This window comes from uncultured Actinobacillus sp. (assembly GCF_945915845.1).
In the GTDB taxonomy this organism is placed as follows: Bacteria; Pseudomonadota; Gammaproteobacteria; order Enterobacterales; family Pasteurellaceae; genus Exercitatus.
In genome coordinates this window covers 1-45,604 of record NZ_CAMEFX010000015.1, presented here as the reverse complement: position 1 = coordinate 45,604, position 45,604 = coordinate 1, and the positions used below count along the sequence as shown (strand labels likewise).

36 protein-coding genes are annotated in these 45,604 nt (G+C 42.3%); 17 read left to right on the top strand and 19 right to left on the bottom strand.

Annotated features, from left to right (window positions below; translation table 11 throughout):
- The first annotated feature begins 426 nt into the window (after positions 1–426).
- Together Q0O89_RS05450 and Q0O89_RS05445 are read left to right on the top strand one after the other, a co-directional pair.
- Positions 427–789, top strand: coding sequence for a type II toxin-antitoxin system RelE/ParE family toxin (locus Q0O89_RS05450; RefSeq protein WP_293730666.1), 363 nt, complete (start codon positions 427–429; stop codon positions 787–789).
- Positions 790–792: 3 nt separating this feature from the next.
- A complete protein-coding gene (locus Q0O89_RS05445) occupies positions 793–1,095 on the top strand; it encodes a helix-turn-helix domain-containing protein (protein WP_293730665.1) in 303 nt (100 codons plus the stop codon).
- A 271-nt stretch (positions 1,096–1,366) separates the two neighbouring features.
- Here the strand turns inward: Q0O89_RS05445 and rnb are convergent, their stop codons facing one another.
- From rnb to Q0O89_RS05410, 7 genes are all read right to left on the bottom strand, one after another.
- Positions 1,367–3,346 (bottom strand): exoribonuclease II, encoded by a 1,980-nt coding sequence (gene rnb, locus Q0O89_RS05440; RefSeq protein ID WP_293730664.1) that lies wholly within the window; start codon positions 3,344–3,346, stop codon positions 1,367–1,369.
- A 72-nt stretch (positions 3,347–3,418) separates the two neighbouring features.
- Positions 3,419–4,207: an enoyl-ACP reductase gene (locus tag Q0O89_RS05435; RefSeq protein WP_135709450.1), complete on the bottom strand. Its 789-nt coding sequence runs from the start codon at positions 4,205–4,207 to the stop codon at positions 3,419–3,421.
- Positions 4,208–4,332: 125 nt separating this feature from the next.
- Positions 4,333–4,629, bottom strand: a complete 297-nt coding sequence (gene nadS / locus Q0O89_RS05430; RefSeq protein WP_293730663.1) for a NadS family protein — start codon at positions 4,627–4,629, stop codon at positions 4,333–4,335.
- 2 nt (positions 4,630–4,631) lie between these two features.
- Positions 4,632–4,973 carry a type II toxin-antitoxin system RelE/ParE family toxin gene (locus tag Q0O89_RS05425; RefSeq protein ID WP_273384233.1) on the bottom strand — a complete coding sequence of 114 codons (342 nt, stop codon included), beginning with the start codon at positions 4,971–4,973 and terminating at the stop codon, positions 4,632–4,634.
- A gap of 142 nt (positions 4,974–5,115) precedes the next feature.
- Positions 5,116–5,886 (bottom strand): Nif3-like dinuclear metal center hexameric protein, encoded by a 771-nt coding sequence (locus Q0O89_RS05420; protein ID WP_293730662.1) that lies wholly within the window; start codon positions 5,884–5,886, stop codon positions 5,116–5,118.
- A gap of 72 nt (positions 5,887–5,958) precedes the next feature.
- Positions 5,959–7,719 carry a 30S ribosomal protein S12 methylthiotransferase accessory factor YcaO gene (gene ycaO / locus Q0O89_RS05415; protein ID WP_293730661.1) on the bottom strand — a complete coding sequence of 587 codons (1,761 nt, stop codon included), beginning with the start codon at positions 7,717–7,719 and terminating at the stop codon, positions 5,959–5,961.
- Between the two features lie 67 nt (positions 7,720–7,786).
- Entirely contained in the window at positions 7,787–8,479 is a 693-nt protein-coding gene (locus tag Q0O89_RS05410) for a methyltransferase domain-containing protein (RefSeq protein WP_293730659.1), read from the bottom strand.
- Between the two features lie 21 nt (positions 8,480–8,500).
- On the opposite strand from Q0O89_RS05410, the gene gloB reads away from it, so the two are divergent.
- A complete protein-coding gene (gene gloB / locus Q0O89_RS05405) occupies positions 8,501–9,202 on the top strand; it encodes a hydroxyacylglutathione hydrolase (protein ID WP_293730658.1) in 702 nt (233 codons plus the stop codon).
- Here gloB and Q0O89_RS05400 read toward each other — a convergent pair.
- Positions 9,186–10,013 (bottom strand): DNA ligase, encoded by an 828-nt coding sequence (locus Q0O89_RS05400; protein ID WP_293730657.1) that lies wholly within the window; start codon positions 10,011–10,013, stop codon positions 9,186–9,188. The genes gloB and Q0O89_RS05400 overlap by 17 nt on opposite strands.
- Positions 10,014–10,290: 277 nt before the next feature.
- Between Q0O89_RS05400 and Q0O89_RS05395 the strand changes: the two genes are divergently transcribed.
- Positions 10,291–10,827, top strand: coding sequence for a hypothetical protein (locus tag Q0O89_RS05395; protein ID WP_293730656.1), 537 nt, complete (start codon positions 10,291–10,293; stop codon positions 10,825–10,827).
- 172 nt (positions 10,828–10,999) lie between these two features.
- Here Q0O89_RS05395 and Q0O89_RS05390 read toward each other — a convergent pair whose 3' ends face one another.
- Genes Q0O89_RS05390 through fdnG form a run of 3 tightly spaced genes read right to left on the bottom strand, consistent with a single transcriptional unit; the run spans position 11,000 to position 15,698 of the window.
- On the bottom strand, positions 11,000–11,689 hold the full coding sequence (locus Q0O89_RS05390) for a formate dehydrogenase subunit gamma (protein WP_293730655.1): 690 nt from the start codon (positions 11,687–11,689) through the stop codon (positions 11,000–11,002).
- 2 nt (positions 11,690–11,691) lie between these two features.
- Positions 11,692–12,633 (bottom strand): formate dehydrogenase subunit beta, encoded by a 942-nt coding sequence (gene fdxH / locus Q0O89_RS05385; RefSeq protein ID WP_293730654.1) that lies wholly within the window; start codon positions 12,631–12,633, stop codon positions 11,692–11,694.
- Positions 12,633–15,698: a formate dehydrogenase-N subunit alpha gene (gene fdnG / locus Q0O89_RS05380; protein ID WP_293730653.1), complete on the bottom strand. Its 3,066-nt coding sequence runs from the start codon at positions 15,696–15,698 to the stop codon at positions 12,633–12,635. The genes fdxH and fdnG overlap by 1 nt, the downstream gene beginning before the upstream one ends.
- Before the next feature lie 439 nt (positions 15,699–16,137).
- Between fdnG and Q0O89_RS05375 the strand changes: the two genes are divergently transcribed.
- The 4 genes from Q0O89_RS05375 (at position 16,138) to Q0O89_RS05360 (ending at position 19,592) form a co-directional block, all read left to right on the top strand.
- Positions 16,138–16,926, top strand: coding sequence for a helical backbone metal receptor (locus Q0O89_RS05375; protein ID WP_293730669.1), 789 nt, complete (start codon positions 16,138–16,140; stop codon positions 16,924–16,926).
- A gap of 97 nt (positions 16,927–17,023) precedes the next feature.
- A complete protein-coding gene (locus Q0O89_RS05370) occupies positions 17,024–17,869 on the top strand; it encodes a BRO family protein (RefSeq protein ID WP_293730652.1) in 846 nt (281 codons plus the stop codon).
- 12 nt (positions 17,870–17,881) lie between these two features.
- On the top strand, positions 17,882–18,862 hold the full coding sequence (locus tag Q0O89_RS05365; RefSeq protein WP_293730651.1) for an iron ABC transporter permease: 981 nt from the start codon (positions 17,882–17,884) through the stop codon (positions 18,860–18,862).
- Positions 18,855–19,592 (top strand): ABC transporter ATP-binding protein, encoded by a 738-nt coding sequence (locus Q0O89_RS05360; RefSeq protein ID WP_293730650.1) that lies wholly within the window; start codon positions 18,855–18,857, stop codon positions 19,590–19,592. Before Q0O89_RS05365 ends, Q0O89_RS05360 begins: the two co-directional genes overlap by 8 nt.
- A 105-nt stretch (positions 19,593–19,697) precedes the next feature.
- Here Q0O89_RS05360 and Q0O89_RS05355 read toward each other — a convergent pair whose 3' ends face one another.
- From Q0O89_RS05355 to cysT, 7 genes are all read right to left on the bottom strand, one after another.
- Positions 19,698–20,045: a SirB2 family protein gene (locus Q0O89_RS05355; RefSeq protein WP_293730649.1), complete on the bottom strand. Its 348-nt coding sequence runs from the start codon at positions 20,043–20,045 to the stop codon at positions 19,698–19,700.
- Between the two features lie 3 nt (positions 20,046–20,048).
- Entirely contained in the window at positions 20,049–20,369 is a 321-nt protein-coding gene (locus Q0O89_RS05350) for an HI1450 family dsDNA-mimic protein (RefSeq protein WP_273315634.1), read from the bottom strand.
- Between the two features lie 20 nt (positions 20,370–20,389).
- The gene (locus Q0O89_RS05345; RefSeq protein ID WP_293730648.1) at positions 20,390–21,208 is read right to left on the bottom strand and encodes a pyridoxal phosphatase; all 819 of its coding nucleotides are present in this window, start codon (positions 21,206–21,208) and stop codon (positions 20,390–20,392) included.
- Between the two features lie 9 nt (positions 21,209–21,217).
- Positions 21,218–22,117, bottom strand: coding sequence for a formate dehydrogenase accessory protein FdhE (gene fdhE, locus Q0O89_RS05340; RefSeq protein ID WP_135710167.1), 900 nt, complete (start codon positions 22,115–22,117; stop codon positions 21,218–21,220).
- Positions 22,118–22,342: 225 nt separating this feature from the next.
- Complete coding sequence (locus Q0O89_RS05335) at positions 22,343–23,419, bottom strand: sulfate ABC transporter ATP-binding protein (RefSeq protein WP_293730647.1); 1,077 nt, start codon at positions 23,417–23,419, stop codon at positions 22,343–22,345.
- 12 nt (positions 23,420–23,431) lie between these two features.
- On the bottom strand, positions 23,432–24,256 hold the full coding sequence (gene cysW, locus Q0O89_RS05330) for a sulfate ABC transporter permease subunit CysW (protein ID WP_293730646.1): 825 nt from the start codon (positions 24,254–24,256) through the stop codon (positions 23,432–23,434).
- The gene (gene cysT, locus Q0O89_RS05325; RefSeq protein ID WP_293730645.1) at positions 24,256–25,077 is read right to left on the bottom strand and encodes a sulfate ABC transporter permease subunit CysT; all 822 of its coding nucleotides are present in this window, start codon (positions 25,075–25,077) and stop codon (positions 24,256–24,258) included. The genes cysW and cysT overlap by 1 nt, the downstream gene beginning before the upstream one ends.
- 273 nt (positions 25,078–25,350) lie before the next feature.
- Between cysT and Q0O89_RS05320 the strand changes: the two genes are divergently transcribed.
- The 7 genes from Q0O89_RS05320 to cysI all read left to right on the top strand — a co-directional run bounded on the left by Q0O89_RS05320 (position 25,351) and on the right by cysI (position 35,069).
- Positions 25,351–26,367 (top strand): sulfate ABC transporter substrate-binding protein, encoded by a 1,017-nt coding sequence (locus Q0O89_RS05320; RefSeq protein WP_293730644.1) that lies wholly within the window; start codon positions 25,351–25,353, stop codon positions 26,365–26,367.
- The gene (cysG, locus tag Q0O89_RS05315; protein ID WP_293730643.1) at positions 26,364–27,785 is read left to right on the top strand and encodes a siroheme synthase CysG; all 1,422 of its coding nucleotides are present in this window, start codon (positions 26,364–26,366) and stop codon (positions 27,783–27,785) included. Before Q0O89_RS05320 ends, cysG begins: the two co-directional genes overlap by 4 nt.
- A 55-nt stretch (positions 27,786–27,840) precedes the next feature.
- A complete protein-coding gene (locus tag Q0O89_RS05310; protein ID WP_293730668.1) occupies positions 27,841–28,575 on the top strand; it encodes a phosphoadenylyl-sulfate reductase in 735 nt (244 codons plus the stop codon).
- A gap of 284 nt (positions 28,576–28,859) precedes the next feature.
- Positions 28,860–29,786: a sulfate adenylyltransferase subunit CysD gene (cysD, locus tag Q0O89_RS05305; RefSeq protein WP_135710126.1), complete on the top strand. Its 927-nt coding sequence runs from the start codon at positions 28,860–28,862 to the stop codon at positions 29,784–29,786.
- Positions 29,787–29,874: 88 nt separating this feature from the next.
- Complete coding sequence (locus Q0O89_RS05300; protein WP_293730641.1) at positions 29,875–31,164, top strand: GTP-binding protein; 1,290 nt, start codon at positions 29,875–29,877, stop codon at positions 31,162–31,164.
- Between the two features lie 22 nt (positions 31,165–31,186).
- On the top strand, positions 31,187–32,983 hold the full coding sequence (locus tag Q0O89_RS05295; RefSeq protein WP_293730667.1) for an assimilatory sulfite reductase (NADPH) flavoprotein subunit: 1,797 nt from the start codon (positions 31,187–31,189) through the stop codon (positions 32,981–32,983).
- A 319-nt stretch (positions 32,984–33,302) separates the two neighbouring features.
- The gene (gene cysI / locus Q0O89_RS05290) at positions 33,303–35,069 is read left to right on the top strand and encodes an assimilatory sulfite reductase (NADPH) hemoprotein subunit (RefSeq protein WP_293730640.1); all 1,767 of its coding nucleotides are present in this window, start codon (positions 33,303–33,305) and stop codon (positions 35,067–35,069) included.
- Positions 35,070–35,154: 85 nt separating this feature from the next.
- Here the strand turns inward: cysI and Q0O89_RS05285 are convergent, their stop codons facing one another.
- Positions 35,155–36,549, bottom strand: a complete 1,395-nt coding sequence (locus Q0O89_RS05285) for a DASS family sodium-coupled anion symporter (RefSeq protein ID WP_293730639.1) — start codon at positions 36,547–36,549, stop codon at positions 35,155–35,157.
- 240 nt (positions 36,550–36,789) lie between these two features.
- Here Q0O89_RS05285 and sucA point away from each other — a divergent pair, with 240 nt between their 5' ends.
- Both sucA and Q0O89_RS05275 read left to right on the top strand, forming a co-directional pair.
- Entirely contained in the window at positions 36,790–39,597 is a 2,808-nt protein-coding gene (gene sucA / locus Q0O89_RS05280) for a 2-oxoglutarate dehydrogenase E1 component (RefSeq protein WP_293730638.1), read from the top strand.
- Between the two features lie 62 nt (positions 39,598–39,659).
- A partial coding sequence (locus Q0O89_RS05275; RefSeq protein WP_293730637.1) for a hemagglutinin repeat-containing protein occupies positions 39,660–45,604 on the top strand: 5,945 nt, incomplete at its 3' end.

Genomic DNA, 45,604 nt, shown 5'->3' with positions numbered 1-45,604 from the left:
CAATTTTACAAACAAGAAGCGGTTAATTTCCGTGAAAATCTTGCAAAAGTGATTGAGATTATTGAGGATTATTTAGTGCGTTTTCCACAATCGTCAGAAAGCCATAGAGAAACGTTGGGATATTTAAGAAATGTTTCAGATAGCTGATCAAATTCATTTTTGAGAAACCTAGCACGAGCCGTGCTAAGTGCATTAAGCCTAGCCCCACCGGGGCTGAAAAAAGAGCGCAGAGCGGCTCAGATTAAGTAACCCTATACGACTCATATAGGGTTTGTCCTCAGTCAGAGTGCGGTGAAATTTCACCGCACTTTTTGTATTTTTGAGTATTGTGCAACTACTACATAATACCGTTTTGAGAATTAAAATATTGTACGCACCCTTAACATAGACTATAATCTATAAAAATTTAAGAGAGGTTATAAGCGAATGAAACAAGAATGGGATGTTATTTTACAAGACCCTGTTTTGATATGGTTTCAATCTTTGCCAAATGATGATTTATTAAAAATCTATGCCGCATTAGAGCTTTTATCTACAGAAGGTCCGCAACTGGGCAGACCCTTTGTTGATACAATTCAGGGGTCAAAGCATCCTAATTTAAAGGAACTGCGTGTACAATCGAAATTATCTGTATTTCGTTTATTTTTTATTTTTGATCCTATCAGACAAGCTATTATCTTATGTGGTGGTGATAAGAAAGGTAAGAAAGAAAAACTTTTTTATAAAGAAATGATTTCTTTAGCGGAAAGAACTTATGATAATTATCTTTCTAATTTTTCAAAGGAGTAAACAATGAGCGTAAAATTTAAAGATTTAATGAATGAGCTTCCAGCTGAAAAACGTAGTCAAGTTAAAGCAATGGCTGAAGAAATGCGTATGGAGCTGCAATTGCATCGCATTCGTGAGGAATTTGAAATTTCACAGCAACAGATTGCAGAGGCATTAAATATAAAACAACCTTCCGTAGTTGCCTTAGAAAAAAGAGGAAATGATATTAAATTATCATCTATTAAACGTTATGTTGAAGCTATGGGCGGTACATTGAGTTTATCTGTTGCTTTACCAACAGGAAAAACAGTAACCTTTAATATTTAATCCACGCACCAATTTTCCCGTAGGGGCTAATCACATTAGCCCCAATATAATAGAGAGAAAAAAATGACGTTGCATAAAAGTCAATTTTAGGAAAATTTATGTAGGGGCGGGGTTTATCCCCGCCCGTAAGCCCTGATGTTCGAACAAAAATTCAGAATTGGGCAGTATGTATAGCAAAACAATCAAAAAGTCAGGGCGAAAAATATTTCGCCCGTACAAATAGTTATCTCTTCCACGCCATTTTTGTGTTTATGGATAGTTTTGTGGGAATTTAAATAATCAAATTCCCAATTAAACTACGCGTTTCTTCTTTCACTTCCGTTAATTGTAATTTCACTATATCACCAATTTTGTAGCGGCGTTCGCCGTTGATATAAAGGGCAATTTCGTCATTGTTGACTTCCATTTCGTCTTTATTGGGGTGAATGGTCGAGGCGGGAACAAAAACACTTGCGCCGTTGGCAAGTAATTGTACACGCATTCCGCCACGCATAATATCTTGAACTTCAGCATCAAACTCAGGTTTGTTTGCCACTTGTTCATTTAAATAACGGCAGTAGAGCCAATCGGCAATATCACGTTCAACCAAACGGTTTTGGCGGCGAGCTTCTTGCAATCGTGCGAGAATTTCATCGCTAGGTTTTACACATTCATTGCCGGTTAAGGTCGCTTTAATTAAACGGTGGTTGACCATATCTGAATATTTGCGGATGGGGGATGTCCAAGTGGCGTAACCTGTTAAACCTAAGCCAAAGTGCGGTGCTAATTCAGACTTAAATTCCGCAAAGGTTAAGAAACGGCGTAAACGGAATTCATAATAATCTCCTTCATAAGGTTCAATATCATGACGCATTTGGCAATATCCCTCAAGGGTTGCTAAATTCTCTGTAGAGTAGCGTGTTTCTAATTCTTCTCGATTTTCTTCATTAGCAAAATTGGCCATTAAGAAGTGATGTGCGTTGCTCAGAAATTTGCTATCAAAACCTTTGTGAGTATTAAAAATCCCGGTTTTGGCTTTTTCATCTAAATAATGTGCGCAGCAAATATTCGCTAAAATCATGGATTCTTCCACAATTTGGTTGGCGATGCGGCGATGTTCTGCTTTAATTTCTTGAACATGCCCATTTTCTGCCAGTACAAAGCTGTAATCCGGTTTTTCTTTGAATACCAAGCCATGGGTTTTTCGCCATTGAATACGTGCTAGAGCAAATTGATGCAAAAATTCAATCTGTTGTTTGATTTCTGCCGTTTCAGGCTGCCAAGCATTTTCCACTTGTTCTAAATAATCAGAAACTTTGTTATACGCCAATTTTGCTTTTGATTGAATCTCTGCGGATACAAAATAAGGTTCATTGGTGATTTTGCCTGTTAAGTCCGTTTCGATATAACAAACAAGTGCCGGGCGTGTTTCATTTGGCATTAAGGAACAGAGTTCATCTGACAATTCCCGTGGCAACATGGGGATATTAAATCCCGGTAAATAGTTGGTAAAACAACGTTGACGTGCATCTTTCTCTATTTGTGAATCCAGCGCGATATAAGCCGTTGGATCCGCGATGGCGACCACTAAACGCCAACCGGTTTGTGAGCCATTTTGTTCGAGCTTTTCCATATAAAGGGCATCGTCCATATCTTGCGTACTTTCGCTGTCAATAGTGACGAAATGAAGTGCGGTCAAATCTTCGCGTGTTTGTGTGTCGAGCATCGGGTAGCTTTCTTGTCCGGCTACCGGATAGCGTGATTGTTCATGGCGTGCGAGTGTTACCCACCAAGGAGCAAATTCATCGTCTTTGCGGCAGATAAATTCTTGAATATTGGCGAATAAAAAACGATCGTCACGTAATGGGTGTGTTTTTAAATTTGCGACAACCCAATCGCCTTCTTGTAATTCTTCTTTGACAGATTTTAGTTGGTTTGCCCCAATAGGTTGATTGATATTGGGGTGATCCACTAACACCTGCAATTTCTTGTCTTTATTGAACCGCACTTTCGCGATAAAACGTGTTAGCATAGGTTCGAGCAGTTCTTCAGGGACCGCTTGTTTTTTTCCATCTACTTCTTCGATAACCGCTTTGACCTTATCGCCATGCATCACTTTTTTCATATCAGGCGGCGCAATGAAAAAACTTTCTTTATCGGTTTCTAAAAAGCCGTAAGCTTTATCGGTACTTTTTACGACACCTTCAACAGTTTGTTTGCTGTCACGGATTTGTTGTTTGAGTTGAGATAATAAGGGGTTGTTTTGGAACATATTTTAAATTGCCATAAATAAAGAAAAGGCACAGGTTGAGAACCTGCGCCATAAAATAGTTAAATTGAAGAATTATTCTTCACCTAATTCGCCCATTGCCGTAATGCTGAAACCTGCGTCAACATGTAATATTTCACCTGTTACGCCTGAAGCCAAGTTAGAGCATAAGAATGCAGCGGAATTACCCACATCTTCAATGGTGACTGTGCGACCTAGTGGTGCAGTTTTCTCGAATGCAGAAAGCATTTTCTTGAAGTTTTTGATACCTGATGCCGCTAAAGTACGGATTGGACCTGCAGAGATTGCGTTAACACGGATACCTTCTTTACCTAAATCCGCTGCCATAACGCGTGTTGCCGCTTCAAGGGATGCTTTGGCTAAACACATCACGTTGTAGTTAGGAATTGCGCGTTCAGCACCCAAGTAAGAAAGGGTTAATAATGCAGCGTCTTTGTTTAAGAAAGGACGTGCAGCTTGTGCCATTGCTACGAAGCTGTAAGCACTGATGTCGTGAGCAATACGATAGCCTTCGCGTGTTGCTGCGTTGACATAATCGCCGTCTAATTGATCACCCGGTGCAAAGGCGATAGCGTGCACAAAACCGTCAAATTTTTCCCATTTTTTGCTTAATTCCGCGAAGCAGTTTGTGATGCTTTCATCTGTGGCAACATCTAATGGTAACACGATGTCTGAACCAAATTCTTTGGCAAATTCTTCAACACGCGGTTGTAATTTTTCGTTTAAATACGTAAAGGCTAATTCCGCGCCTTGTTCTTTCATGGCTTTTGCAATGCCGTATGCGATTGAACGGTTGCTGGCTAAACCTGTAACTAAGATTTTTTTACCCGTTAAAATACCCATTTTGAAATCCTATTTTGGTTGTTTAAAAATTGTGCTTAAAAAATCTGGCGTAGTATAGCGGAAATGTCCGTTAATTACAAAGCCGATGAGCGAATTTGCCAGTTTCCTTAGTGATTTTTCATGGTTTATAGTGCCCGAAGTTCATTAATTAAATCGGGTTGTTTTTCTAACAAAAAGAGCAGTTTCAATGAGGAACCATTGGGAATTCGGCGTTGTGTTTCCCAAGATTGCACAAGGGATTTGCTGACCCCTAATGCTTTGGCAAATTCTTCTTGTTTTAAATGACTATCGGCACGAATTTTTTTCGTATTAGGAATACGAAAGCGGTGAATATTTTCAGGGGGAACTTCTAACTCGCCTTTTTCAATAGCGACCATTTGTTCTAAACCTGTTACTAAACGTTCAAATAATTTTTTGTCCATAATCATTCCTTTTCTAATTTTTGAACAATGGCTCGCATAATAGCTTTTTCTGCGTCTGAGATATTTTCCTTTTGACTTTTAGCGTATGCGGTAACCATATAAAGTTTATCTTTATTTGTCACTACGTAATAAATCACCCTAATCCCACCACTTTTACCTTTATGGTTACTTTCTAACTTCCAACGAATTTTTTGACAACCACCGGTATTTGGAATGTAATCCCCAAGATGATGATTTTCCAGCATATAGGCTTGAAATCGTTGATATTCATCATCAGGAAGCAATTTTTCACGTTCTTCGGCAAAAATGGGTGTTTCGATAAATGTCAGCCATTTATCTATCATGAGCTTCTCCTTATTTTAGTTGTACAGGGTACGTTTTTCAAGTGATTAAACAATAAAAAGAGAAGCTAACTTTAACAAGTGATAGAGGTGATAAATGGAATAGCGATCACAAAAATAGTGTTTTGAGATCGCTATTTAGGCATTAGGCAGGATTATCAATATCCACAAATTCCACATTTAGCTCATAAGTTTTAGCGAGCCATTCGCCTAAGGCTTTTATGCCGTAGCGTTCTGTGGCGTGATGACCGCAAGCGAAGTAGTGAATACCTTGTTCGCGTGCGGAATGGGTGGATTGTTCGGAAATCTCACCGCTGATAAAGGCATCACAACCCATTTGAGCCGCGAGATCGATATAACCTTGTCCGCCACCGGTACAAATGCCGACTTTACGGATTAAGTGCGGTGGATTTTGTGTGAGTTCTTCTGCATTGCAGACTGTAGGTTGGCGATGGAGCATCTGTGAGATTTTTGCGGCAAAAGCCTCAATCGTCATAGGTTCTGCCAATTCCCCCCATACTGGGATACTGTTTTGGGAGCTTTCTAAGGGTTGTAAATTCTCAATGCCCAGTAAACGCGCGAGTTCAGCATTATTGCCTAATTCCGGGTGAATATCCAAAGGTAAATGGTAGCCGTATAAGTTAATATCATTCACTAACAAGGTTTTTATACGTTTGCCTTTCATGCCGCGAATACAGGGATTTTCGCTTTTCCAAAAATAACCGTGATGAACCAAAATGGCATCCGCATTTTTGGCAACGGTAGCATCAATTAATGCTTGTGTAGCCGTGACACCTGTAATGATTTTTTTTATGTTGGCTTTTCCTTCAACTTGTAAACCATTTGGTGCGTAATCCTTAATTGCGTTGCAGTTGAGTTTTTGGTTAATGACTTGTTCAAGTGTGAGATTGTTCATTGTAATGGCTCCCAATAACCTGAAATTTGATGAGAATAGGGCAGGGTAACCCCTGCCTATAAGGACGTTGTTTTATTTCCAATTTTCCCGTTTAGCTTTTTGCAGTTTTGCATAAGCCGCAAGTAATTTTTGATGCGCTTCAAATTTTTGCAAATGTTCATCATCGGCTAATAAATCATAGAATGGATTACCACCTTGAACAGCATTCCAGGCAAAATCCACCGCGCTTTTACCGTACATTTTCTCAAAGACCATACGATATTGTTCAGTATCACGTTCTTCATCTAGGAACAATTCCATTGAGCTGATTAAACAGCGATAGTAGTTGGCGCGTTCAGGGGTAAAGACGGAGCTGTTCATATTGTATGTCCAGTTCGCCCAATCCAGCGCAAGCTCTAAATCGCCTAAGGCAAGATAAAGCATTGATTTTAATTCACCTACGCGTAATGTCGTCCAGCCTGATTTTGGTGGTGGCACAATACCAATAAATTCGCGTACACGTGTTGCGTCATCAATACCTTGCTCATCTAATTCATCGAGTAATTCTTGATAGGTTTCTTCATCATGATGGAAATGTGGTAAATCAAGCAAGATTTCGCGCCAGTCCATTCCCATATTGTTATTGGCATACACTAAGTCATCGGCAGGATAAATATCCGACATTGATGGCACAATAATACGACAGGCGTATACATCTAAATGGTTGTAATCCATAATGTACACTTCTTTACCGTTTTCATTGAAGATCTTCATTAAGTTTGCATATTCTTCTTGGGTGGTGCCTGAGAAATCCCAGTGAACAAAAGGATAATCCGCGTCATTTTTAAAGAGATCCCAAGAAATTAAACCGCTTGAGTCAATAAAGTGTGTTTCAAGGTTAGCGTGTTCTGCTACATCATCGTTGTTGAAAGACGGAGGGGCAAAAACATCGAGATCTTTTAAGCTACGACCTTGCAATAATTCTGTGACAGTACGTTCAAATGCCACTTGGAAATTCGGGTGTGCCCCAAAGGAGGCAAAACAGGTGCCGTTATTTGGATTTAATAAAATCACACAAATAACAGGGTATTGACCGCCTAATGATGCATCGTACGCCAAAATTGGGAAGCCTTCTTGTTCCAATTTTTGGATAGACGCTTGAATGGTGGGATATTGCGCAATCACGTCATCAGGAATACGCGGCAAACTAATGGCTTCCGCAATAATTTTGTTTTTGACATAACGTTCGAATACTTCTGACAAACCTTGTACGCGCGCTTCATTTTTGGTGTTGCCTGCCGACATTCCGTTTGAAACATACAAGTTCGCAATAATACTTTGAGGAATGTAAACAGTTTGTTGATCGGACTGGCGCACATAAGGCATTGCCACGATACCGCGATCATAATTACCCGATTGCAGATCGACTAATAACTCAGGGGTTAATTCACCTTCAGGATCAAAATAACCTAACAAATAATCGTCTAAAATCCCTTCAGGCAAGGTTTCTTCATCTTCGATTTCAAACCATTTTTCGCTTGGATAATGTACAAAATCACCGTTGGCAATATCTTGACCTAAATAATAATCCGCAAAGAAATAATTGGTAGAAAGACGTTCAAAATATTCCCCTAAGGCAGAAGCTAATGCCGCTTTTTGGCTTGCGCCTTTGCCGTTAGAAAAACATTGCGGGCAATCTTTATCTCGAATATGTACAGACCACACATTGGGTACAGGGTTAAGCCAAGAAGCTTCTTCAATATTAAAACCCAGTGCGGTTAATTTTTGTTGGAATTTGGCAATACTGTCTTCTAATGCAGCGTCTTTGCCTAGGATAAAAGTTTGTTCTGTCATTGATATATTTCTCCTGAAAATCGCAGGCATAATAGGTGAAAAAAGCCTAGGGCTCAAGTGTTATTTTCTATGACGACGTTTCTTTAAAGGCTTGAGCAGGATTTAAAATCTCAGGATTTTTAAACCGCACTTTTTGGGGTTGTAAAGACAGCGGTAGAGTGTGTTTTTGTGCCACAATGACAGAAAGAGACGCTAAGCCTTTTAACTCATGTTTAAGGGGAAGATGTTGATAATCTAAAATTTCAAATCCCAATAATTCCAACCAATCCATTACACGCCAATGACAAAAATGACGATAGGGAAAATGCCCCAAATATCGCTTAAATAACAATTTACTTAATGGATTAAAAAGTGAAATAAACACATAACCATCATCACTCAAAATTCGCGAAGTTTCACGTAATAACAGATGAGGATCTTGGGTAAAGTTTAGAGTGTGTGCCAACAGGCAAGCATCTACAGTACCCTCGCCGAAAGGCAGTTTTTGAAGGCTGTCTTCGATGAGAATGATCTGATTTTGCTGACAAAGTGCGGTGAGTTTTTCTTGCGTTTCAGGGGTAAGTAAAACTTGTTGACATGCTGTTGCACAATGAATTTCCGCGCTTAATCCGCCAAATTTGAGTAAGCGTTTCCCGAGTATTCGGGGAAACCAGTTTTTAAAATATTGTTCAATTAGCGTAGAATACGCTATACCATTGGGTAATTGCTGCCAACTGAGCGGCAAGTTTAACGCGTGAGGGTATTTTGCATGCCATTTCATAATGAACTCCAAGGATATTTTATGCTAACACCGATTCCTGCTCTTAATGATAACTATATTTGGGTTTATGGACGAGAAAATTATTCTGTAATTGTGATCGATCTTCCGGAAATAAAAAATTTATTGCCTTTTTTATACCAACATCAACTGTCTGTTGTGGCGGTGTTATTAACACATAAACATGATGATCATGTAGGTGGGGTGGCCGATTTTAAGCAGGTATTTCCTGATGTGCCGGTTTATGGTCCTCGTGAATGTGCAGAAAAGGGGGCGACGCAAATTGTGGATGAAGGCGTTATTGTTGTGGGGGATTATCAAATTCAAGTTATCCCGACAGGAGGCCATACAGAACAGCACGTCAGCTATATGGTTGATGGGCATTTATTTTGTGGCGATATCTTATTTTCCGCCGGCTGTGGGCGTGTTTTTACAGGTGACTATGCACAAATGTTTCAGTCATTACAACGTATTAATGCCTTACCGGATAATACGCTGGTTTGTCCGGCCCACGAATACACATTGAGTAACCTTGCCTTTGCGAAAACCGCTGTGCAAGATAAAAGTGCGGTAGAAAAACAGCGTGTTTTAGTGGAATATCTACGCGCGGAACATCGCCCGAGCTTGCCGACGACCTTAGCGTTAGAACGTCAAATTAACCCGTTCTTACAAACGAAAACAGTTGAAGCATTTAAAACATTGCGCATAGCTAAGGATAATTTTTAGTTTCACGCCAATAAGTAGCAAACCGTGGTTTACCTGAATTGGTCAAACCACGGTATCTATACGTGATGACCGAACCGATAGGCGGCGGATTTGTACGTTCTTCTAAATTAAATCCAGAGCCGATTTTAAAACGTCCACGATGATTTTCACAGGTCAATGATCCCATTATATTTTCAAATTGCCCCTTGCCTTGATGATGCTCAATAACCGTACATTCTTCGTCTAATGCTGTTTTTACTTTTAGTATTTGCGAACTACGTTTGCCAAATTCATAAGGTGCATTGGGATTGCGCACCACCACACCTTCACCACCTACTTGTTCGATCTCCGCTAAAAATGCTTGCAAATGTTGGGGCGATTGCACGGGAACTTGCGGAATAATTTTAATATGTGCCGTTGGGTGATCCTTTAAATATTGTGCCAAAACTGCCAAGCGTTCGTGCAAATTGCCTTGGGCATAAGGCACATCAAAAACGTACAACGCCAAATCTTCCCAGCCTTTATCCTTTTGTGAGCGCACAATGGATGAGATTTTTTCAAATTGTCCACGCGCAGAGAATAGTTCCCCATCAATGGCAAAGGGAGGGAAGTTATGGAGAAAATAATGGGGTGGGGTAAGAAGTTGATTTTGTCTGGTGTAAAGCTGTTGCCCATCCCAATAACCTCGTACACCGTCTAATTTTTCCGACATAACCCAACCGCTAATATTTTGCTTGTCATAGCTTTGTAGCAACATTAAATCCGGCGGATTTCCTACCGCACTTTGGATAATAAAAAGTAACAAGAATCTAATACACACTCTTTTTAACATCATCTTTCCTTATTAGGGAGAATAACAGGATCTTATGTTTGTCAATCATAAGGATGAACACACTTTAGATAGCGGTAAATATTGCCGTATTTACAACTGAGTGCAATGAAAAATGGGGGAATTTGGAATAACGATCACAAAATTCGGGGGGGATTCCCTAAAAAATAATGTTCTTTTGAAATTAGCTAATTTTTTCTCTTTGGAGTAGAATGGAGGTGCTATTTTTTGCTTGATAGCGTATTTAGCACATATAGTCAGTATTTAAGGATAACATTGTATGAAAAAATCATTATTAACTATTGTATTAGGGGCGACATTGTTTGTGACTGCTTGCGATCAAACGCAAAAAACTGCAGCACCGGTGCCAGCTCAACCTGAACAAACGACAACTCAACCACAAGCTGAACAAACTGCAACTCAACAGGCAACTCAACCACAAGCCGAACAAAGTGCCTCACAACCGGCACCAGTGCAAGAAACCAAGATATCGGTAAGTTTAAAGCAATTAGCAGCAGAAAAAATGGCACAGGCTGTGGAACAAGCGACATTAGCACAAAATAAAGCGAAGGAAGCTGAAGCGTTGGTGGTTCAGATTGAACAAAAACGTAATGAAATGAACGCTGAGTTAGCCAAAGGAACGGAAGAGGGGAATCGCTTAGTGGAACAAAAAGCGGCAGAAATTATTGCAGCGAATGAAACAGTTAATAAATTAGCTGCAGAATCTAAAGCTGCCGCGGCACTTTCTCAGAAATTATCCAGTGAATCACGTGAGCTTTCTCGACAAGCCAATGAATTGGAACAGCAAGGTAAATAATGGTTGTTCAGAACAGGCTGTAAAGCAACTCGGATTAAGTAACCCTGATTAAGTAACCCTATACGGATCGTGTAGGGTTTGTTAATAGGGTGAATAGGAGAGAGCATAGACAAAGGCATAATAGACAAAAAGTGCGATAAATTTGAGTTTATCGCACTTTGTTTTATTTTAATCACTTCACGTTTTTATTCGCTTCGATTTCTTTTTCTAATTCAGGTAAGACTTCTTCACGATACCATTTCGGGTGGTGTTTTTTCGCCCAACGTACCGTTACCCAGCCTTCAACCATTCCGCGGATTGAGCCTTTGACCCAAAAGGCCATGTAAATATGCACTAGAATACCTGTAAATAAGGCAAAGGCACTGGCAGAGTGGAGCAGGATGGCGATACGTAAAGTCGTGACACTAAAGTAGCCGCTGAAGTATTTACGCCACATAATGATACCTGTAACTAGCAAGGTAACCATTGCCAAAATTAATGTCCAGAACAGCATTTTTTGACCAAGGTTATATTTGCCGTTATAGGCGACGCTGTGTTCATTGCCTTTCAGTACTTCAACAATGCCTTTCAGCCAGCGAATATCATTTTTTTCAGGAATATTATGATGCGCATAAATGAATGCCATGATAATAAACGCAATAAACATAATGATACCCGTGATTGGATGGACGGCACGAGCCAGTTGTGGCGTGCCTAAAATCTCATGCAGCCATGAGAAATCAGGAAAGAAGAATGCCACACCGGTAAACATCGTCATAAAGAAAGCGATAACAAGAAACCAGTGGCTCACACGTGCCGGATATTTATGGCGAATGATTTTGGTCTCTTGCGTGATTTCCGTGAGTTTTGCTTTTTTACTCATTCTTACGCTCCTTTTTGACGGCGTTCAGCCGCTTTTTTCTCTGCAGTTTCGAGTGTTTCGAATTTGGTGTGGTGATCTTCCACATCTTCTTCTACATTGGCCCCGACGGCGACATAGTGTGCAATTTCAGCAAGTGCTAAACCGCCCATTGCCACAGCCGCCACTGGTTTTAATACGTCTTTCCATAAGGTTACTGTCATATCAATGCTTGGATCTTTCGGCAAACCGGAATAGAGTTCAGGTTTATCAGCATGATGTAACACGTACATAACATGCGTACCACCTACGCCTTGTGGGTCATAAATGCCAGCATTTTGGTAACCGCGAGATTTGAGATCTGCAACGCGGGTTTCCGCATAGTGCAACATTTCTTCTTTTGAGCCAAAACGAATTGCACCTGTTGGGCAGGTTTTAACGCAAGCAGGCTCTTGACCAACATTGACGCGATCAACACAAAGGGTACATTTGTACACACGGTTATCTTCATCGTTCATTTTTGGTACATTGAACGGACAACCTGCAATACAGTAACCACAACCGATACACTTATCTGATTGGAAATCTACGATACCGTTAGCGTATTGGATGATTGCACCGGGAACCGGGCAGGCTTTTAAACAGCCTGGTTCAGAACAGTGCATACAACCGTCTTTACGGATTAACCATTCAAGGCGATCATTTTCTTCCACTTCACTGAACTTCATCACAGTCCATTGTTTCGCATTCATATCGCGAGGATTATCATAAACCCCCACGCATTCTTCTTGTGGTGCGCGTAGGTCGTTCCATTCAGAACAACCTACTTGGCAGGCTTTGCAGCCAATACAAGCAGAAACATCAATGAGTTTAGCAACTTCCACCACGTGCTTACGTGCTTGTGGTGGTGGCGTGATACTTGATGTAGCGGAGATCTTGATAATGTTTTGATCTTGTACTTCAGACATTATAGTGCCTCCGTGGTTTTCTCAATGTTCACAAGGAACGATTTATATTCAGGGGTTTGGGTATTTGCATCCCCCACGCGTCCGGTTAAACGGTTAGTTAAATGGGCTTTTCGTCCATCCGCGATGAAGCCACCATGTAATGGAATTCCCACAGTATGTACTTTTTGACCATTCACTTCGAGCGTTTTGATCCGTTTAGTGACGACCGCTTTAGTTTTAATGTAACCACGTTTTGAAGTGATTTTCACCACATCACCATGGCGAATGCCTTTTAATGCCGCTAATTCTTCACTGATTTCAACAAATGGTTCAGGTTGCGCAATCATGTTGAGATCCGCATTCTTCGTCCACCAGTGGAAATGCTCTGTTAAGCGGTAAGTGGTTGCTACATAAGGGAATTCACTTGCATCTTGAGCAAAACTATCTTTATCGTTCGCTAAGATACGTACCACAGGGTTTGAAACTACATTCGGATGAAGCGGGTTCGTACCAATTGGGGTTTCAATTGGCTCATAATGCTCAGGGAACGGACCTTCTGCCATTTTATCTAAGGCGAATAAACGGCTTACACCATCATTATTCATAATAAACGGGGTCACATTACTATTTGGCGGTGCAGTACCGAAGTCTGCGATATCAATATAGTTCCAGTTTTTACCATTCCACTTAACAAGCTGACGTTTATGATCCCAAGGTTTGCCTGATAAATCCGCTGATGCACGGTTGTAAAGCACGCGGCGGTTCATTGGCCATGCAAATGCCCAACCTAATGTATTACCTAAACCTGAAGGGTCTGAGTTATCACGGTTTTCCATTTGGTTACCTTTTGGCGTCCACTGACCGGTATAAATCCAGATTGCCGCAGAGGTCGTTCCGTCATCACGTAATTGCGCAAAGCTAGATAATAAGTCGCCTTTTTTCGCAATTAAGTTGCCGTTTGCATCATAAAGATCTTCTAACGCATAACCGTTATTTTCTTTCGCCACCTCATCTGCTTTTGGTTCAAGCGGATTTTTGTAGTTCCATGTCATGGCTTTAATGGTATCAATAGAAGGACCGCCTTCTCTTTCATACATTTCAAGCATCACTTCACGGATTTCAGAAAGAATATCTACATCCGGTTTGGCTTCTTTTGGTGCTTCAGCCGCTTTCCAGTGCCATTGCAACCAACGACCAGAATTCGCAATTGATCCATCTTCTTCAGCGAAACAGATAGTGGGTAAACGTAATACTTCCGTTTGAATATCCTCTGGTTTCACGTTGTTATATTCACCGTGATTTTGCCAGAATTCAGAAGTATCGGTTTTTAATGGATCCATTACCACTAAGAATTTTAATTTGCTTAAGGCTGAAATAATCTTGTTGGTGTTCGGATATGATGCAATCGGGTTGTAGCCCTGACAGATATAGCCGTTGATTTTACCTTGATCCATTAAGTCAATGTATTGCATATGATCCATTTTCTTCTTGTATTGTTTAGGAAGATTATGGAAACCAAATTCATTGTCTTTGGTTGCATTGTCACCATAGAAAGCTTTTAACATACTCACCATAAATTTTGGCGTGTTTTGCCAGTAGTTCGTCTGACCGTCCACCGTCGTTTTTGGTGTAATACGATTTAAGAATGCTTCTAATGAGGTGTCGGTTTCAATCGGTAACGGAATATAGCCTGGTAACATAGACGGGAACAAGCCCATATCTGTCGTACCCTGTACGTTTGAGTGACCACGCAATGCGTTGATACCGCCACCTGCCATACCGATATTCCCTAAAAGCAACTGAATCATCGCCATACAACGAATGTTTTGTGCACCCACTGTATGTTGTGTCCAACCTAAGGCATACAAAATAGTTAAGGTTTTGTTTGGTGCAGCTGTTGAAGCCACTAATTCAGCAAATTCTAAGAATGCTTTTTGTTTAGTGCCACAAATACGCTCTACCATTTCAGGTGTATAACGTTCTACGTGTTTTTTCAACAAGTTGATGACACAACGTGGATCTTGAAGCGTTAAATCACGTTTTGGTTGACCGTTTTCATCTAATTGATAAGACCAAGTTGATTTATCGTAGCTACGCGTTTCTTCGTTATAGCCGGTAAATAAGCCCTCTTCAAAACCAAAACCTTCATTAATTAAGAAAGACGCATTGGTATAGTGTTTAACATATTCATGTTGAATTTTATCGTGATCAAGTAAATATTTGATAACCCCTAATAAAAGGGTAATATCTGTACCTGAACGAATTGGAGAATAGAAATCCGCCACAGAAGCAGTACGGTTAAAGCGCGGATCAATGACCGCGAGTTTTGCACCTTTCTGTTTTTTCGCTTCGATTGCCCAGCGGAAACCCACAGGGTGAGCTTCGGCCGCATTACCGCCCATGACGACGACAACGTCAGCATTTTTAATATCAACCCAGTGGTTAGTCATGGCACCGCGACCAAATGATGGAGCAAGACTTGCTACCGTTGGTCCGTGTCAGGTACTCGCTTGGTTGTCTAAAACTAATAAACCGAATGCACGTGCGAATTTTTGGGTGATAAGCGCTGTTTCATTGCTGGCAGCAGATGCGGTTAAGAAACCTGTCGTTAACCAACGATTAACCGGCGTACCTTCAGCGTTGGTGGTTTCAAAGTTGGCATCACGGTCATCTTTTAACCATTTCGCGACTTTATGAATGGCATCATGCCAAGAAATGCGTTCCCATTTATTAGAACCGGGGGCGCGATATTCAGGATATTGAATTCGATTTGGACTGTTTACAAAGTCTAATACGCCTGCACCTTTAGGGCATAAGGCACCGCGACTGACCGGATGATCCGGGTCACCTTCAACGTGGGTAAGTTTTCCGCGTGAATTCATTGCACCATCGCCTAAGCTATACATCAGCATACCGCAGCCAACAGCACAATATGTGCAGGTTTGACGTGTTTCTTTTGCACGTAATAATTTGTATTCGCGTGGAGCCGCTAGAGCTTGGCTAGGCATTAAGCCTAACGCAGCAACAGAGGTTCCAGCCACCCCACCTGCACAGACCTTAAAGAACTTACGTCTTGTGATCTGCATAGATAATCCTTATTCCATTTGGAAAAGTGAAGTAAAAAGATTTTTATTTTTATAAAAATAACTTAATCTAGAATTTGTAGCAATTCCACACAGTTAACATAACGTCGGAGAGCCTGTCGAACAATGGTTGCTGAGCCTGTCTAACCACGGTTGGTGAGCTTATCGAACCACGGAGTGTTCGCACAAGACTAACGATTCGACACGTTCAACGGATATCCTGTACAATAGCTACTTAAAGGCTAGATTAATTGAATCTAGGATACTCATTTTTGTTTGGGAAATCTATAACCCATCCCGTTTATTTCCCAGTAAAAAGTTGATCTCGATCACATAATTGGCATTTACTTGTAACAAATTCTTAACAAGCGAAAGGGATTTTTATATTTTCTCTAAACTGATAACATTGGGAATGATTATGAGCTTATGGTATCTACATTTTATGAAAAAAACGCTCACATTTTTCACCGCGCTTTTCTTACCGTTTACAACGGTGCTAGCACAAGAACAGTTCGTTTCGCTTACGCTTTGTAGCGACCGCCTACTGGCTGAAATCGCTCGCCCTGAACAAATTGCGGCAATGTCGCCTTATTCTAAAAATCCGTTGATGATGTTGGATAAAGTCAATCAGGATAAGCCTACGCTCGAACCGCAACTCAGCCAATTACTGCCTTATTTAGACAAAACAATGTTGATTAACGAGCTGTTTTATCCGCAACTGATCGCAGAACTCAAACAGCTTGGCGTAAAAATTCTGCCGATTAACGACAGCCCACAAACACCCGAACAGCTTTTTGAATTGATTTTGCAACTAGGGAAATTGACCGATAATCAAGCCAAAGCAGAGCAACTGATTACCCAATTAAAATCGCAAAATATAAAGCTAAATCAACCGCTTACCGATACGCTGATTTTGTCGGATACAGGTGTGGTCGATACACAACAACCGAACTACCAAGCCTTATTACAACTTTTAGGTTTAACGCCATTAAAAACCGCTTTAACCCCACAAAATTTTTCGCTCGAAAAAGTGGTATTAAGTCAACCAAATATTTTAATTTCTTTGACGGATAAACAAGGCTATAACGAACAAGCAGAGCTACTTACACACCCACTTTTGCAAAATGTTTTCCAAAATCAACCGCACTTTACGCTTCCAATGAAATATACCTATTGTTTTGATCATGGTGTATGGATGGGCGCCGAATTGATTTATAAGCAATTAAAGTAAGTAATTTATTGGAAGTAAAATTTCTTCTTATACAGTATTGTACTGTATTTAAAATTTGATATGATATTGCATACAGTATCTTGGTTAAGGAATAACAATGAGTAATGCAATAAAATTATTTGAAGGAAATCAAATTCGTTCCCTATGGGATAGCGAGCAAGAAGAGTGGTATTTTAGTGTTGTTGATGTGGTTGCGGTATTAACCGAAAGTGACAAACCACGAGATTATTGGTACCGAGTTAAAAAAAGAATGAGTGATGAAGAAAAAAGTGAGTTGTCGACAATTTGTCGACAACTGAAACTGATGTCTTCTGATGGGAAAAAATACAATACAGATGTTGCTGATATGCAAGGCATTTTCCGTATCATTCAATCTATCCCAAGCCCAAAAGCCGAGCCGTTTAAATTGTGGTTGGCACAGGTTGGAAAAGAACGGATTGATGAAATTATCGACCCGGAATTAACCATTGATCGCGCCTTGGAAACCTATTTGAAAAAAGGTTATACAAGAGAATGGATCAATCAACGATTACAAGCTATTCAAGTGCGAAAAGAACTAACGGATACTTGGCTAGATCACGGCGTGAAAGAAGGGCGAGAATTTGCGATTTTAACCAATGAAATCTCAAAAGCGTGGAGCGGAATGACAACCAGAGAATATAAGGATTTCAAAGGGTTAAAAAAAGAAAATTTACGCGACAATATGTCCACCCTTGAATTAGTGCTAAATATGTTGGCGGAAGCAACCACCACCGAGCTAACACAGATTGCCAACCCACAAGGATTAGAAGAGAATAAAAAGATTGCTCAAGAAGGCGGAAGTATTGCCGGCGATACGCGAAAAGCGATTGAAAGCAAAACGGGTCAGCCCGTAATTACCCCGAAAAATGCGATCTCTTTTTCTCAGCTTATTGAAGAAGTGGCTAAAGAACGATCAAAATAATTAAATAAAACGATGAACAAAACAACCCAACTTAACACCGCACTTTTGCTCTTGCTTCTGGCTATTATTAGCCTAGCAAGTTGGTACGACCTTAACGATTTTTCAGCATTGAGATGTGCGGACGGAATTGTGACGGATATGCGACCGCTTGTGTTGTGGGATATTCGTCTGCCACGGATTTTACTTGCCGTGCTAACAGGGGCAAGTTTGGCAGTGGCTGGCAATGCAATGCAGGGGATATTTCAAAATCCGCTGGCAAGCCCTGGTTTGTTGGGGAGTGCAAACGGGGCGACAACTGCCAGTGTTTTTATTCTGTACTATTTTTCTGTCCCCTTTACCCTATTGTTGATTAGCGGTGTGCTGGGGGCGTTGTTGAGCTTTTTATTGGTCTATTTGATAGCCAAAAATCACGGTACAACAATGATGATTTTAAGCGGTTTGGCGGTCAATATGCTACTGGGTTCAGCGATTGCCTTGTTGCTGTCTAACGCTGAAAGCCCTTGGGCGTTGGCGGAACTTTACCGCTGGCTACAAGGCTCGTTGGTGTGGGCGAAATTAGATACCTTATTGATTTCATTACCGATTATCCTGTTGGGATTGTTCTGTCTTTATCAACAACGCCGTTACCTTGATTTGCTCACCTTCGGCGAAGAAACTGCAAGCACAATGGGCATAGACCCCAAACGTAGCTTTTTCATTACCACTTTGGGTGTTGCCTTATTAGTGGGGGCAACCATTCCGCAAACAGGAACCATCGGCTTTATCGGCTTAATTGCACCGCACTTGGCTCGTATTATTCTGAAAAAACGCCCATCACAGCTTTACCTTACAAGCGGTTTGATAGGGGCATTAATTTTACTGATTGCCGATCTCTGTATTTTATATTTGCCGTTCTTTTCCCATATTTATGTGGGAACGCTTACGGCAATTATCGGCGCGCCGTTTTTGATTTGGATTTTATTAACACAGCAACGGAGAATGGCAAATGATTAAACTGGAAAACGTCAGCCTGACATTCGGTTTATCCAACATCAGTTGCCATATCCCACAAGGCAAACTTATCGGCATTATGGGGGCAAACGGGGCAGGGAAATCCACCTTATTGAAAAGTATCGCAGGGATCTTACCGCTTACAAGCGGTGAGATTTGGCTCGGAAATTGCAAATTATCCGCAATGACCGCCAAACAGAAAAGCGAACAGCTTGCCTATTTTGCTCAAAATACCCAAATTCATTGGGATTTATCCGTTTATGATGTAATCGCACTGGGTTTGGCTTCGCCCACAAAAAACGAGCAAGCAAAAGTGCGGTCGGTTTCCGAACAATTTTCTATCTCTCACCTCCTTGAAAAGCCGTTCCAACAACTTTCAGGTGGCGAAAAAGCTCGAGTACAACTGGCTCGTTGTTGTATCAAACAAGCTCCATTATTGCTTGCTGACGAACCTATTGCCCCGTTAGATCCCTATTATCAAATTGATATGATGGAACAGCTTAAAGCCCTCACACCGCAGAAAACCTGTGTGGTGGCAATTCATCACTTAGATTTAGCCTACCGCTTTTGTGATGAAATTATTTTATTGGATAAAGGCAAAATCCTTGCTCACGGCGAAACACAAGCGGTGTTAAATACAGAAAATCTTGCAAGGGCGTTTGGGGTAGAAGTGAAAATTAATTTAGCACAACGGGAAATTTATGGGGTAAGGAAATTGAGAGATCTGGGATGATGTAGTGATTGCGCAAGACTGAATAACGATTGGTTCGACAGGCTCACCAACCGTCATTTCAGCTTTGTCTTATAGTGACATCATATCTGGTGAATATTGCTCGTTTTAGTGGTGATAACCTAATAACATCGCCGCACTAAATGCCAAAATTGAGAGCAAGAAAAATACCGCATTGGGGCGCGTGGTTTTACGGCTAAAATATTTGCCTGCAAAAATGGCGTAGAGTACAAAGCACAGGAATTTGGCCATCAGCCAAGTTTGCAATGAAAAACCAAAACTAAAAATGAGCGCAATCCCACTAACAAGTAATAAGGTGTCCGCTAAGTGCGGTAAAATTTTAAGGGGTTTTACTGCGCGCCAGTCTTTGCCATTGAGTTGCATCAAGCCGCGAATAATGAGTAAGGATAAGCTTAAAAATGCACCGGTGATATGTAATAAAACCAAATTTGTCATCAATTATTCCTTCCACACAATATGATATTCACGATCTTCTTCACGGTGTGAAATCAAGAACTTAGCAAAAATATCATCCATTTCATCTTGCTCATTGACTAAACCAATCCAAACCTCAGCGTATTCATCAGGATCGATGAGTACGCCGATTTCTTCATCCCAATTCTCAGCGGTTTCGACAAACTCAACCGCACCACGATCTTCAAATTGCAGATTAAACAGCATAATATCCGCAGGATCTAAGTTTTCAGGTGCCATTTCCAGGAAAATATCATAAGCCATATCAATGGCTGTATCGGGATCGAGTTTTTTCACTTCTGTCATAAAAAATCCTCAGGTAAAAGTTATTTTAATAGTTCAGTTAAATAATGTGCGATAGAGGCGTCCGCATTGGAACCAATCACTGCTTTGGCTTGCGATTTCACTTCATCTTCCGCATTGCCCATAGCCACGCCTAAGCCCACGGAAGTTAACATACTGATGTCATTATGATTATCGCCAAAGGCAATCACATGTTGCGGATCGATATCCCATTCTTTAAGCAATAACGCCAGTTTAGCCCCTTTGGTATTGCCGTTTGATGAGCAATCCACGCGATCTACCCAAGACCATTCCGCGCTAAATTCAGAAACAGGCAATTCTTTCACCGCACTTTCCATGGCTTCACGGTTTGGCGCGCTAATGACAAATTTCCAAATAATTTCATTCGGATCTTCAATCATCGGCTCAAAGCCGGCAACTTGACAAATATTCGGACGCAAAGAGTTGTCATAAGAATTTGCCCACTGCAAAAATTTTGTCATGTGCGGATTCAGTTCCGTGTAGTTCATGGCGTCACGGCTATACATCAATAAATGTGTGCCGTATTTTTTTGCCACTGCCAACACTTTGCGGCATTGTTCCGCAGAAAGTGGGTTAGTATGGCTAACTTCATCGGTGGCAGGATGATAAATATAGGTGCCGTTACAACAAATAATCGGCGTGTCCAACCCCAGTTCCGCATAATAAGGTTTAACCGCAGTATGATGGCGACCTGTCACCAAAACCACTTTCAGCCCTTTAGCACGAGCTTGCTGAATAGCTTGTTTATTGGCATCCAAAATTTGATTTTCAGGGTTGAGCAATGTGCCGTCTAAATCAAAAGCGATTACTTGATATGTCATTGTTGTCTCCTATTCTGCCGGAAAGATAAACGGATTTAACCCGCTACGGCTGAGATTTTTCTCACCCATTTCAATATCTAAGAAAAGACTGGCAAGATCGTCAGCCACAGGTTCCACATAAGGATCTTTTTCTTGGTAAACTACTTTCAAATAACTATGGCAATCTCCACAGCTTTCCGCCTTAACCGGCGCATTATCATCGTCAATTGCCCAGTAATCGAGTTCTTTTGAATGTCCACAATTCGTACATTGCGCGCGCACCATATTCCATTCCGTTTCACACAATGAACAATGCACATAGCGCAATCCTTGGCTTGAACCGAACTGAATCACGCTAGCCACAGGGGCCGAATGGCAAACCGGACAGAATTGTAAGCCTTCCGCACTTTCAATTTGCGTACCGCGTGGTAATTGTTGCGCTAATTGCAACCAATAGACAGACAATGCCGCCCAAATAAAGATCGCTTTATCACTTTCTACCTGCGTAAAATCTTGAGCCAATAAGTGATCTGCAAGTTGTTCTAGTTCATCATTGGCCGCTTTTTCAAGCCATTCGATCGTTGCTTGTACGGTTTCATTTGCCGTGGGTTTAAGTTCTGCCAAAAGTGCGGTCAAATATTCACGCCATTTTCCATCACGTTGCCATTTTTTGACATCTAATGGACGGATGCTTTCAAATTGAATGTCTTGTTTGGCTAAAGGATTTTCGGTTAATGCCACAAGCTGTGCGTCAACCACTTGAGCCGCAAAATTGAGATAATCCGCAAAAGGGTGATCTTTGGCTAAATCACGTAAACGCTTCGCACGGCGTTCATATAGGTTTTTCGGATTGGCAAAGAGTAGTGCAGGATGTTGAAATGAATTTGCCGCTTGCTTAATTTCATCTTCGGGAAGAATTCGTATCGCCATAGAGTTGGTATCCATAATAAAAAAGTCCCCCTGATTTTACCGCACTTTTCGCAAAAGGGCATTACACAATTTGGGGACATTATGGGGAATAAGGCAAAATAGCGAATAGACGGGATGTTTTTTCCGATATTATGCAGCCGTTGCACAAGACGGTCGTTGAGCCTGTCGAAACGTCCGTCTTGTGCAGTAAACGCTGAAAGGGTTTATGGTTCGGCAATTCAAGGGTTAAATATTCATTTGCTGGAATAAATTTAATTTATCCGGTACCAAATAAATCTGTTCATTCACCTGATATTGCGCATTCAAATAGGCGGCTTTGGTTAAAATCACTTCAATGGGTTGCTCGCTTTGCGCACTTTGGATTTCAATGCGAACAATAAAACCAATGGCGTTAATATGCGTGATTTTACCGACTGCGAGGGCATTTTCGCTTGAACGCGAAAGCGTTAGTTCATAGGGGCGGATATACGCCGTTGCCGATTGGTTTTCCACCGGCGTGGTGACATTCGGATGAGCGTCAATATTATGGGCAAATTCGCCAATCACCAATTTCCCTTGATCAATATGCCCATGAAACACATTCACATCGCCCACAAATTGGGTGACAAATGGGGTTTGTGGCGCATGATAGATTTCATTGGGATGATCAATTTGCTCAATTTGCCCTTGGTTCATCACCACAATGCGATCGGACACATCTAAGGCTTCATCTTGATCATGAGTCACAAAAATACTGGTCACATTCAATTCTTGGTGTAAATCACGCAGCCAACGACGCAATTCTTTACGTACTTGCGCATCCAATGCACCGAAAGGTTCGTCCAACAATAACACTTGAGGCTGAACCGCCAACGAACGAGCGAGGGCAATACGTTGACGCTGACCGCCTGAAAGTTGGTTAGGATAGCGATGAGCCAAATGTTCTAACTTCACTAATTGCAAAAGTGCGGTCACTTTTTCACAAATTTCTTCTTTGCTCGGGCGAGTTTTGCGCGGTTTTACTTGTAACCCAAATGCCACGTTATCAAATACTGTCATATTTTGGAATAAAGCATAATGCTGAAACACAAAACCCACACCGCGATCTTTAGCGGATAAATTTGTTACATCTCGCTCTTCAAACCAAATTCGACCGCTATCGGCAAACTCTAAGCCGGCAATAGTGCGCAATAAGGTGGTTTTGCCACAACCGCTTGGGCCTAAAAGTGCGGTTAATTGATTGCGGCTAAATTGTAAATTAATATTTTTTAAGGCATGGAAATGGCCAAAATGTTTTTGGAGATTTTCGATTTTAATTGACATTAGGGTTCCCCATTAAAGCTGAGTTTTTAATTTTCGCTGTTGTAACCAGCCGATAATATTTTGTAAACCAAGGGTAAAAATTGCGAGTAAGGCTAATAAACTTGCACAAGCAAAGGCCGCAATAAATTGGTATTCGTTGTAACTAATTTCTACGTAAAGGGGAATGGTATTGGTTAAGCCGCGAATATGCCCGGAGACGACACTCACCGCACCAAATTCGCCCATGGCGCGCGCATTACTTAAAATCACCCCGTAAATTAATGCCCATTTAATTTTCGGTAAAGTGACACGCCAAAATAGTGTCCAAGTACTGGCACCAAGAATTAACGCCGCTTGTTCTTCGCTGTTGCCTTGCGCCGTCATGGTTGGGATTAAGGATTTGACGATAAGGGGAAAAGTGACAAATAAGGTCACAATCACAATGCTGGGAACAGCAAAAACCACACGGAAACCTTGTTCGATTAACCATTTCCCCATCAAACCATCTAAACCAAATAACAGCAAAAACATCAAACCGACCACGACAGGCGAAATGGAAAAAGGCAAGTCTAAAAGTGCGGTTAAAATGGCTTTACCTTTGAAATTAAAATAGGCAATGGTCCAAGCCATCACCACACCAATAAACACATTGATTGGCAACACAATTAACGCCACTTTAATACTCAACCAAATAGCACTTTGCGCTTCTTCGTTGCTAATGGATTGAACAAATAACTCAATGCCTTGTTCAAGGGCGTAATAAAAAACGGTGATGAGTGGAGCCAGTAAGATCACGGCGAAAAAGAGCAAGCCAGTGCCGATTAATGTCCATTTTTGCCAACTGTTTACGTTTTTCATTATTTCACCTGCGTCATTTTTTTACTCACTTGCCATTGCAACGTGTTAATCAAGAAAATCAAAATAAAAGAAATAGAAATCATCAATAACGCCACCACAGAAGCCCCTTGAACATCGTAGAGATCCAATTTTGACATAATAATCAGCGGCGCAATTTCCGACACCAGCGGCACATTGCCCGCGATAAAAATGACGGAGCCATATTCGCCTAAGGATCGCGCAAACCCCATCCCGGCACCGCCGATAATGGCAGGTAGCAACGCAGGAATGATCACACGTGTTAGGGTGATAAATTTGCCTGCCCCTAAAATACTTGCGGCTTCTTCATAACTGGGATCAAGGTTTTGTAATACAGGCTGAATGGCACGTACAACAAAAGGTAAGCTCACAAATATTAAAGCCACAGTGATACCACTTGGTGTATAAGCAATTTGAAGTCCGATTTTTTCTAAGGCAGAACCCAATAAGCCTGTGGGCGCATAAAGAGAGGCGAGAGCAATACCAGCCACTGCAGTGGGCAGCGCGAAAGGTAGATCAATTAATGCATTCACGATATTTTTGCCCCAAAAATTGTAACGCACCAAAATCCATGCCAACAAAAAGCCAAAAATGAGATTGACGATAGTGGCGATAAAGGACATTTTGAAGGAAAGCAAAATCGAAGACATGACTCTTTCGCTTGTCACAATTGACCAAATATCCACGCCTTTTAGCTGCAATGCCGTTGCGATTAATAAGGTAAGCGGCAATATAATCATAGAAATTAACCATAATGCCGTCATAGTTAATCCGCGCTTAAAAAAGGGTAAAACTGTTCTCATAGGATTTTCAACTTCTCACATCTGTTTTAAACAGACCCTAAAACATGGGCAAAAAAATAACCGCACTTTTGGTAGAAAGCAAAGAACAAAACTTTATTTGTTATAACTAAATTGAATTTAATGAATTAAGTGAAACGTTTAAATATTCACTTTAGTTATAACAAATAAGGTTTTGTTATTTTCGGATTTGATCATTTTGATTTATAAATTGCAACACATAAATTCACGCTGCAGATGTTGTCGCAAAAGACCAAGTTATTAGAGAGGTGCAAAATGAAGAAAAGCGCGGTTATTTTTCTTGCTGTATTCGTTTTATGCGCTGCCTTCTTTATCACTCTTGGAAGTCAGTCTAACCATCAGCCTAACCAGGTCTTGCTTAATGTGGCTTATGATGTGATTCGTGATTTTTACAAAGAATATAATGCGGAATTTCGTCAAGCTTATCCGGAAGTATTAATTTCACAGTCCCACGGTGGCGCGAGTAAGCAAGCCTTAAGTGTTGCCAGCGGTTTACCTGCTGATGTGGTGACGCTGACCCAAAGCAACGATATTAATATGTTGGTGAAAAAAGGTTTAGTGGCAGAAAACTGGCAACAAGCTCTACCCAATAACGCCACGCCATTTGGTTCTGTGATGGTGTTTTTAGTCAATAAAGGCAATCCCAAAGGGATTCAAGACTGGGCGGATTTGGCACGTGATGATGTAAAAGTGATTTTTGCTAACCCAAAAACTTCTGCCAATGGTCGTTTTGCTTATTTGTCTGCGTTGGCTTATGCCCAACAACAATTTCAAGATCAAGCGCAAGTCAATGCTTTTATACAGAAAATATTGGCGAATGTGCCCATGTTGGAAGCAGGCGCGCGAGGAGCGACCATTTCATTTACTCAACGTAAATTAGGCGATGTGTTAATCGCGCCTGAAAATGAAGCCGCATTAGCAGCGAAAGCCTTGGGGAAAGAGAGTTTCGAGGTGGTGTATCCGAGTTTGACGGCTTATACGCCGGTGTTGGTGGCGGAAACCACCAATACCCAAATGAATGGAACCCACGAATTATCACAAGCCTATTTGCAAGGGCTTTGGTCTGAAAAGGCACAAGAATTAGCGGCAAAAAACTATTTTCGTCCGAGCAATCCTAAAACGTTGCAAAAATTCACCGCACTTTTTCCGCCTGTAAAGACCTTTGATGTGAATGAAACCTTTGGTGATTGGACAAAAATTAACAGGGAACATTTTGCCGATAACGCAGGATTTGATCAGCTTTATATTAAAGCGCAAGGAGCTAAAAAATGAATTACTTTCCTTTATTCGCTGATTTAAACAACCGTCCCGTGTTGGTGGTGGGCGGCGGTGCGGTGGCGGCGCGTAAAGTGAGCTTGTTGTTAAAAGCCAATGCTGAAGTGCGCATTGTGGCACAAAAATTAAATGCCGAATTAACCGCACTTTTACAGCAACAACGTATCATTTGGTTGGGAAAAACATTCCATGCCGATCAAGTGCGGTCAGTTTTTTTTGTGATTGCCGCAACCGATGATGAGCAACTGAATCATCGCGTGTTTGTGGTGGCGGAAAGCCAACAAAAATTAGTAAATGTGGTAGATGATCAAGATCATTGCAGCTTTATTTTTCCTTCGATTATTGATCGCAGTCCGATTCAAGTGGCCATTTCCAGCGGCGGTGCGGCGCCTGTGTTGGCACGTTTATTACGAGAAAAATTAGAAGCCTTATTGCCACAACATTTAGGTGCAATGGCAGAGATTTCAGGCAAATGGCGACACAAAGTGAAAAGCAAATTAAAAACCATTACGGAACGCCGCCGTTTTTGGGAAAGTTTATTTAACGGACGTTTTGCGCAACTACTAAAAAATCGCCAAATTGAGCAAGCCAAACAAGAATTAGAATTGCAGTTAAAAGCAGATTATCAAGGCGGTTCTGTGGCGTTAGTGGGCGCAGGTCCTGGAGACGCAGGGCTGTTGACTTTAAAAGGATTACAGGAAATTCAGCAGGCGGACATTGTTTTATATGATGCCTTAGTGTCCGAAGAAATTTTAGGCTTAGTGCGTCGCGATGCAGAATTGGTGTTTGTGGGCAAACGTGCGCAAGGTCAACAAGTGGCGCAAGAGGATACCAATAGTTTATTAGTGCAATACGCCCAACAAGGTAAGCGAGTAGTGCGTTTAAAAGGCGGCGATCCTTTTGTGTTTGGGCGTGGTGGCGAAGAATTGGAAGTGTTGGCAGAAAATCAAATTCCTTTTTCTGTCGTCCCTGGGATTACTGCTGCCATTGGTGCCACTGCTTATGCCGGTATTCCATTAACCCATCGCGATTATGCGCAAAGTGCGGTGTTTGTCACAGGTCATCGCAAAGCCGATGCTAGCGATATTGAATGGCAAACCTTGGCACGCAGCAATCAAACCTTGGTGATTTATATGGGGACATTAAAAGCCAAGGATATTGCAGATCGGTTACAACAATATGGCAGAGCCGCAGAAACCCCGATTGCGGTTATTTCGCAAGGCACGCAAGAAACACAAAAAACGCAGATTGGCACATTAGCTCAGCTTGCCGAGATTGCCGAAAATGCCCCAACACCGGCTTTAATTGTGGTGGGCGAAGTGGTGGCGTTACATCATAAATTAGCGTGGTTTGGCGAAGATAAATTGGCACAAAAACCACCGCACTTTACTTTAGATAGTTTGCGTGTTGCATAAGTTTTTATTAGGCAGTTTGCGTGTTGCATAAGTTTTTATTTTGAATGTGGGAAGCATAATGATGATGAAACCAACCCTGTGGGCAATCCCCCAACCAACAGAACAAGATTTTGCCAATTTAGTCGCAAAAGAAACCGCGCTTTTTGAGCGAATTCAGCAAATTGCCGCGGTGCAAAAAAATGCCAAGTTTGCCAGCAGCCTTGCGGTAGAAGATATGGTGATTACCGATGTAATTGCCAAAACGCAGGCAAAGATCAGCGTGTTTACCTTAGAAACAGGGCGGTTAAATCCGGAAACCTTGGCTTTAGTCGATGCGGTGAAAACCACTTACCCTAATTTAGCCTTTGAGTTGTTCTATCCCAACCCCGAAGCTGCTGCAACCTATGATCGCGAAAAAGGCAAATTCGCGTTTTATGACAGCGTGGAATTACGCCGTGAATGTTGTTTTATCCGCAAAATCGAACCCCTTAACCGTGCATTAAAAACCGCGGATAGCTGGTTGACAGGACAACGCCGCGAACAGTCCGTCACACGCACAGAATTAGCCTTCCACGAAAAAGACGAAAGCCGCGGCATAGACAAATACAACCCGATCTTTGATTGGTCTGAAATGGACGTTTGGGCATATATTTTAAAACATAAAATCCCCTACAACGCCCTATACAAACAAGGCTACCCAAGCATCGGCTGTGAACCTTGTACCCGCCCGGTCAAAGCAAACGAAGACATCCGCGCAGGCCGCTGGTGGTGGGAAAACAAAGACAGCAAAGAGTGTGGATTGCATAAATAAAACAAAAATAACCGCACTTTTATTGACGCTCAGTTTAAAACGGGGTCCCCGTCTGAGACGCCTGAGCGACTTGAAATTTTTAGGAAAATTAGTTTGTTTGAGCGAAGCGAGTTTACTAATTTTCCGTGAAGAAAATTTCAACAAAGCGAAGAAAAGCGGCGAAGTCGGGGTGTGCTTTCTTTTGCCTACTTTGCTTTGCACAAGCAAAGAAAAGTAGGTCGCCATCGGCGAAAACGATTTCTAATTAATTGGAAGAATTACCAGAATAAAAGGATCATAAAAATATGACAACACAAAACCAAATCGAAAACGGTCATCTTGATTGGCTGGAAGCGGAATCCATCTACATTATCCGTGAAGTAGTGGCTGAATGTAGCAATCCTGCATTGCTGTTTTCAGGCGGTAAAGACAGCGTGGTGTTACTTGCCCTTGCACGCAAAGCCTTCCAATTAGAAGGGCGTGAATTGGTGTTACCGTTCCCTTTAGTGCATATCGACACAGGGCATAACTATCCGGAAGTGATCCAATTCCGTGATGAGCAAGTGAAAAAACTCAATGCCAAATTGATTGTGGGGCACGTGGAAGATTCTATTGCTAAAGGCACGGTGGTATTGCGTAAAGAAACAGATTCGCGTAACGCAGCCCAAGCGGTGACTTTGCTTGAAACCATTGAAGAACAAGGGTTTGATGCCTTAATGGGCGGTGCGCGCCGTGATGAAGAAAAAGCCCGTGCCAAAGAGCGTATTTTCTCTTTCCGTGACGAATTTGGTCAATGGGATCCAAAAGCACAACGCCCTGAATTATGGTCGCTTTACAATGCAAAACTGCACAAAGGCGAAAATATGCGTGTCTTCCCTATTTCAAACTGGACGGAATTGGACATTTGGCAATATATCGAACGAGAAAATTTAGAATTACCACCAATTTATTATGCTCACGAGCGCGAAGTGGTAGAGCGCAACGGCTTGCTCGTTCCTGTGACGCCATTAACGCCAAAACGCCCGAATGAAGAAAGCGTTATCCGCTCTGTGCGTTTCCGCACCGTGGGCGACATTAGTTGCACCTGCCCGGTGGCAAGTACCGCCGCTACCCCAAGCGATATTATCAAAGAAACTGCGGTGGCAGAAATCTCAGAACGCAGTGCAACCCGAATGGACGACCGTGCCAGCGAAGCGGCAATGGAACAACGCAAAAAACAAGGATACTTTTAAAATACAAGTGTAGGGACACACTGCGTGTGTCCGAAAACAAAATAGCAAACGGACACACGCAGTGTGTCCCTACGAGCAGGATTATATTATGAGCAACATTAACCAATTCGCCCCATTACGTTTTATTACCGCAGGCAGTGTGGATGACGGTAAAAGCACTTTAATCGGTCGCTTGCTTTACGATAGCAAAGCCTTGTTAAGCGACCAGTTGTTGAGTTTAAATAAATCTAAAAATAATGGCGAAGTCATTGATTTTTCCATTTTAACTGATGGTTTAGAAGCGGAACGTGAACAGGGGATTACCATTGATGTGGCGTATCGCTATTTTTCTACCGCGAAACGTAAATTTATCATTGCAGACACACCGGGGCATGAGCAATACACGCGTAATATGGTGACAGGTGCGTCAACAGCCCACGCCGCAGTGGTGTTAATTGATGCCACACAATTGGATTTTAGCCAAGCGGAAGTGGAATTATTGCCACAAACCAAACGCCATTCGGCAATCTTAAAACATTTGCGTTGTCCGCACGTCATTGTTGCCATTAATAAAATGGATTTATTGGATTTTGATGAACAGAAATTTAATGCCATTACCACCGCTTACCGTAAATTAGCCGAGCAACTTGGCTTAAAAGATGTACGATTTGTGCCGGTTTCCGCCTTGCAAGGCGATAATATTGTGCATAAAAGTGACCGCACTTCGTGGTATCAAGGTGAGCCATTGTTGAGCATTTTAGAGAATTTACCTACAGATGATAACCAATCTGAGCAAGCGGCTGATTTTCATTTTCCTGTGCAATTAGTGTTGCGCTTAGATCAAGATAAAGCCGATGATTTCCGCGGTTATCAGGGACGCATTGAAGCAGGAGAAATTTCTGTGGGGGCAAAAGTACGTGTTGAACCGAATGGATTAGAAAGTACAGTAACAGAAATCTATTCACCAAATGGCTTAGTGCCGGCGGCAAAAGTGGGCGAACAGGTGACGTTACGTTTAGCTGATGATATTGATATTTCTCGTGGCGATACCTTTGTAGCGGCAAATTCTGCTACGTTTTCAAGCAAACAACTTACCGCGACTATTTGCTGGTTTGATCAACGTGCCTTAAACCCTGCACGTAAATATTTGCTCAAACAAGGCACGCAAACGGTTTTTGCCAAAGTCAGCGAAATCGAACAAATTTTAGATTTAAAAACTTTACTCAACGACAGTGAAGCGGAACAAGTGAAAATGAATGATATTGCACAGGTGCGAATCAGTTTACAAAAACCGATTACCGCCACTACTTACGCACAAAACAAAGCCACAGGCGCATTCATTCTCATTGACGAAGCCACCTACCACACAGTAGCCGGCGGAATGATTTTGGAAAATTAATAAAATAAATTGTGGGGAACAAATCAATATGCCAAACACAACACTACCCTTAACCCCTGAAGCCTTGCAAACGCTTTCAGCTTTAACACCAACCCAACTGGCATGGCTTTCAGGCTATGCGTGGGCACGCTCTCAAGGTGCTCAAAATTCATTAGAAAGTGCGGTGAATTTTAACCCTGTTTTAGCCACACAAGCTGATCCATTAAAAGTCACCGTGCTTTCAGGTTCGCAAACAGGCAACGCAAAATCCGTGGCGGATCAATTAGCGGAACGCTTAAAAGCCGAAGGTATTGACGTGGTTCGTACTCAATTAAAAGATTACAAAGCAAAAAATATTGCAGAGGAAAAATTAGTCTTACTTGTCACCTCAACCCAAGGCGAGGGCGAAGCTCCTGAAGAAGGTGTGGTGTTGCTGAAATTATTAAATGGCAAAAAAGCGCCGAAGTTACCACAGCTGCAATTTGCGGTGTTGGGATTGGGCGATAGTTCATACCCGAATTTCTGCCAAGCAGGTAAAGATTTCGATCAGCGTTTTGCCGAATTGGGCGCGAGCCGTTTGTTAGACGTAGCATTAGCCGATTTAGATTTCAAAGCTACCGCAGAAAAATGGATCGAAGATGTGGTTGCTGTGGTGAAAGAAAAAGCGAAAAGCGCTGTCGCCACCGCCACACCCGCGCCAACCACCACTATTTTGCCAGAGTCTGCAAAATACAATAAAGACAATCCTTTTGCGGCTACCTTAATCACCAATCAACGTTTAACAGACCGAGAAGCGGAAAAAGACGTGCGCCATTTGGAATTTGATTTATCAGGTTCAGGCTTGCACTATCAGGCGGGCGATGTGCTAGGGGTTTATTTTGAAAATGATCCTGCATTGGTGGCAGAAATTTTGGCAGCGGTTGCCGTGAATGGGGAAGACATCGTTGAAGTCAACGGCAAAACCTTGCCAATTTCCACCGCACTTCAGACGGAATTAGAGCTCACGCAAAATACGCCTGCGTTTGTGAAAGCGTATGCCGCGTTAGCTAATCATGCGGCGTTGAACGCCATTGTGGCGGATAGCGCACAGCTAGCACAATTGGTGGCAAATACCCCGATTGTCGATGTGCTTAACGCCTTCCCAACTCAATTAACCGCTGCGCAGTTGAGTGCTTTGTTCCGACCAATTACGCCACGTTTGTATTCCATTTCATCCAGCCCTGAAGAAGTGGGCGAAGAAGTGCATTTAAGCGTTGGTGTGGTGCGTTATGCCCATAATGGCAAAGCGCGCGCAGGCGGTGCATCCGGCTATTTAGCGGATCGTGTGGAAGAAGATGGGCAAGTGCGCGTTTTTGTGGAACATAATGATAACTTCCGTTTGCCGCAAGATAACACCAAACCGATTATTATGATCGGATCAGGCACAGGTATTGCGCCGTTCCGTGCCTTTGTGCAACAACGTGCCGCAGAACAAGCGGAAGGGAAAAACTGGTTGATTTTTGGTAACCAACATTTTGCCCTTGATTTCTTATACCAAACGGAATGGCAGCAGTTCGCCAAGGACGGCTTCTTGCATAAATACAGCTTTGCTTGGTCGCGCGATCAAGCGGAAAAAATTTATGTGCAAGATAAAATCCGCGAAAATGCCGAAGATTTATGGCAATGGCTACAACAAGGCGCGCATATTTATGTGTGTGGTGACGCAGCAAGAATGGCAAAAGATGTCAATCAAGCCTTGTTAGAGGTTATTGCACAGCAAGGTAAATTAAGTGCAGATGACGCGGAAGAATATTTAGATAATTTACGTGAAGAAAAACGTTATCAACGTGATGTTTATTAGTTTTATTTGTTACTTTTCTTTGCGTTGCCAAAGACAAATGCTTGCATTTGAATGTTGCCTTTAGGCAACAGCCCGAAGGGTGAGCAAAGCGAATTAAAGTAACCAAAAGAAAGGCACCCCTGCTTTGCCTTATTTCCTAAAAACGCTTTAATTTGTTTAACGGAAAATTTATAAACTCGCTGCGCTCAAACAGTATAAATTTTCCTACAAATTAAATCATTTTTAGGCGGCAAAGAAGGGAACCCATAATTGAATATCAAAGTGCGGTTAAAAATCTGGAAATATTGACCGCACTTATTAAAGAAAAATCGGAGTGAGTATGACAGACAAAATTCAAAAAGGTTTAGAATGGAAAGCGCAGCCGCTTTCTGATAATGAACGTTTGAAAGCAGAAAGTAATTTTTTGCGTGGGACGATTTTAGATGATTTAAAAGATGGTTTAACCGGTGGTTTTAAAGGCGATAATTTCCAATTAATTCGTTTCCACGGTATGTATGAGCAAGATGATCGCGATATTCGTGCGGAACGCTTGGAAGAAAAACTGGAACCGCGTAAATTTATGTTGTTGCGTTGCCGTTTGCCGGGTGGGATTATCAAACCTTATCAATGGATTGAAATTGATAAATTTGCCCGTGAAAACAGCTATTATCGTTCCATTCGTTTGACCAACCGTCAAACTTTCCAATATCACGGTGTGCCGAAAACGAAATTACAAGATATGCACCGTTTGTTGCATAGCATTGGTTTGGATTCGATTGCCACGGCCTCTGATATGAACCGTAATGTACTTTGTACCTCAAACCCGATTGAAAGCGAATTACACCAAGAAGCTTATGAATGGGCAAAGAAAATTTCTGAGCATTTATTGCCGCGTACCAATGGCTATGTGGATGTGTGGATTGACGGCAAAAAAGCCTTGAGTTCCGATAGCTTTTTAGGGCAAGAAGATGAGCCAATTTTGGGTAAAACCTATTTGCCGCGTAAATACAAAACTACGGTTTCCATTCCGCCATTAAATGATGTGGATGTGTTTGGCAATGATATGAACTTCGTGGCAATTACCGATGAGCAAGGTAAATTGGCGGGCTTTAATGTGCTAGTGGGCGGTGGTTTGTCGATGGAACACGGTAATACCACAACCTATCCGCACGTGGCGTTAGAATTAGGTTATATTCCGCGAGATCAAGTGCTGAAAGCGGCGGAAGCGGTGGTGACCACACAACGTGATTTTGGTAACCGCGCGGATCGTAAACATGCGCGTACGCGTTACACTATTCAAGCGATGGGTTTAGATAGTTTCAAAGTGGAAGTAGAACGCCGTATGGGCTTCCCATTTGAAGCCATTCGTCCTTATGAATTTACAGAACGTGGCGATCGCCTTGGTTGGGTGAAAGGCATTGACAATAAATGGCACTTAACCTTATTTGTAGAAAGCGGTCGTTTAACGGATAACGATCCGGCAAAACCGTTAATGACAGGGATGCTTGAAATTGCCAAAGTTCACCAAGGGGATTTCCGCATCACCGCAAACCAAAATATTATTATTGCGGGCGTGCCGGAAGATCAAAAAGAGGTGATTGAGAATTTAGCGCGTCAATATGGCTTATTAGAACCGATTAGCAAACAGCGTGAATATTCGATGTCTTGCGTGGCGTTTCCAACTTGTCCACTCGCGATGGCAGAAGCAGAGCGTATTTTGCCCGACTTTACCGCTGAAATGGAACAAATCTTAGCCAAACACAACATTCCTGATGAGTATATTATTACGCGTATCACAGGCTGCCCAAATGGTTGTGGACGTGCAATGTTGGCAGAAATTGGCTTGGTAGGTAAAGCGGTGGGACGTTATAACTTGCATATCGGCGGCGATCGCGCAGGTTATCGTATTCCGCGTTTATATCAAGAAAACAAAACCTTGCCTGAAATCTTGGCAGAAATTGACCGCCTTGTTGCACGCTGGGCAACAGAACGCCAAGAAAATGAAGGTTTTGGTGATTTTGTGATTCGCGCAGGGATTATCAAACCTGTATTAAATGCCCCGGTAGATTTCTGGGATGCGGATGCTATTGCGGTGAAACAAGCCTAAAATAGCAAAACAGCGAAAAAACAAACCGCACTTGGGGATTAACATAGAAGACCAAAGTGCGGTGTTTTTTTATGGGATTTTCACATTAATTAAGCCAGAACAGATAGCCGAAAGTGGCAATGGCAAAGACAGAGATAATATTGAGTATAATACCTGCTTTGACCATATCCCCTTGTTTGATCACGCCGGTACCAAATACAATAGCATTTGGCGGTGTAGCGACCGGAAGCATAAAGGCACAGCTTGCCCCTAAACCAATGATCAATGCTAAACCAATAGCCGGCATGCCTAAGGTTTGGGCAATAGAGATAAAAATCGGTACTAATAAAGCGGCACTGGCGGTATTGCTGGTAAATTCCGTTAAGAAAATAATGAATGCCGCGACAATAAGACCAATCATGTAGAAATGACCGCCATCAATTAAGAACACAATACCATCCGCCATAATTTGGCTTGCACCGGAATTTTTCAACACGCTACTTAAGGTTAAACCGCCACCAAAGAGCATTAACACGCCCCATTCTGTGTTGTCTTGGATTTGTTGCCAATTGGCAACACCTGTAATAGCGATTAATGCCGCAGCTAATAGAGCTACGATACTATCAAACCCAGCGATTTTTTTCGGTAATCCTAATGCTTCAGTGATGATTGGATTAATTTGTGAGCTAAAAATCCAACAAAGTGCGACAAAAATGAAAATACCGAGTGCTTTCCAACGCGTTGAATTCATTTCGATTTTTTCAAAGGTTTGCTCGAAATGGATATTTAAACGCGGTTTAAACACGATATAAAGCACCCCGATCATTAACGGCAACAATAAGATCATAATTGGCAAGCCATACCATAACCAATCGGCAAAGGTTAAATGTAATTGTGAAGCGACGATAGCATTCGGCGGACTTCCCACTAAGGTTCCCATACCGCCAATACTGGCACTATAAGCAATCCCCAAGAGTACGAAAGTATAAGTATTATGTTCGCGCTCTCTGTCTAATTGACTTAAAACCCCCATGGCAAGTGGTAACATCATCGCCGCAGTGGCAGTGTTACTAATCCACATAGACAAAAATGCGGTGACGCCAAATAAGTAAAGTACGGCAACAAATAAATTGCCACGAGCTAACATCATAATACGGTTGGCAATCAAGCTATCGAGCTTTTGGATATGTAATGCCGTCGCCAATGCAAACCCACCAAAGAACAAGAAAATAGTAGGATCAGCGAAAGCGACAAGGGCTTCTTTGGTTCCGACTAAACCTAGTGCAATGGCCAAAATCGGTACAAGTAGCGCGGTAATAGTGACATGTACAGCTTCAGTTAACCAAAGCACAGCCACAAAAGCCAGCAATGCCAAGCCTTTATTGGCTTTTGGATCAAAGGGTAAAAATTTAAGCAATGCCACGAAAAGTATCATATTCAAAATAAATATGATGGATTTCGGATTCCATTGCGTTTTGAGTTCCGGCGTAATATTTTTCATACGTTGCTCCTTGTTTACACTACTTCGTATGTTCTCACATTAGCTTTTTTTAACAATAGTTCAACATCTTTTTTACGATTTTGTGACGTACTTCAAAATATTTCCCAATAAAAGTGCCGTGAATTAAAAAAATTTTTGTATAATGCCTAGGGTCTATTTATCTTTCAAAAAAATAATCTCCGTCGCCGCCTTTTATTGAAAGATAAACAGATCCTAAAAGTGCAAACCACAGGAGATACTATGCAAAATACATTTCAACATTGGCTAGAACAAATGGCTTTGAATGGTGCAAACCAGTCTTATATTGAGGATTTATACGAAGAGTATCTCAAAAATCCTGAAAGCGTTGAGCCAAGTTGGCGTCAAACTTTTGATTCTCTTCCAAAACCTACCGCTCTTTCTGCGCCAGAGCAAGCGCACTCTCAAGTCCGTGACTATTTCAAACGCCTTGCTCGCGATAATTCGCAAACAAATGTGGGGGAAGTCAATTCAAAAGGTAGTGAACGCTTGGTGAAAGTATTGCAGTGGGTCAATGGTCACCGAAACCGCGGACATTTAGATGCCAATTTAGACCCATTAAACCTATGGGAACGTATGCCGTCCCCGACTTTAGATTATAAATTCTATGGATTTACCGATGCGGATCTGGATCAAGTGTTTGATATCGGTGGTTATGTGTATAGCCGTGATAAAATTACTTTACGTGAACTGGCGAATAATCTAAAACAAACCTATTGTGGTACGCTTGGCTTTGAATTTATGCACGTCAATGATTTAGAGGCGCGTACCTGGTTACAAAGTCAAGCCGAAAATCTCTTAAACCGACCGCTCTTTACGCGTGATGAACAGTTGACATTCTTAAAAGAATTAACTGCCGCAGATGGCTTGGAACGCTATCTTGGGGCAAAATTCCCTGGCGCAAAACGTTTCTCGTTAGAAGGCAGCGATGGCTATATTGTATTAATGAAAGAAATTATCCGTCATGCCGGCAAAAATGGCGTGAAAGAAATGGTGTTTGGTATGGCACACCGTGGACGCTTGAATATGCTGGTGAATGTTCTCGGGAAAAAACCGGTGGATTTATTTGATGAATTTGCAGGCAAACATTCGGGCAATCGCACTGGGGATGTGAAGTATCATCAAGGTTATTCTTCTGATTTTATGACGGATGGCGGTGCGGTACATTTAGCCCTTGCCTTTAATCCTTCCCATTTAGAAATTGTCAGCCCTGTAGTCATTGGTTCTGTACGCGCGCGTCAAAAACGCTTGAATGATACGGAACGCAATAAAGTGATGCCGATTACCGTTCACGGTGACAGTGCAGTGATTGGGCAAGGCGTTGTACAAGAAACCCTTAATCTGTCCAGCACTCGTGGTTATGGCGTGGGTGGAACGATTCGTGTGGTGATTAATAACCAAATCGGTTTTACGACTTCTAATACGAAAGATACACGTTCAACGGAATATTGTACGGATATTGCTAAAATGATCGAAGCACCGGTGATTCACGTGAATGGTGATGATCCTGAAGCTATTGCTTATGCAGCGCGTATTGCCGTGGAATTCCGCACAAAATTTAAACGTGATATTTTCATTGATTTAGTCTCCTATCGCCGCCACGGTCATAATGAAGCAGATGAACCTTTGGCCACCCAACCTGTGATGTATAAGCTCATCAAAAAACACCCAACGCCACGCAAAGTTTATGCGGATCGTTTGGTGGAAAATGGGGTAATAACAGAAGGCGAAGCCTTAGAGTTAATGAATCAATACCGTGATGCCCTAGATCAAGGAGATTGTGTCGTGGATGAATGGCGTGAAACGGATCCGTCAACCGCACAATGGTATAAATTCCTTGGTGAGAATGTGTGCAATTTTGGTGTTAAATATGATGAAAAACGGTTTAAAGAATTAGCCCTTAAGGCCTGCGAATACCCGGAAAATCACCCCATTCACCCACGGGTTGCTAAAGTTTACGAAGATCGTAAATTAATGGCGCAAGGAGAAAAATTATTTGACTGGGGCGCGGCTGAAATGATGGCTTATGCGACCTTACTGGATGATGGTCATCCAATTCGTATCTCTGGAGAAGATTCAGGACGCGGAACGTTCTTCCACCGTCAAGCGGTTTTACATAATCAAGAACAACGCAAGGCTTATATTCCCCTTTGTAATTTACACCCTAATCAAGGGCGTTTTGAAGTGTGGGATTCGGTGTTATCGGAAGAAGCCGTACTTGCCTTTGAATATGGCTATGCCGCAACAGACCCGAATACCTTAACCATTTGGGAAGCCCAGTTTGGGGATTTCGCTAATGGCGCGCAAGTGGTAATTGACCAATTTATCAGCTCCGGTGAACAAAAATGGGGCAGAATGTGTGGCTTGGTGATGTTGCTACCGCACGGTTATGAAGGTCAAGGTCCGGAGCATTCCTCTGCACGTTTAGAACGTTATTTGCAGCTTTGTGCGCAACAAAATATGAAAGTTTGTGTGCCCTCAACACCGGCACAAATTTATCATTTATTGCGCCGTCAAATGCTTTGTTCAGAACGCCGTCCGTTAATTGTGATTACGCCAAAATCCTTATTACGTCATCCGTTAGTTCAATCGAGTATGGATGACTTGATTAATGGGCATTTCCAACATGTGATTGATGAAATTGATCCTATCGATCCAAAAGGGGTAAAACGCGTCGTGCTTTGTTCGGGTAAAGTTTATTATGATTTATTAGAACAACGCCGCAAAAATGAACAAACTGACGTAGCGATTATTCGTATTGAGCAACTTTATCCGTATCCACATGAAGAAGTGCGCTCAATTTTAGCGAAGTTTGAGCAAGTGACTGATTTTATTTGGTGCCAAGAAGAACCTTTAAACCAAGGTGCTTGGTATTGTAGCCAACACAACTTCCGCGCGGATTTACCAAAAGACGCCACGCTACGTTATGTAGGACGACCGGCATCCGCATCCCCTGCTGCCGGCTATATGGCATTGCATAACGAACAGCAACGTGAGTTAGTGACAACCGCATTAAACTTAGCATTTTAAGTATGCGTGATGGTTTTTGCCATCACGCGATTTATCATTTATAAATTGACTAGAGGTTAACCATGAACAAAACCAAATTCCGCGTTATTTTCAACCGTACCTTGTCGCGTTTGGTGGTGACCTCGGAATTAGCGAAAACCGCAGATAAATCATCACCGGCTGGAGATGGGGATGCAGTAAAAAGCGCGGTGCGTTTTTGTTCAGTTTTGTCGTTGTCTTCTTTAAGTTTTCGTTTGTTTTGTGCTTTAGGCTTGGTGTCTTTTATTGCGTCCCAACCTGCGTTTGCCAACCTTGAAATCCGTGCAGATAAAACTGCGCCGGTCAATCAGCAGCCTATTGTTCTTTCTACGGCTAACGGCATTCCGCAAGTGAATATCCAAACCCCAAACAGCAAGGGGCTTTCTCACAATAAATATGCCCAATTTGATGTAGCGGAAAAAGGCGCGATTTTAAACAACAGCCGCACCACCGTGCAAACCCGGCAAGGCGGTTTGGTGGCGGGCAATCCTTATTTGGCGCGTGGTGAAGCGCGGGTAATTTTAAATGAAGTGAATGCCGCCAACCCAAGCCAATTGCGCGGCTATGTGGAAGTGGCAGGCAAAAAAGCGGATGTGATTATTGCCAACCCTAACGGTATTCATTGTGATGGTTGTGGCGTGATTAACTCAGGGCGCACCACCTTAACCACAGGCAAACCGCAAATCCAAAATGGTCAAGTCACCGGCTTTGACGTAGAAAAAGGCAAGGTGAAAGTGTCAGGCAAAGGCTTGGACAACAGTCGCGTGAATTATACCGAAATCCTTGCACGCGAAGCGGAAATCAACGCCGGCATTTGGTCAAACAAAAAACTGACCGTCATCACCGGCGAAAACCAAATTCAACGCAGTGAAACTGCCGCAACACCCAATGACGATGACCATCTCAAAATTATTCACACCAAACCCGCTACAAATTCAACCCCTCAGCCCGAAAAATACGCCGTGGACATGAGCGAATTAGGCGGTATGTATGCGGGCAAAATTTACCTTATCGGCACCGAACAGGGTTTAGGTGTACGCAATGCGGGGCATATTGGGGCAAGTGCCGGCGAAGTGCATATCGACAGCCAAGGGCGTATTGTCAATAAAGGCACGGTCAATGCCAACCAAAATATTCAACTCACCGGCAAACAAGGCATTGAAAACACAGGCAAAATCGAAAACAGTGAGCAAGATATTCAACTGAGCACCCAAGCGGATATTCAACAACATGGCTCTGTTGTGGCACGTAACGGCAATATTCATCAAACGGCAAATCAAAAAATTCACCAGCAAGGTGAAACCATCGCCAAAGGCAATATTCATTACAAAGCCCCTACTGTTACCGCATCAACATCATCCTTGATTGCCGCCGGCGTAGAGACTAAAGACATACCCAATGGCGAAACACGAACCCTTGAAACAGCGTCAACACAAGGCAAAAATCTCACCGTCACCACCACAGGCAAAACCACCCTGCAAGGCAAAAATTTAGCTTCGGGAAAAATTCAGGTCAATGCGACCGACATCAATCTAAACCAAAGCCAAAGTGCGGCGAATTTTATCGACATTTCTGCGACACAAGGCGACATCCAAGCAAACAACGCCACGATTATTGCCCACCGTGATTTAACGCTCACCACCCCGAAAACACTGCAAACGCAAAATAGCACAGTTAAAACCCAAGGAGATTTAACGGTGAATGCCACGGGGTTCAACAACCAACAAGGACGTTTTGTTGCTGAAGGTCAACTGACGATTCATGCAAACAACGGAAAAGTGGATTCCACGCAAGGTATACTCGCATCAAAACAAGATTTGCGTCTGACGTCAGGCGAATTGGTCAACGAAGCAGGGCTCATTCAATCTTATCAAAACATCAATATTAATACGCAAGGACAAAGGCTATCCAACCAACAAACCTTAACCGAAGCACAAGATAAAGGCATTGTAGCGTTAGGGAATTTGACTCTCCAAACGGCAATTTTAAATAATCAACAGGGTGGAATTTATAGCGCAGACACCGCCGCCATTACCGCGAGCCAACGTATTAATAACCAACAGGGTGAACTGTTATCAGCAAACGCCATTTATATCAAAAACAATGGTAATCTGATGGTAAATAACCAAAATGGATTGATTCAGGGGCAAAATACGATTGATTTAACAGCGAAAGGCTTAGAGACAGAAGGCACAATAAAAACTGCGGGCAATTTATCCATTGATTTAAAAGACAGTTTTACCTTAAACCAAGCCTTTGACGTGGGGAATAATCTGACGTTTAGCACACAAGGCAATTTCACCAACAACGTCAAGCAAGTCGTTGGCAACCAAGCCGCTTTTACGGCGAATCATATTCTCAATCCTGCTCATGCAGAGATTTCATCAAACCGTACCTTGCTCAATGCCGCAACGCTTACCAACTATGGGCTGTTAGATGGTCAGGAAAATATCATCAAAACGCGTACATTAGATAATTTAGGCACCGGTCGAATTTACGGCGATCATTTAGCCATCCAAGCAGAAAGTCTTAACAATCTCAATCAAGATGAAAAATCCGCCACCATTGCCGCACGAAATCGCCTAGATTTAGGTGTAGGCACCTTAGTCAATCGAGATCATAGCCTTATTTTCAGCCTTGGCGATATAGCTATTGGTGGACAGTTAGACGAAAATAACCAAGCGAAAGGCTATGCAAAATTCATCGATAACGGCAGTGCAACCTTTGAAGCTTTGGGGAATGGGGATATTAAAACCCAACGGTTATTAAATCACGATCTTTATTTAAAACTCGGTGAATATCACACCGATGAGCATATTATTGAATATGCGCCGGCAAATCGTTCAAAACGTTATGCTTTACTCAATAAAGATGGCGGTGAAGGTCGTTTTGATTTGAAAAATAATAGTAGAAGCGATTCTAACTCTTACTTTATTTTGAACAACGGTACGAGAATTGCATCCCGTTATTGGATGACTTGGGATTATAATCGCCACACCGTCACCAGCACCATTGAATATCGTGATCCTGCTAATATTTTGATTGGGGGAAATTTATCGCTTTCAGGTGCAGACTTAGAAAATAATGTCTCTAACCTTTCTGTCGGTAAAACCCTCTTATTGGGCGATAGTATTTTTACACGCAACGAAAATAATACGAATTTAACAGCGGGCAATATTACCTTAAAAAATATTGATATTTGGGGCACCATTGATATTACTGATACGGGTAAATGGGCCGGTTTTGGAAAAGAGCGTCATCGCTATGGTGCGCGAGGTAAAAAACGTTGGGCGGTTTATGGCACAGGAGAGGGCGAAATCAATGACGTTCATCCGACACAGCATTTCGCCTTTAAAAAAGTGTTAAATGAAATCGGTACTGAAATCACAGGCACTAACACCCAAATCGCTCAACAATCAACGCCAAGTGCGGTTATTTCCGGACAAGTTTCAGCGCTTCACCCTGCCAATTTAGATCAGAATATGCAGCCTGTGATTAAAACCCATTTAGCCGATATAAGGCTACCGCAAGCTAGCCTGTATAAAATTAACCCTGATGCACCAAACGGCTATTTAGTGGAAACCGATCCAACATTTACCGACCGCAAACAATGGTTAAGTTCAGACTATATGTTTAACGCCCTGCGTCACGATCATAACTATGTCCAAAAACGCTTGGGGGACGGTTTTTATGAACAACGCTTGGTCAATGAACAAATCAACCAGCTCACAGGACGCCGTTTTTTAGATAACTACAGCTCGGACTTCGAACAATACAAAGCCTTGATGGATAGTGGAATTTATTATGCCAATAAATTTAATCTTAGCCTTGGCGTGGGATTAACCGCACAACAAATGGCGGAACTCACTTCGGATATGGTATGGTTTGTGAACAAAGAAGTGCGCTTACCAAGCGGCAAAACCTTAACAGTCTTAACACCGCAAGTGTATCTTGTGGCGCGCAATCTGGATGTCACCCCACAAGGCGCATTAATTTCGGCACGCGAGATTGTTGGTAACATCAACGGCGATATTCAAAATAGCGGTACCGTTGCAGGAGGAAATCTCACCGCACTTTCCGCGAAAAACATCCAAAATTATGGAGTGGTATTAGGCGACACGGTTAATTTGAATGTAGAGCAACGATTAGTCAATCTCGGCGGTAAAATTCAAGCCTTGAATTCTGCTACATTGCTTGCTGGTCAAGGTGTGGACATCGCCAGTCAAACAAGCCGCAGCGCGAATACGGATAGTTCAGGAAATGCCTTTGCGCATACCGCTATCGACCGCCAAGCGGACATTCATGCCGGCGGAAAATTAACGATTTACAGCCCGAAAGATGTCACTGTCAAAGCCGCCAATCTCAGCGCTGATATCATTCATATTCAAGGCAATCAGGTTGAACTTGGCATAGTCACCACCCACAACAAACAACATTATAATGGAGATGGGGATAACTATTATCGCCTAGACCAAACCCAAGAAGTGGGCAGTCAACTGACGGCAAAAAATGACGTGAACATTCTAAGCGAAAACCTCACCGCACTTCGTCAAGCCGGCATACACAGTGACAACGGTACGGTTACCCTTAGCTCAACAAATGGCGATGTACAAATCCAAGAAGGCCGCAACCAAGAGCAACTCTCTTTCGGCGCAAAAAGCACCCACCACGGCACCTTGCAAACTATCACCTCGGTGACTAAACATGACCACCGTTATGATAGCGCGCAAGGCTCTGCCATTGATGGTAACAATGTCGTATTACAAGCCAATAACGGCAATGTGAGTGTTCAGGGTTCAAATGTAGTAGCAGAAAACCATCTTGTTGCTAAGGCAAAAAATATCAGCATTCAAGCAGCGGAAAATCGTGTTTTTGAAGAAGATTTTGAGAAAAGGAGCAAATCAGGCTTAATGGGCAGTGGTGGATTTGGTTTTAGTGTAGGCTCGAAAAAAGAAAAAGTAGAACAAGACCGCACGCAAGAAAGCGCGGCAAGTAGCCAAGTGGGGAGCTTAAAAGGTGATACGGTTCTTCACGCGGATAATCATTACCAGCAAACAGGTAGCGTTGTCACCGCGGTCAATGGCGATGTTGATATTCTTGCCAAATCAGCCAACATCACCGCGGCACATTCGGATTATGAGAGTAATTATAAATATACGATGGAGCAGAAAGGCGTCACCATTGCTTTAACTGGCGCCGTAGTTTCGGCAATTCAAGCGGCAGATTCAACCTTAAAATCTGCTAAAACAATAGGTAGCAGTAAAAATAATCGCATTAATGCTATGGCAACAGCTAACACTGTTTTTGATGCCGTACGCACAGCAGAACAACTTAAAGGCATTGCGGATGCTATATCAAATGGCTCTACTACAGGTGGTGCTATAGGCGTGAGTATTACTTACGGTCAACAAAAAACGGTTCAAACGCAGCATACCGAAGGTAATACAGTAGCAAAAAGTGCGGTCAATGCAGGCGGAAAAGTCAATATTGTTGCTACCGGGCTGAGCGAACAGTCAAACATTGATATTTTAGGTTCTGATGTCTCGGGTCAGGCTGGTACGCATTTAAAAGCAGATGGCGATATTAATATTCAAGCAGTGGATGAAAACCATCTTGAGCGGAGTAAAAATAAATCATCGGGTTTTAATATTGGTGTTGGCATTCAGCTAGGCAAAGGTATTGCGGCAGGTTTAACGGTTGGTGGTAACGTAGCGAAAGGCTATGGCAACGGCGAAAGTCAAGCGTGGGTAGCAAGCCAAGTAGGCGATAAAAATAGTCAAACGACGATTGAAAGTGGCAAGGATACCAATATCATCGGCTCACAAGTGATCGGTAAACGGGTTGAAGTCAGTGCGGAAAACTTAAATATCGAGAGTTTACAAGACACCGCGAAATATGACGGTAAGCAGGAAAGCATATCAGGCTCAGCTACCATCGGCTATGGCTTCTCAGCAGGCGGAAGTTACAGTAAATCGAAAGTCAATTCTAA

Coding starts and splice junctions, on each gene's coding strand:
- Q0O89_RS05450 (WP_293730666.1), top strand. CDS start 427: ATGAAACAAGAATGGGATGTTATTTTACAAGACCCTGTTTTGATATGG.
- Q0O89_RS05445 (WP_293730665.1), top strand. CDS start 793: ATGAGCGTAAAATTTAAAGATTTAATGAATGAGCTTCCAGCTGAAAAA.
- rnb (WP_293730664.1), bottom strand. CDS start 3,346: ATGTTCCAAAACAACCCCTTATTATCTCAACTCAAACAACAAATCCGT.
- Q0O89_RS05435 (WP_135709450.1), bottom strand. CDS start 4,207: ATGGGTATTTTAACGGGTAAAAAAATCTTAGTTACAGGTTTAGCCAGC.
- nadS (WP_293730663.1), bottom strand. CDS start 4,629: ATGGACAAAAAATTATTTGAACGTTTAGTAACAGGTTTAGAACAAATG.
- Q0O89_RS05425 (WP_273384233.1), bottom strand. CDS start 4,973: ATGATAGATAAATGGCTGACATTTATCGAAACACCCATTTTTGCCGAA.
- Q0O89_RS05420 (WP_293730662.1), bottom strand. CDS start 5,886: ATGAACAATCTCACACTTGAACAAGTCATTAACCAAAAACTCAACTGC.
- ycaO (WP_293730661.1), bottom strand. CDS start 7,719: ATGACAGAACAAACTTTTATCCTAGGCAAAGACGCTGCATTAGAAGAC.
- Q0O89_RS05410 (WP_293730659.1), bottom strand. CDS start 8,479: ATGAAATGGCATGCAAAATACCCTCACGCGTTAAACTTGCCGCTCAGT.
- gloB (WP_293730658.1), top strand. CDS start 8,501: ATGCTAACACCGATTCCTGCTCTTAATGATAACTATATTTGGGTTTAT.
- Q0O89_RS05400 (WP_293730657.1), bottom strand. CDS start 10,013: ATGTTAAAAAGAGTGTGTATTAGATTCTTGTTACTTTTTATTATCCAA.
- Q0O89_RS05395 (WP_293730656.1), top strand. CDS start 10,291: ATGAAAAAATCATTATTAACTATTGTATTAGGGGCGACATTGTTTGTG.
- Q0O89_RS05390 (WP_293730655.1), bottom strand. CDS start 11,689: ATGAGTAAAAAAGCAAAACTCACGGAAATCACGCAAGAGACCAAAATC.
- fdxH (WP_293730654.1), bottom strand. CDS start 12,633: ATGTCTGAAGTACAAGATCAAAACATTATCAAGATCTCCGCTACATCA.
- Q0O89_RS05375 (WP_293730669.1), top strand. CDS start 16,138: ATGAAAAAAACGCTCACATTTTTCACCGCGCTTTTCTTACCGTTTACA.
- Q0O89_RS05370 (WP_293730652.1), top strand. CDS start 17,024: ATGAGTAATGCAATAAAATTATTTGAAGGAAATCAAATTCGTTCCCTA.
- Q0O89_RS05365 (WP_293730651.1), top strand. CDS start 17,882: ATGAACAAAACAACCCAACTTAACACCGCACTTTTGCTCTTGCTTCTG.
- Q0O89_RS05360 (WP_293730650.1), top strand. CDS start 18,855: ATGATTAAACTGGAAAACGTCAGCCTGACATTCGGTTTATCCAACATC.
- Q0O89_RS05355 (WP_293730649.1), bottom strand. CDS start 20,045: ATGACAAATTTGGTTTTATTACATATCACCGGTGCATTTTTAAGCTTA.
- Q0O89_RS05350 (WP_273315634.1), bottom strand. CDS start 20,369: ATGACAGAAGTGAAAAAACTCGATCCCGATACAGCCATTGATATGGCT.
- Q0O89_RS05345 (WP_293730648.1), bottom strand. CDS start 21,208: ATGACATATCAAGTAATCGCTTTTGATTTAGACGGCACATTGCTCAAC.
- fdhE (WP_135710167.1), bottom strand. CDS start 22,117: ATGGCGATACGAATTCTTCCCGAAGATGAAATTAAGCAAGCGGCAAAT.
- Q0O89_RS05335 (WP_293730647.1), bottom strand. CDS start 23,419: ATGTCAATTAAAATCGAAAATCTCCAAAAACATTTTGGCCATTTCCAT.
- cysW (WP_293730646.1), bottom strand. CDS start 24,256: ATGAAAAACGTAAACAGTTGGCAAAAATGGACATTAATCGGCACTGGC.
- cysT (WP_293730645.1), bottom strand. CDS start 25,077: ATGAGAACAGTTTTACCCTTTTTTAAGCGCGGATTAACTATGACGGCA.
- Q0O89_RS05320 (WP_293730644.1), top strand. CDS start 25,351: ATGAAGAAAAGCGCGGTTATTTTTCTTGCTGTATTCGTTTTATGCGCT.
- cysG (WP_293730643.1), top strand. CDS start 26,364: ATGAATTACTTTCCTTTATTCGCTGATTTAAACAACCGTCCCGTGTTG.
- cysD (WP_135710126.1), top strand. CDS start 28,860: ATGACAACACAAAACCAAATCGAAAACGGTCATCTTGATTGGCTGGAA.
- Q0O89_RS05300 (WP_293730641.1), top strand. CDS start 29,875: ATGAGCAACATTAACCAATTCGCCCCATTACGTTTTATTACCGCAGGC.
- cysI (WP_293730640.1), top strand. CDS start 33,303: ATGACAGACAAAATTCAAAAAGGTTTAGAATGGAAAGCGCAGCCGCTT.
- Q0O89_RS05285 (WP_293730639.1), bottom strand. CDS start 36,549: ATGAAAAATATTACGCCGGAACTCAAAACGCAATGGAATCCGAAATCC.
- sucA (WP_293730638.1), top strand. CDS start 36,790: ATGCAAAATACATTTCAACATTGGCTAGAACAAATGGCTTTGAATGGT.